Here is a 56,232-nt window from a genome sequence, read left to right as displayed (position 1 = left end):
CGAATCGGGATCGTTGGCGTACTGGGCGTGCATCTCTTCGATGAGCCAGTCGTTGGCCCCGAAGTCAGGCAGGTCGTTGGTTGGATTCTCGGGCGCCGTCGCCACCTTCGCCTTCTTCCGTCTCGCTTGGGGAAGCTCGCTTCCCACGCGTTCGCTCTGCTCTGGACAGCTTAGCCAGAGGGGTGTGGGCGGCGACAATCGGTGGGGGCGGTGCGCGGCGCGTGTCGGGGGTGCCCTCGAGCGGCCCCGGACGCCTCCGGCGCGCCGCCCGCGAGGAGGTAGCGTGGGGGCGTGGTCACACCGGGCGGATCGCACGTTCTGCCACCCCCCGACCCCCAGCCGGCATCCACCGGCCAGCGGTGGCTCGTGGTGGTGTTCCTCGTCTTGCTCCTGGGCCTCGTGGCGTCGTTCATCGTCGTCCAGTCGCCGCTCGGTCCCACGAGCAGCGCCACGCCGTTCCTCGCCCCCGAGAACCCCGGGCCGATCCCGGCGGCGTCCACCCGGCCGACCGCGGCGGGTCCGCGCGCAAGCGTCCGCCCGACGGCCCAGCCCTCCGCACCCACGGGGACGCCGGAACCAACGACGTCGGTGAGCGTCGAGGCGTCGGCAGGGCCGGCGCCGGGGGCGTCCGGCGGTGCCACGGCGACGCCGGGGGCGAGCGGCGAACCGAGCGCGAGCACCGGCACCCTCCAGGGGCCGGTGGTGCTCGTGGATGAGGGGTGGCTGGTGCAGACGGCCCAGAAGACCGGCATCCCGGCGCGGGCGCTGGACGCCTACGGTGCGGCCCAGTTGGCCCTCGAGATCGAGCGCCCGCAGTGCGCGATCGCGTGGAACACCCTCGCGGCGATCGGCTACGTGGAGTCGCGGCACGGCAGCTACGGCGGCGCGACGCTCGGCGACGACGGCGTGGTCCGGCCAGCCATCGTGGGCGTGGCACTCGACGGGAACGGAGTCGCCCGTATTCCGGATTCGGACGGCGGGCGCTTCGACGGCGATCCCGTCTGGGACCGGGCGGTGGGCCCGATGCAGTTCATTCCGGGCACGTGGGCGCGTTGGGGGTCGGACGCCAACGGCGACGGCGTCGCCGATCCGCAGAACATCGACGACGCGGCTCTGTCCACCGCACGCTACCTGTGCAGCGCCTCCAACCTCGACACCGCCGAGAGTTGGCGCGCCGCGATCATCGCGTACAACCGGTCCGACGTCTACGTGAACGACATCGCCGCCAACGCCAACCGCTTCGCCCGGGCTTCGCTGGGCTGAACCAAGACGAGCCTGACCGCGAAAGGAGGACCGCTCGTGGTCTCCCTCCTGGCGCTGCTCGGTTTCGGCCTCGCCGAGGACCGGGCGGGGCGAGGGCCGGCGTACGGGTTGGCGGAGTTCTGCGCCGTGTCGACCCGCATGCCTGGCAGCGGCGGGTCGAGCAGGTCGGCGGCTGCGTGCTCGTGGTCCTCGGCGTGCGCACTGCCGTGGCCCGGTGAGTCGCGACCTCAGGCTGCCGCTCTCCGGGTGCGACGCAGGGCGGCGCGCACCCGCTTCTCGAGTGCCGGTCGGTTCATCGCCACGTCCCAGCCCCAGCGGACGAGGTGGACATCGTGGTCGAGCAACTGCTCCTCCCTCGCCTTCTCCCGCATGATGACGTCGGCCGCGGTCTCGCCGGGGCGGTCGGGGGCGGCGTACTTGATCTTGCCGTCGGCCTCGCCGGCGAGATGGAACTCCTCCCACCAGAAGTCGCAGCGGGCGAGGATGCGGTTGCCGGCGCGGATGGTGTGCTGGAGCGTGGGCATGGGCAGGTCCATACGGGCGAACTGCACCCGGCTGAGCGACTCGCAGGGCGACTCGGAGCGGGCATCGGCGAAGGCGAGGACGGCGCGCCCCTTCGTGAGGCCCCGCCGCCTCGGGTGACGCTCGAGCTGTTCGGCGAGGGTCTGGGGGTCGAGGCCGGCGTGGAGGGCCGCGTCGGCGGCGATCACCGCCCACTCGAAGGAAGCCGTCCGGGCGAGGTCGGCCACGGTGCGTGCGAGGGACGTGACTGGGATGCCGTCGATGAGCGTCACCTCGTCCTTGGCCAGGGGAGCCGCGTGGAGCGCCACCAGACGCCGGCGGCGTCCGTGGGCCGGTCCGAGCCGGGTGATCTGGACCCGTTCGGCGTCCCCGTGGCGCACCGGCAGCCCGTGGAGGAGGGCGGCGGAGGCGTGGCTGACGACCGAGTCGGGGTGGAGGAGGGGCAGGGTGGCGCGGATGAGCGCCCGATGCCGGTCGGCCTCGCTGAGCTCGCCCGGGTCACGGTCGACGCCGCGGCGCACCTTCACCCGCTCGCCGGAGCGCCGGGCGTTCCCGATCTGCCGGGTCGTGAGGCCCAGCGTCTTCCATTGCTTGGTGGTCTGGAGGTGGGTCATGGGCTCACCTCAGCACGAATTTCGGGGTTCTGGCCGAATGACTTGCTCCGCCTGTGGACAACGATCGGCCTCGGGGCGTGAGAGGAGAGCCTGTGCGGAGGGTGTAGGCGGAGGTGGTAGATTGTCCTGCGGCCCGCTCGCCGGGCCACGGCCCCCATAGCTCAGGGGATAGAGCACCGCCCTCCGGAGGCGGGAGCGCAGGTTCGAATCCTGCTGGGGGCGCCGTCGTTGAACCTCCTCGTCAGAGGGGGTTTCTTGCTGTTCGGGGTCGCGCGTTCCCTCGGGTGCGTCGTTGCCTGCGGCCTGACCCCCACCTGCCCACTGCGTCGCACCCACGGGAAGCGTGTGTACACACAGGGAGCGTCGGTGGCCAAGGGGAGCGTGGGTGGCCAAGGGGAGCGCTCCCGTAAAGCGCACTCGCCCACCTTTGCAAAGGGAGCGTGTGCACCCAAGAGGAGCGCTCCCCGTCGTACGGGGAGCGTCTGTCTCCAAGGGGAGCGTTTGTGGCCGAGAGGAGCGTTGGTGGCCAAGGGGAGCGCTCCCGTTAAAGCGCACTCGCCCACCTTTGCAAAGGGAGCGTGTGCACCCAAGAGGAGCGCTCCCCGTCGGACGGGGAGCGTTGGTGGCCAAGGGGAGCGTCTGTGCTCAGGTGGAGCGTGCGGCGACGGGAGCGGGGGCGTCCGGCGGGTGGCGGCGTGCGGGGAGGCGGCGCGGTGTCTGGCACAGTGGCGGCCATGTCCCACATGCACGTCGCCGGCACGATCCACGCGGACGCCACGTCCGCCGCTCCGGTGTGGCTTGTCAAGCCCACGGACGCCAACGCGCTCGTCGACGGCCTGTGGAGCCAGACCGCGGCCCGCGTGGACGACGGGCAGTTGCGCATCGGCGGGCTGACGGCCGCCGAGATCGTCGAGCAGGCCGGGTCCCCCGTTTACGTGGTCGACGAACTCGACTTCCGTGGGCGCGCGCTCACGTGGGCCAAGGCGTTCGAGGGCTGGGGCGTCTACTACGCGGGCAAGTCGTTCCTGTGCACCACGGTGGCCCGCTGGATCGAGCAGGAGGGCCTCAATCTCGACGTGAGCAGCCTGGGCGAGCTCACGGTCGCGCTGCGCGCCGGCTTCCCGCCCGAGCGCATCGGCCTGCACGGCAACAACAAGTCGGTTGACCTCCTCCGCCTCGCCCTCACGGCGGGCGTCGGGCGCATCATCGTCGACTCGGCCCACGAGATCGGACGCCTCGAGCAGCTCACCGCAGAGCTCGACACGCGTGCCCAGGTGCTCATCCGCGTCACGACGGGCGTCGAGGCGCACACGCACGAGTACATCGCCACCGCCCACGAGGACCAGAAGTTCGGCTTCTCCATCGCCGGCGGCCAGGCGCTCGTCGCCCTCGTCCGCTGCTTCCACAGCCCGCGCATCGACCTCAAGGGCATCCATTCGCACATCGGCTCGCAGATCTTCGACACCAACGGCTTCGAGGTGGCGGCCCGCCGGACGCTGCGCCTCATGAGCCAGTTCAAGGAGGCCACCGGCGTCACGCTGGACGAGCTCGACCTGGGCGGCGGCTTCGGCATCGCCTACACGATCGACGACACCCCGGCGACCGTCCACGACCTCGCCGCCAGCCTCACTGACATCGTCGACCACGAGTGCCGCGGCTACGGACTCGAGCGCCCGAAGCTGTCCATCGAGCCGGGCCGCACGATCAGCGGCCCCGCCGGCACAGCGCTCTACACGGTCGGGACCACCAAGGACGTCGAGATCGGCGGCGGCAACACCCGCCGCTACATCTCGGTCGACGGCGGGATGAGCGACAACATCCGCCCGGCCCTGTACGCCGCCGAGTACTCGGCGGTCCTCGCGAGTCGCACATCGGGCGCGACCCCCGTCCTGTCCCGGGTCGTGGGGCTGCACTGCGAGGGCGGGGACATCCTCGTCCGCAACGTCTTCCTCCCGGGCGACATCGCGCCCGGCGACCTGCTGGCCGTGCCGGCGTCCGGCGCGTACAGCCGGTCGATGGCCTCCAACTACAACCACACGCCGCGACCGGGCGTGGTGGCGGTCCGGGACGGTAAGATCACCCCGCTCGTCCGCCGCGAAACGCTGGACGACCTGCTCGGGCTGGACGCCGGCCTGCAGGCCTGATGCCACGAAGGAGCCAACCGTCATGATGACCAAACCGGATGCCCCTGTGCGGGTGGCGATGCTCGGCTGCGGCACCGTCGGGTCGCAGGTGGCCCGCATCCTGGTCGAGCAGGCCGACGATCTCCGCGCGCGCGTCGGCCGCCCGCTTGAGCTTGTCGGCATCGCGACGCGCACGCGCCGCGACCGCCCCGGCATCGATCCCGCTCTCTTCACCACGGACGCCGCCGCGCTCGTCGCGCGGCCCGACGTCGATCTCGTCGTCGAACTCATGGGTGGGCTCCATCCCACGCTCGAGCTGCTCATGGACGCCGTCGCCGCCGGCAAGAGCGTGGTGACGGCCAACAAGGCTCTGCTCGCGCAGCACGGCGGCCAGCTCTTCGAGGCCGCCGAGGACGCCGGCGTCGACATCTACTACGAGGCGGCGGTGGCGGGGGCGATCCCGATCATCAGGCCGCTGCGCGAGTCGCTCGTCGGTGACGCGGTGACTGCCGTGAAGGGGATCGTCAACGGCACGACGAACTACATCCTCGACCAGATGCACACCACAGGTGCCGACTACGGCGACGCCCTCGCCGAGGCCCAGCAGTTGGGCTTCGCCGAGGCGGACCCGACCGCCGACGTGGAAGGCCACGACGCAGCCGCGAAGGCGGCGATCCTGGCGTCGCTGGCGTTCCACACCCGCGTCGGCCTCGACGATGTCGACCGCGAGGGCATCTCGTCCGTCACGAGCGACGACATCGCCGCCGCCGAGCAGCTCGGCTGCGTCATGAAGCTCCTCGCCGACTGTCGCGTCAGCCCCGACGGGACCATCGCCGTCGGCGTCCACCCCAGCCTGGTGCCGGTGAGCCACCCGCTCGCCGGGGTGCGGGGGGCGTTCAACGCCGTGTTCGTCGAGTCGATCAATGCCGGCCAGCTCATGTTCATGGGCCCGGGCGCGGGTGGGTCGCCGACGGCGTCCGCGGTGCTCGGCGACGTGGTGACCGCGGCCCGGAACCGGGTGCGCGGTGTCGCGGGGCCGGGGGAGTCGGCGTACAGCACGCCGGGCATCACCGATCCCGGTGCCGTGCTGAGCCGCCACCACCTGGCACTCGTGGTTCGCGACGAGCCGGGCGTCCTCGCCCGCATCGCCACCGCGCTCGCCAGCCGGGGCGTCTCCATTCAGGCGGTCCATCAGGAGCAGTTCGGCGGCAGCGGTACAGCCCGTCTCGGCATCACGACCCACCTGGCGGCCGTCGCCGCGATCGCCACGGTCGTGGCCGGGCTGGAGGCGTCCGACGACGTGGCGGGACCGATCCGGGTGCTGCGCATGGAAGGGAACTGACCGTGCTGGTGGCCTGCCTCGATCTCGAGGGCGTCCTGGTGCCCGAGATCTGGATCAACGTCGCCGAGGCGACCGGCATCGAGGAACTGCGCCTGACGACGCGCGACATCGCCGACTACGACGAGTTGATGACCCATCGGCTGCGTACGCTGGACGCCCACGGCGTCCGGTTGAGCCAGATCCAGGCGGTCATCGCCGCGATGGGTCCGCTGCCCGGCGCGGCCGAGTTCCTCGACTGGCTGCGGGAGCGGTTCCAGGTAGTGATCCTGAGCGACACCTTCTATCAGTTCGGCATGCCGCTGATGGCTCAGCTCGGCCATCCGACCCTGCTCTGCCACGACCTCGAGATCGCCGAAGACCGCCTCGTGGCCTACCACCTGCGCCAGCGTGACCAGAAGACGAAGGCCGTGGCCGCCCTGCAGTCGCTCAACCTCAAGGTGGTCGCGACGGGCGATTCCTACAACGACACGGGCATGTTGGCGCAGGCGGAGGCAGGCATCCTGTTCAGCCCGCCGGCGAACGTGGCGGCGGAGTTCCCGCAGTTCCCGGTGGCGCATGACTACTCCGCGTTGCGCACCGAGTTCGAGCGGGCGGCGTCCCGTGTCGGCTAAGCAGTGGGGCGGCTTCTGGCTGCAGTTCCTGCCCGCGTTCGTGGCGGGGCTGTTCGTGGCCGGCATCACCATCCCCGGATCGTCGCTGTGGCCGTGGTGGCCCAACATGATCGACCTCGACGTCTACCGCCGCACGGGTGCCGGCCTGCTGGCCGGCACCGACATCTACGCCGCCGAGGGCCTGCCGTGGATCTACCCGCCGTTCGCGGCGTTCTTCACCGTGCCACTGGCCCTCGTCCCACTGCTCGTGGCGCGCCTGTTCTGGATCGGCCTCTGCGTCGTGCTGCTCCAGGCGATCCTGTACCGGCTCGGCCTGCGCGGCTGGGTGCTCTCGGCGGCCACGACGGCGGCGGTCCTGCTCGCCGAGCCGGTCCGCGAGACGATCGGCTTCGGCCAGTTGGGCGCCCTGCTCGTGGCGGCCGCGGTGCTCGACTCCATGCCCGGCGAGCGCCTGTTCCGCCGCCGTCTGCTGCCGGAAGGCACGCTCGTCGGCCTCGCCACCGCGGTCAAGTTGACGCCCGCCACCGTCGCGGCCTACCAGTTCTTCGCCGGACGCCGCCGGCCCGGCTTGGTCGCCTTCGTCACCTTCGTGGCCGCCACGCTGCTCGCGCTGGCGGTCATGCCGGCCGGATCCATCAGCTATTGGGGTGGCCTGTTGTCCGGCGACTCGGGCATCAACTCGGGCATCACCTTCTACACGAACCAGTCGGTGATGGGGATGTGGGCGCGGCTGTTCGGTGAACTCAGCCGCGGCGGGCTGGTCGCGAGCGCGGTCGTGGCGCTCGTCGGCATCGCCTCGGCGGTGCTCGTTCACCGGGCCGGCGAGGAGCGGCTCGCCCTCGTGGTCGCGGGTCTCACCAGCCTGCTGGCCAGCCCGATCAGCTGGTCGCACCACTATGTGTGGGTCGTCCCCCTGCTGGCGCTGCTCGTGCTCGACCGCGGCCTCAACCTGTCGCTGCGCGTCGCGGGCATCCTCTACGGCATCTGGGTGGCCGCCGCGCCGTTCAAGGTGTTGCCCGGTGGGGACGGCGTCGAACTGACCTACGCCCCCTGGCAGCACGTGCTCGACAACCTCGGCATCGTTGCCGGGTTCTGTTTCGTCGTGGCGTGCGGCTTGCTCGCATGGCGCGCCCGACGCGGCGATTCGACCGCTCTGCGGCGCCCCGTGCTAGCATCGTGACCAGCGCATTCGCGCCAACCCCCGCAGATCGGGACGGCAACGCCACGTCGCGACCGAAGATCTGAACTTCACTACCCCCGGTGGCTCTCCCACCTGCCCCGGCGCCGTGCGCCGGAGCCCGAAAGGACATCTGTGACCAACATCGACTCGATGCTCCTGCCCGACCTCAAGAAGGTCGCCTCATCGCTCGGCCTCAAGGGCACCGGGCAGATGCGGAAGGCGGAGCTGCAGGCCGCGATCCGTGCTGCGCAGGGTGGCGCGCCGGCCGGCGGCGGCGGCGGCGAGCCGCGCGGGCGCACGCCCGGCGAGCAGTCTGCGCATCAGCAGGACCAGACAGCACCGGCGGCGTCCGAGACCGCCTCGGCCCACGCGAACGGGCGCCGCCGCGCCCGCCGCGAAGCAGGCGCCCCGGACTCACGGCCGGACGCCGCGGCCGGCGGCTCCGCCTCCGACGAGGTGGCGGCGCGCTTGTCCGGGCTGGAACAGGGCGGCCAGGGCGGCGACGACGTCGCCTCGCGGCTGGAGGCCCTCGAGCAGGGGGGACGCCGCACGCGCGACCGCGGCGAGCGGAACCCCGGCGGCGCCGACGATCCCTCGCAGCAGCAGGCCCAGGACCGCACCGACGACTACGGCAACGACGAGGGCGGCAGCGGCCGTCGCAACCGCCGGCGTCGTAACCGGGATCGCAACAACCGCCGCAACCGCGGCGGGAACACGGGCCTGGAGAAGATGGAATCCGAGCCGACGCTCGCCGAGGGCGACGTGCTCGTCGAGGTGTCCGGCATCCTCGACGTGCTGGACAGCTACGCCTTCGTGCGCACCTCCGGCTACCTTCCGGGCCCGAACGATGCGTACGTGTCGCTGTCGATGGTCCGCAAGAACGGGCTGCGCAAGGGCGACATCGTCACCGGCGCCATGCGGGCCCAGCGTGAAGGGGAACGCCAGAAGTACAGCCCGCTCGTGCGCATCGACACGATCAACGCCGACGACCCGGCCAAAGCCCGCGACCGCGCCGAGTTCAACAAGCTGACGCCCCTCTACCCGCAGGAGCGCCTGCGGCTGGAGACGACGCCGACCAACATGACGGGCCGCATCGTCGACCTCGTCGCCCCCATCGGCAAGGGCCAGCGCGGCCTCATCGTCAGCCCGCCGAAGGCCGGGAAGACGATGGTCATGCAGTCCATCGCGAACTCGATCGCGCAGAACAATCCCGAGGTGCACCTCATGGTGGTCCTCGTCGACGAGCGCCCCGAGGAGGTCACCGACTTCCAGCGCTCGGTCGCGGGCGAGGTCATCGCCTCCACGTTCGACCGTCCGGCCGACGACCACACCACGGTCGCCGAGCTGGCCATCGAGCGGGCCAAGCGCCTCGTCGAGATGGGCAAGGACGTCGTCATCCTCCTCGACGGCATCACCCGCCTCTCGCGCGCCTACAACCTGGCGGCGCCGGCGTCCGGGCGCATCCTGTCCGGCGGCGTCGACTCCGCGGCGCTCTACCCGCCCAAGCGGTTCTTCGGCGCGGCCCGCAACGTGGAGCACGGCGGCTCTCTCACTATCCTCGCCACGGCGCTGGTGGAGACCGGCTCGAAGATGGACGAGGTGATCTTCGAGGAGTTCAAGGGCACCGGCAACATGGAGCTGCGTCTGCGCCGCGAGATGGCCGACAAGCGCATCTTCCCGGCCATCGACGCGGTCGCGTCCGGCACCCGGCGCGAGGAGCAACTGCTCACCCGGGAGGAGTTGGCGATCATCTGGAAGCTCCGCCGCGTGCTGAGCGGCCTGGAGGACCAGGCGGCCCTCGAGATGCTCATCAACCGGCTCAAGAAGACGCAGACGAACCTCGAGTTCCTCCACGTCATCAGCCGCACGACGCCGAGCAACGACTGATCCTCGCCGACGCGTTGTCCGGCCCGACGGCGGCTCCATCAGGGGCGACATCGTGCCGGGCACAACGCCGCGCACGGCTGCGGGCCGGGTTTGGGATTCCGGGGCGGCTGCGGCACAATGGACAGTCGGTGCCGGTTCACGCCGCGGCCCCTCCGACGGGGTCCAGCCATGCTGAGGCGACCCGGCTCGCGCGAGACACCAGGAGATCACATGAAGCAGGGAATTCACCCGAACTACGTCGAGACGCAGGTCACGTGCACCTGCGGCAACACCTTCACGACGCGCAGCACCGCCACGAGCGGGACGATCCGCGCGGAGGTGTGCGCTGCTTGCCACCCGTTCTACACGGGCAAGCAGAAGATCCTCGACACGGGCGGCCGCGTCGCCCGCTTCGAGAAGCGCTACGGCAGCAAGAAGTAACGAGCTTCGAGGCGCCGGGTGGTGGGGAGTTCCCCGCCCCCGGCGCCTTCGTCATCCACCACAGGAGGAGCATGTTCGAGGCAGCAGCCGGGCTGCGTGAGGAGTACGCGGCCCTCGAGGCGCAGCTCGCCGACCCCGCGACGCACGCGGACATCGCCGTGGCACGCCGCGTCGGCCGCCGCTACTCCGAGTTGACGCCCATCGTGAAGGCCCTGGGCGAGCACGACCAGCTCTCTGACGATCTGGCCGTCGCGCGCGAACTGGCCGCCGAGGATGCGACCTTCGCCGGCGAGGCGGACGCCCTCGCCGCACGGCGGGCGGCCGTCGAGGAACGGCTGGCCGCGCTGCTCGCGCCGCGGGACCCGCACGACTCCGCCGATGCTCTCCTCGAGATCAAGTCCGGTGAGGGTGGCGAGGAGTCGGCGCTGTTCGCAGGGGACCTGTTCCGCATGTATGCCCGGTACGCCGAGTCGCGCGGCTGGAAGGTGGAGGTCCTGGACGAGGTCGAGACCGATCTCGGCGGCTTCAAGTCCCTGACCATGGCGGTGAAGGCGCCCGCGAGCGCCGCGCCCGACGCGATGCCGTACGGCGTCCTCAAGTTCGAGGGCGGCGTCCACCGGGTCCAGCGCGTGCCCGTGACCGAGACGCAGGGCCGCGTGCACACTTCCGCCGCCGGCGTCCTCGTGATGCCGGATGTGGCGGATGAGGCCGAGGTCGAAATCAACCCCGACGACCTGCGCATCGACGTGTACCGCAGCTCCGGCAAGGGCGGCCAGGGCGTGAACACGACCGACTCGGCGGTCCGGATCACCCACCTGCCCACCGGCGTCGTGGTCACCTGCCAGAACGAGCGCAGCCAGTTGCAGAACAAGGCGTCGGCGATGCGCATCCTCCGCGCCCGCCTCGCCGCGCTCGCCGAGGAGGAGGCGGCGGCCGAGGCGTCCGCGAACCGCCGTTCGCAGGTGCGCACGGTCGACCGCTCCGAGCGGATCCGCACCTACAACTTCGGCGAGAACCGGATCGCCGACCACCGGGTCGGCTATAAGGCCTACAACCTCGACCAGGTGCTCGCGGGTGACCTTCAGGCCGTGCTGGACGCCCTCGCCGCGGCCGATCTGGCCGAGCGCCTCGGCGCCGCGGAGGCCTGAGGTGCGCACGTCGGCCCTCGTGGCGCGGACGGCCACCGAGCTGGGGTCGGCGGCGGAGGCGCGCACGCTGGTGGCGCACGCCCTCGGCACCGACCCCACGGGTCTGCTGCTCGCCCCCGATCCGACGCCCACCCAGGCCGACGCCGTCGCCGCCCTGGTCGCGCGCCGGCGGGCGGGTGAGCCCGTGCAGCACCTGACGGGCGAGGCCTGGTTCCGGACCGTCCGCGTGGAGGTGGGCCCGGGCGTCTTCGTGCCCCGCCCCGAAACCGAGGTGATGACCGGCTGGGCCCTCGAACGCCTCGCGGAGTTCGCTGCCGCCGGCCGGACGGCGCGCGTCGTGGAACTGTGCGCGGGCTCCGGCGCGATCAGCCTGGCCCTGCACGCCGAGGCCGGCCCGCTGGACGCCCACGCCGTCGAGATCAGCGACGAAGCGGTCGCCTACCTGCGGCGCAACCTGGCCCGCACGGGCGTCCAGGTCGTGCACGCCGACATGGCCGACGCGTTGGGCGAGCTCGACGGCACCGTCGATCTGGTGATCGCCAACCCGCCCTACGTGCCGCTCGCGCACTGGGCCGACGTGCCCGCAGACGTCCGCGACCACGACCCGCTGGTGGCTCTCGTCTCCGGAGAGGACGGCCTGGACGCGCTGCGCGTCGTCGCCCGCGTGGCCGCGCGGCTGCTCCGGCCGGGCGGCTTCGTGTGTGCCGAGCACGCCGAGGTGCAGGTCGCCTCGGCGCCGGCGGTGTTCGTCGCCCACGGCTCCTATGCCCGGGTGTCCGACCACCTCGACCTCACCGGCAGGCCGCGATTCGTGACGGCCGTCCGGGCTGGCAGGATGGCCCCGTGAACGACCGCATCTTCTCCAGCGAGACGGACGCCGCCGGCGCGATCGGGGCCGCCGTGGCCGCGGTGCGGGCCGGCGAGGTCATCGTCCTGCCCACCGACACCGTCTACGGCGTCGGCGCGGACGCGAACAACCCGGACGCCGTCCAGAAACTGCTGGACGCCAAGCAGCGCGGCCGTGACTTCCCGCCGCCCGTGCTCGTGGCGGAGGCGGCGTCCGTGCTCGCGCTGGCCGACGGCGTCGACGACCGGGTGAACGCGCTCGCCGAGGCGTTCTGGCCCGGCGCGCTGACGCTCGTGCTGCGCTCGGCGGCGTGGGTCACGTTCGATCTGGGGGACCGCGGCGCCACCATCGCCGTCCGCGTGCCCGATCACGACTTCACCCGCAATGTCCTGCGCCGGACCGGCCCCTTGGCCGTGAGCAGCGCCAACGTGCACGGGCAGGACGCCGCGGTCACGGCCCAGGAGGCCTACGCGCAGCTCGGCGACTTGGTCGCCGTGTACCTCGACGCTGGTCCGGGAACCGGCCCCGTGGCGTCCACCATCGTCGACCTCACCACCGCGGAGGCGCGGGTGCTGCGTGAGGGTCGCATCACGACCGAGCAGCTCAACGCGGTCGTCCCGGGCCTCCTCCCGGAGCCCGATCCGAAGCCCCAGCCCCAGCCCGAGCTGGAGGCGGAGCCGGCGGCGTCCGGGCCGGAGGCCGACGCCGGCCCAGAACCGGGGGAGACGCCGCCCCGTGCGTGAGTACCTGCTCGTCCTGCTCGTCGCCGCCGGTGTGACCTATCTGGTGGCGAGCCTGGCGCGCCGCCTCGCGTTGCGCTTCAACGCGGTGGCGCTGGTCCGGGACCGGGACGTGCACACCAAGCCCGTGCCCTACTTCGGCGGGCTGGCGATGCTCGCCGGCACCACCGCGGCGCTCATCGTGGCCACGAACCTGCCATGGCTGGGGCGGTTCGAACTGGTGCAGCGGGATGCGTGGGCGGTCTTCTGGGCGTCCGCACTCATCTGCACCGTGGGCGTCCTCGACGACATGGTCGAGCTCGGCGCCCTGGCGAAGTTCGCGGGCCAAGTGCTCGCGGCGGGCATCGTGGTGCTCAACGGACTCAAGATCTATTGGATCCCGTTGCCCGACCGCATCATCTCCCTCGACGACGTCACTTCCATCGCCGTCGCGGTGTTCGTCATCCTGTTCTGCGTCAACGCGATCAACTTCATGGACGGGCTCGACGGGCTCGCCGCCGGAGTCGTCGGCATCGGTGCGGCGGCGTTCTTCGTGTACGCCTATCTGCTCAGTTTCGAACAAGAACTCGTCCGCGCCACGACGAGTTCGTTGCTCACCGTGGCCCTGGTGGGGATCTGCGTCGGCTTCCTGCCGCACAACGTCCATCGGGCGCGCATGTTCATGGGCGACTCCGGGTCGATGCTGCTCGGGTTCCTGCTGGCGACGTCGATGATCAGCCTCACCGGCCAACTGGACCCCTCGCGCATCGACCCCACCGGCAACGCCCTCATCAGCGCCTACCTGCCGCTGATCCTGCCCGTCGCCGCGATGGCGCTGCCGTTCCTCGACCTGGTGAGCGCCTACATCCGCCGCACGATCGCGGGCCGGTTGTGGTTCCAGGCCGACAAACAGCATCTCCACCACCGGATGCTCACGCTCGGCCACAGCCACCGCGCGGCGGTGTCGCTGTTGTGGCTGTGGTCGGCGGTCATCGCGTTCGGCGTGGTCATCATCGGGCTCACCGACACGTGGTGGTCCTATGTGCTGCTGGCGGGTGGTCTGGCGTTCGCCGCCCTCCTCACCTTCCGGCCCGGACGCCGCCCCGTCGCCCATGGCTGAGCCCCGGGCTGCGCGCCGCCTCAGCGCCGCCACCCGGCGCGCCCAGCGGCTGCTGCTCGGGGGGCTGATCGGCGGGCATGCAGCCGCAGCCCTCGCGGTGCTGGGGTTCCTGCTGGCGCGCGGGCCGGCCAGTGGCCTGTCGGCCGTGATCGCGGCCGGGGCGACCCTCGTCTTCTACACGATCGGCCTGGCCGTGCAGGTCGCCGTGGCCGACGCGGCACCCAAGCGCGTGCTGGGGGCGTCCATGGCGAGCTACCTGGTGCGGGTGAGCGTGTTCGGCGTCCTGCTCGGTCTCGCGCTCACCCACGCGGACGCCGTCGCGTGGGTCGACGAGGTGGCCGTCGTGGTCGCCACGATCGCGACCGTGATCGGCTGGCTGGCCGCCGAGGCGTGGGTGCACGCCCACCTGCGCATCCCCGTGTACGACACCGACGACGACGTGGGGTGAACCGGCCGTTCGATGTGACTCGCCGGGCGGCGCGCTGCTAGAGTCCGAAGCGACGAAGGGAGCGGCGCGCGTTCAGCGCGCCCACGGCCGGTGACGTGTGGTGCGGTCGCTCCCGGAGGCGAGCAGGGCGCTCCACGAATCGGCGCTCGAGCCACAGCGCGAGCGTGACGACGAGGGCAAGGAGGCAGGGTGGGCGGTTCGATCCTTCCGTTGGCGGGAGAGGCCAGTTGGCCGCCGGGCCAGCACAGCTTCGACTCGCGTCCCCTCTTCCCGGGCGTCCTGCCTGACTGGGTGAACAACCACGCAGCCCAAGCCGTCATCAGCGTCGCCGTCGTGCTGCTCTTCTGGCTGTGGGTCGCTCGCCGGCAGAGCGTCGTGCCCGGCAAGCGTCAGGCGCTCGGCGAGATGCTGTACGACCTGATCCGCAACGGCATCGCCCGCGACATCATCGGCCCCGAGTTCCGCAAGTACCTACCGTTCCTGGTCGCCCTGTTCTCGTTCATCTGGGTGAACAACCTGTTCGGCCAGTTCTTCCTGTTCATGTTCCCGACGATGTCGAAGATCGGCTACGCGTGGGCGCTGGCCGTCCTCGCGTGGCTGGTCTACAACGGTGCCGGCATCCGCAAGCACGGCTTCTTCGGCTACCTGAAACACACCACGTTGCCGGCGGGCGTGCCGAAGTTCCTGTGGTGGCTGATCATCCCGCTGGAGTTCCTCTCCAACATCATCGTCCGGCCGCTCACCCTCGGCCTGCGTCTCTTCGCCAATCTGTTCGCCGGACACCTCGTGATCGTCGTGTTCGTCGTGGGCGGCACGATCCTGCTCACGTCACGGGAGCCCCTGGCCGGGTTCGCCGTGCCGCTGCTCACGACCGCCGGTGTCGTGTCGCTGGTGTTCAGCTTCGCCATCTTCGCCCTGGAGCTCCTGATCGGGGCGATCCAGGCCTACATCTTCACCGTCCTGACCGCCCAGTACGTGGCTTCGGCGATCGCCGAGGACCACTAAAGACCCAGACTTCGCCCAGAAGAATCCGTCCGAAAGGAATCCTGACCCATGCTTTCCACCCTGATGGAAATCAACATCAACGGCTCGATCAACATGATCGGCTACGCGCTCGCCACGCTCGGCCCGGCTCTCGGCGTGGCCTGGATCTTCGCCAGCGTCATCAACGGCACGGCGCGCCAGCCCGAGGCCCGCGGCGCCATGATGGGCACCGCGTGGATCGGCTTCGCGGTGGTCGAGGCGCTCGCCATCATCGGCATCGCCCTCGCCTTCGTGCTGGGCTGATCTGAGGGCTCCCATGCTGCCCCTCGCAGGAGAATCCCCGCTGGGCCCGCTGCTCCCCGAACACCCGGAGGAGTTCTTCATCGGACTCGTCCTCTTCGGCGTCGTCTTCCTGGTCGTCTGGAAGGTCGTCGTGCCGATGTTCGAGAAGACGTACGCCGAGCGGACGGCCGCCATTACCGGCGGCATCGAGAAGGCCGAGGCGGCGCAGGCCGAGGCATCGGCTGCGCTGGAGGAGTACAAGGCCCAGCTCGCGACCGCGCGCGAGGAGGCCTCCCGCATTCGCGAAGAGGCGAAGGCGCAGGGCGCGGCCATCATCGCCGACATGCGCCAGCAGGCCGCCGACGAGTCGAGCCGCATGCTCGCGAGCGCCAAGGCCCAGATCGAGGCCGAACGCGCTGCCGCCGTGCATCAGTTGCGCGCCGAGGTGGGTGGCCTGGCCACCACGCTCGCCGGTCGCATCGTGGGCGAGTCGCTCGACGACGACGAGCGCGCCCGCCGCACGGTCGATCGGTTCATCGCCGAGCTCGAACAGCCGGCGGGGGTGGAGCAGGCATGAGCAACGCTTCCGCCGCCCGCCAGTCGGCCCTCGACGGCGTCCTGGATGCCCGGCAGGCGACTGCCGCGCTCGCCGGTGACCTGTTCGAGGTCGCGGACGCCGTCGCCGGCCAGCCGGCTCTGCGGCGTGCGCTGACCGACCCGGGGACGCCGGACGACGCGCGTGCCGACCTGGTGCACGCGCTGTTCGACTCCCGGACGGGCGCGGATGCCGTCGCGGTGCTCGCCGAGGCCGCCAAGCTGCGCTGGAGCAACCCCACCGAGCTGGTCGACGCCCTCGAGCGGCAGGCGGTGCGGGCGCTGCTCACGCAAGCCCAGGACACCGGCAGGCTCGACGAGGTCGAGGACCAGCTCTTCAAGGTGGAGCGCCTCGTGGCGGCGAGCCCCGACCTGCGTGCGACGCTGGGCGATCGCCGCACCGACCTCGCGGCCCGCACCGACCTGCTCGGCGGACTCCTCGCCGGCAAGGTGGACGCCGTGACTGACCAGTTGGCCCGGCGTGCCGTCGGCGCCCGGCGCCGCACGTTCGAGCTGACGCTCGAGGACTACCTGAAGACGGCCGCCGACCTGCGCTCAAGGGCGGTGGCGACGGTCGAGGTGGCCCGACCCCTTTCCGACGACCAGTTGGCCCGCCTGCGGACGGCGCTCTCCCGGCAGGTCGGCCGCGACGTGAAGGTCCGCGTCGTCGTCGACCCGGCCGTGCTGGGCGGCGTCCGGGTCACCCTCGGCGACGAGGTGATCGAGGGCACCGTGGCGGGTCGCCTCCACGACGCCCGCCGCCGGCTGGCCTGACAACCACGAACACTCCACACCACAACGACGCAGTGAAGGACGATTTGCGATGGCGGAACTGACGATTCGACCGGACGAGATCCGCGCGGCGCTCGACCGGTTCGTCGAGAACTACACGCCCGAGGCCGCGACGCGCGAGGAGATCGGCGTCGTCACCACGTCGGGCGACGGCATCGCCCGCGTCGAGGGGCTGCCCTCCGCGATGGCCAACGAGCTGCTGGAGTTCGCCAACGGCACCCTGGGCATCGCCTTGAACCTCGACGTGCGGGAGATCGGCGTCGTCGTGCTCGGTGACTCCGAGGGGATCGAGGAGGGTTCACAGGTGCGCCGCACGGGCGAGGTGCTGTCCGTTCCGGTGGGTGACGGCTATCTCGGCCGCACGGTGGACGCGATGGGCAACCCGATCGACGGCCTCGGCGAGATCCCGAACGAGGGACGCCGCGTCCTCGAACTCCAGGCTGCCGGCGTCATGGACCGCCAGGAGGTCCGCGAGCCGCTGCAGACCGGCATCAAAGCGATCGACGCCATGATCCCGGTCGGACGCGGCCAGCGTCAGTTGATCATCGGCGACCGCAAGACCGGGAAGACGGCCATCGCCGTCGACACGATCATCAACCAGCGGGCCAACTGGGAGACGGGCGACCCGACCAAGCAGGTTCGGTGCATCTACGTGGCGGTCGGCCAGAAGGGGTCGACGATCGCGGCGTTGCGGAAGACCCTCGAGGATTCCGGAGCCATGGAGTACACGACGATCGTGCACGCCCCGGCGTCCGACCCCGCCGGTTTCAAGTACATCGCCCCCTACGCCGGTTCGGCCATCGGCCAGCACTGGATGTACGCGGGCAAGCACGTGCTCATCATCTTCGACGACCTCACCAAGCAGGCCGAGGCCTACCGCGCGATGTCGCTGCTGCTGCGCCGCCCGCCGGGCCGCGAGGCCTACCCCGGCGACGTCTTCTACCTCCACTCCCGTCTGCTGGAGCGCTGCGCCAAGCTCTCCGACGAGCTGGGTGGCGGTTCGATGACCGGCCTGCCGATCATTGAGACGAAGGCGAACGACGTTTCGGCCTACATCCCGACCAACGTGATCTCGATCACCGACGGCCAGATCTTCCTGCAGTCCGACCTGTTCAACGCGAACCAGCGGCCGGCCATCGACGTCGGGATCTCGGTGTCCCGCGTCGGCGGCGCGGCGCAGGTGAAGTCGATGAAGTCGGTTGCGGGCACGCTGAAGCTCAGCCTGGCCCAATACCGCGACATGCAGGCGTTCGCGATGTTCGCATCCGACCTGGACGCCGCGTCTCGCCGCCAGTTGGAGCGGGGCGCTCGCCTCACCGAGCTGCTGCGCCAGCCGCAGTACTCGCCCTACCCGGTGGCGGAGCAGGTGGTCAGTGTGTGGGCGGGCACGAACGGCAAGTTCGACGACATCGCCGTCGACGAGGTGCTCCGCTTCGAGCAGGAACTGCTCGAACATCTGCGCCGCAACACGTCGATCCTGTCGACGCTGGCGGAGACCAACGTGTGGGACGACGACACGGCCGCCGCGGTGAGCAAGGAGATCGACGTGGTGAAGGAGCAGTTCCGCTCCGAGCAGCAAGGCACCGCCGACGACGAGCACCACGCCCGTCGCCTCGCCGACGATTCGATGGAGTCCGAGCAGATCGTGGTCAGGGGCTGAGCCGATGGGATCCAGCCTCAGGGAACTGCGCCAGCGGCGGCAGTCGGTCACCTCGACGAAGAAGATCACGCAGGCGATGGAACTCATCGCCGCGTCGAAGGTGATCCGCGCCCAGCAGGCGGCCCGGGCGGCGCTGCCCTACACCCGGGAACTCAACCGCGCCGTCGCGGCGGCCGCGGTCGAGACCCACGGCCAGATCGACCACCCGCTCACCAAGCCGGTCGAGAAGGTGCGCCGCATCGCGCTGCTCCAGATCACGTCCGACCGCGGCATGAACGGCGCCTACAGCTCGAACGTCATCAAGACGGCCGCCCAGATGCGTAAGCGCATGGAGGCGGACGGCATCGAGGTGTACCGCTACTCGGTGGGCCGCAAGATCATCCAGTACAACAACTTCCGCGACCTGCCCATGCAGGCCACGTGGGAGGGATTCTCGGACGCCCCCACGTACGCCCACGCACACGAGATCGCCGACCGGCTGATGGAAGACTTCCTCAAGCCGTACGAGGAGGGCGGCGTCGACGAGATCCACGCCGTCTACACCCGCATGGAGTCGATGCTCACCCAGACGCCGCGCGTCCGGAAGGTGCTGCCGATCGAGGTCGTCCGGGCGGGCGAGGTGCAGAACGTGCCCGACGACGATGACGAGTTCATCCCGCAGTATTCGTTCGAGCCCGACGCCGAGACGGTGCTGGACGCGCTCATGCCGCTGTACGTCCGCAGCCGCATCTGGTTCTACCTGCTGCAGTCTGCGGCCTCGCAGCTGGCAAGTCAGCAGCGGGCCATGAAGTCGGCCACGGACAACGCCAACCAACTCATCGAGACCCTGACCCGCCAGGCCAACCAGGCGCGCCAGGCCGAGATCACCCAGGAAATCACCGAGATCGTCGGCGGCGCCAGCGCGCTGGCCGAGTCGAGCTAGGACGAGGAAACGAGAAGACATGACTGTGACTGAGCAGAACCCGGTCGAAGCGGGCGTGGCCGGCGTCGGCCGCGTGGCCCGCGTCATCGGCCCGGTGGTGGACGTCGAGTTCCCCGCGGACCAGATGCCCGACATCCTCAACGCCCTCAAGATCAAGATCACCGACGCCGGCGAGCTCGACCGCGAGATCACGGCCGAGGTCGCCCTCCACGTGGGCGACAACATCGTCCGGGCCATTTCGCTCAAGCCCACCGACGGCATGCGTCGAGGCACCGAGGTGATCGACACCGGCGCGCCCATCTCCGTGCCCGTGGGTGTGGTCACGAAGGGCCGCGTCTGGAACGTCACCGGCGACTGCCTCAACGAAGACCTGGGGGCATCGGGGGTCCAGATCGACGAGCGTTGGCCGATCCACCGCCCGGCCCCCAAGTTCGACGATCTCGAGCCGAAGACCGAGATGCTGGAGACCGGTATCAAGGTGCTGGACCTGCTGACCCCGTACGTGAAGGGCGGCAAGATCGGCTTGTTCGGCGGCGCCGGCGTCGGCAAGACGGTGCTCATCCAGGAGATGATCTTCCGTATCGCCCACAACTTCGGCGGCACCTCCGTGTTCGCCGGTGTGGGGGAGCGCACCCGTGAGGGCAACGACCTCATCCACGAGATGATCGAGGCGGGCGTCATGAAGGACACGGCGCTCGTGTTCGGCCAGATGGACGAGCCGCCGGGCACGCGTCTGCGCGTGGCCCTGTCGGCCCTCACGATGGCCGAGTATTTCCGCGACGTCGAGAACCAGGACGTGCTGCTCTTCATCGACAACATCTTCCGGTTCACCCAGGCGGGTTCCGAGGTGTCGACGCTGCTCGGTCGCATGCCGTCCGCGGTGGGCTATCAGCCGAACCTGGCCGACGAGATGGGCCAGCTGCAGGAGCGCATCACCTCGACCCGCGGGCACTCCATCACCTCGATGCAGGCCATCTACGTGCCCGCCGACGACTACACGGATCCGGCGCCGGCCACGACGTTCGCCCACTTGGACGCCACCACCGAGCTGAGCCGAGACATCGCCAGCCGCGGTCTCTACCCGGCGGTGGATCCCCTCACGTCCACGTCGCGCATCCTCGATCCGCAGTTCGTGGGTCAGGATCATTACGACACGGCGACCCGGGTCAAGCAGATCCTTCAGCGGTACAAGGAGTTGCAGGACATCATCGCCATCCTCGGCGTCGACGAGCTGTCCGAGGAGGACAAGATCGTCGTCGGCCGTGCCCGGCGTATCCAGCAGTTCCTCAGCCAGAACACCTACATGGCCACCAAGTTCACCCAGATCGAGGGCTCGACCGTCCCGCTGGCGGACACCATCGCGTCGTTCAAGCAGATCTGCGACGGCGAGGTCGACCACATTCCCGAGCAGGCGTTCTTCAACGTCGGCGGCATGGACATGGTCATGGAGAACTGGGATCGCCTGAAGAAGGAAGACTGAGATGGCGTTGCCCGACGAGCCGCTCCGCGTCGAGGTGGTGAGCGCGGACGGCCTCATCTGGGAGGGTGACGTGCTGTCCGTCATCGCACGGACGACCGAGGGCGACATCGGCATCATGGCGAATCACGAGCCCATGCTGGCCGTGCTGGTGCCTTCGGCGGCCGAGGTGATGACCATGGACGGGACGCGCGAGATCGTGGCGATCGACGGCGGCTTCCTGTCCGTTTTCGAGAACAGGGTCGCGTTGCTCAGCGGATACGCCAAGATGGCGCAGGAGATCACCTTGTCGGACGCCGAGCGTGAGTTGGCCGATGCGACGAAGGCGCTGGAGGAGGGTCGGAACGACGAGACCACCCGCCATCACTTCGATCGTGCGACCGCGGCGGTGCGGGCGGCCCGCAAGGCGGCGGATCGACACTGATGCGGTGTCCCTGAGGGCCAGGGAGGACCATGCCGGACGTGGTGCTACTCGGTGAGCTTCTGCTCGCCCTGGTGGCGCTCGCCGTGCTGCTCCCGGTGCTGGGGCTCCTCGTGCGCCGCCTGTGGCTGTCGTTCGGTGGCCGGGTCTTCGACTGCTCTGCGCGTTTGACCATCCCGGGCCGCGGCTCGGGCTGGATGCTCGGCACGGCCCGCTACGCGGGCGATCGGTTCGAATGGTTCCGCACGTTCAGCCTCTCCTTCCGGCCACGCGTGGTGCTGGAGCGCTCCCGGCTGGTCGTCGCCGTCGTGCGCGACCCCGAGCCCCCGGAAGCCCGCGACCTGTTGGGCGGCCAGATCGTCGCCGAACTGGGCCCGCCGCACGCGGGCACGGCGCTCGCCATGGACCGCGACCACCTGACCGCCTTCCACAGCTGGACCGAGGCGGGTGCCCCCGGCGACCCGTACCGCGCGTAGCCGCTACCCCTCGCGCTGCGCCTCCTCGATGCGCGACCGCTGCCGTTCGGCGCGGGCGTCGGCCGGGGCGCGGTCCTTGCCCGGCACCCACAGCACATCGCCCGCGGCGCCGTTGACGGCGCGGGTCAGGATGAACAGCAGGTCGGACAGCCGGTTCAGGTAGGTCAACGCGAGCGGGTTGACGCCGCCCGCGGCGTCCGGTTCCTGTTCGCCCAGTCCGTACGCCTCGGCCGCGGCCCAGCCGGCTCGCTCGGCGCGGCGGACGACGGTGCGCGCGAGATGGAGGTGGGCGGCGCCGAGGCTGCCGCCGGGCAGGATGAACGACACCAGGTTGGGCAGGGGGTCGCCGAAGGCGTCGCACCACGCCTCCAGCCGGTCGATGCTCTGCTGGGTGATCCGCAGGGGCGCCCAGGCGGGTTCCGGAACGACCGGGGTGGCCAGGTCGGCGCCCACGTCGAACAGCTCGTTCTGAACCTCGGTGAGGACCTCGGCAACGGCGTCCGGAAGCCCGACCGCGAGCGCGATACCGAGGACGCTGTTCGCCTCGTCGACCTGGCCGTACGCCTCGACGCGCACGTCGGTCTTGCGGGTCTCGGACATGTCGGAAAGGCGGGTGGACCCCGCGTCTCCGGTTCGGGTGTAGATGCGCGTCAGGTTCACCATGGGGCCAGCCTATGTGAGAGGTTGGTCCGGTGAAGCGCACCTGGATGGCCCTCGTGTCCCTCGGCCTGCTGGCGACAGTCGGCTGCGCCGTGTCCCCGACCGGCGGGGCCACGCCGGCAAGCACCGGCGCGGCCAGCGCCGGGGCGGCGGCGGGCATGGTGACCTGCGACTTCCGGCCCGGCGGGGAGCCCGCGAAAGCGGTGGACCTGCCCAACGGCATCAACGTGCCCGCGTCCGGCACCGCCGACATGACGATCACGATCGGCGGCCAGCCGGTCCACCTCACCCTCGACCGTGCTGCGGCACCCTGCACGGTCGCCTCGTTCGAGAGCCTTGCCGCGCAACGCTACTTCGACGGCACTTCCTGCCACCGGCTGGCCACGACCGGCCTGTTCATCCTCCAGTGTGGGGATCCAACGGGTACCGGCCGCGGCGGGCCGGGCTACACGTTCGACGACGAACTGGAGCAGACGACCGGCTATCCGGCCGGCACGCTCGCGATGGCGAATGCCGGCCCCGACACGAACGGGTCGCAGTTCTTCTTCGTCTACGCCGATACCGATCTGCCGCCCGCCTACACCGTGTTCGGCCACCTCGACGAGGCGTCCAACCAGGTGATCGCCGACATCGCCTACCAGGGCCACGACACCTCCAACCCCGACGGGACGGGCGTGCCGTACGCGGACACGACGATCGGGTCGGTGGTCAGCGGCTGACGGCGGTCAGGAACGCGGCCAGGGTTGCCGTGACGGCCTCAGGGGCGTCGGCGTGCACCCAGTGGGACGCGTTCTTGATCGTGACCAAGCGGACCGCCGGGAAGAGGGACCGCATGGCGGGCCGGTGTTCGTCGCGCACGTAGGGCGACTCGGCGCCGCGCACCCACAGGACCGGGCCGGGCCATGGGCGTCCGATCACCTCGGGCCAGCCGCTGACCGCGTCGATGTTCCGGCGCAGGACCGCCAGGTTGGGCAGCCAACGCCAGCCGTGGCCCTCGCGGTGCAGGTTCTGCAAGAGGAAGGCCCGCACACCCGGGTCGGCGACCGTGGGGGCGAGGCGCCGGTCGGCGTCCCCCCGGGAGGTGAGCCGATCGAGCGGCATGGCAGCCAGGGCGTCGAGGTAGGTGGCGAAGCCGTAGCCGCCGGCCGAGCGGTCGGGCGGGATGTCGACGACGACGAGGCCGTCGAGGAGGTCCGCGTGGCGAAGGGCCAGTGCCATCGCGACCTTGCCGCCCATCGAGTGGCCCACGAGGGTGACGCGCTGGCCGGCGAGGCGGGCGCGCAGGTCGGCGGCGACCAGGTCGGCGTAGTGGGGGTAGGAGACGTCGCCCACCCAGGGGCTACGGCCGTGGTTGGGGAGGTCGAGCAGGACCGACGGCACTCGGTCGCCCAGGCCCTTTGCGATGGTCGCCCAGTTCTTGCCCTGCCCGAGCAGTCCGTGCAGGAAGGCGACGCGGGGCGTCCCGGAGCCTTGGGGGAGAGCGAACAGGGCGGTCACTGCCACCTGGCCCAGCAGGGGGTGTGGAAGTGGCGGCGCGCGTCGACAGCCCGCGACGAACCGATGCTCGGCTCGGCCCGCCACGCCACCACGTGCGCCGCACCGGGGGCGATGGTCTGGTTGCAGGCGGGGCACAGGTACGCCTTCGCGGAGCGGCCGGTGCCCATCGGCTGCACGAGCCACGCCCCGTCGCGACGTTGTTCGGTGCGCGCGAAGCCTGAGGCCAGCAGCGGCCGCGCGGGGCGCAGATGCTTGCTGACACGTCGAGCCATGCCGACAGCATAGGCCGGTAAGCTTCCCGGGTGCGTCTGCTGATAGCCCGCTGCCAGGTCGACTACGCCGGCCGTCTCTCGGCCCACCTGCCGATGGCGAAGCGGCTGATTCTGGCGAAGGCAGACGGGTCGGTCGCGATCCACGCCGACGACCGGGCCTACAAACCGCTGAACTGGATGAACCCGCCCTGCACGCTCACCGTCCGGCCACCGGACGCCTCCGTCGAGGCCGAGGCGGGGCTCGCCGAGGTGTGGGAGGTGGCGAACACCGCCGACGACCGGCTCATCATCTCGATCGCCGAGGTGCTGCACGACTCCAGCCACGAGCTCGGCGTCGACCCCGGCCTCGTCAAGGACGGCGTCGAGGCGCATCTCCAGGTGCTGCTGGCCGACAACCCGGACACCTTCGGCGACGGCTGGACGCTGGTGCGTCGCGAGTACCCGACCGCCGTGGGCCCCGTGGATCTGCTCTTCCGGGACGCCGCCGGCGCGCACATCGCGGTGGAGGTTAAGCGGCGCGGGGAGATCGACGGTGTCGAACAGCTGAGCCGCTACCTCGAGCTGTTGAACGCCGACCCGCACCTGCGACCCGTCCAGGGCGTGTTCGCGGCCCAGCAGATCAAGCCCCAGGCGAAGGTGGTGGCCGCCGCCCGCGGCATCACCTGCGTCACGGTCGACTACGACCTCCTGCGCGGCATCGACCACGCCGAGGACCGGTTGTTCTGAGCCTCAGCGCCGGTCGAGCTCAGGGATGAGCACCTCGCGGTAGAGCAACAGCAGCGACGCCGCCGTCGGGATCGCGATGAGGGCGCCGGCGATGCCGAAGAGCAGGCCCCCGCTGAGGGCGGCCAGCACGACGAGTGCTCCGGGCACGTTGACCGAGCGCTGGAAGATGCGCGGCTGCAGCACGTAGACGTCGACCTGCTGGTAGATGAGGAAGAACACGAGGGTCGCCACGCCGGTGGGCGGCGAGATCGAATAGGCGATCAGCGACACGATGAGCATCGACGTGGTCGGCCCGACGATCGGGATGAACGCGAAGACCACCACGACGAACGCCAGCGCGAGCGAGAGCTGCCCGAGACCGACGATGTTCAAGAAGATGAACGCCGTCGTGCCCGCGCAGGCCACCACGATGAACAGGCCGACCACGTAGCCGCCGATACGCCGGAAGATCTCGTTCGCGAGGTAGCGCACGCGCGGCCGCTGGGAGGCAGGGGCCAGATCGTAGATGGCGGCCTTGATCGACGGCAGGGACGCGAGGAAGTAGAGGGTCAGGACGAGCGTGATCACCAGGCTGAACACCACGTTGGCGATGGCCATGCCGGCGCCCAAGAGGCCACCGAACAGGCCTTCCACCCAGGACCCGCTGGTGATGATCTGGTTCAGGCGACCGATGACGCCGTAGCGGGCCTCGATCTCGGCCAGCGGACCCGAGGCGCGCAGCTCGTTGAGATAGTTGGGCAGGTTACGCACGAGCAAGTTCACCTGCTGGCTGATCACCGGCACGACCGCCCAGATGCCCAGCGCCAGGAACGCCAGGAACAACACCGCGACCAGCCCCACCGCGAAATGGCGTGGGATGCCGCGGCGATGCAGGAAGTCCACCGCCGGGTTCAGGCCCAGGGCGAGGAACAGTGCCAAGATGACGAGGATGACAATGCCCTGCAGGGCCCCGATCATCGCCACGAGCGCCACGGCCACCAGGCCACCCAGCGTCGCGAAGAAACCGATGCTGAACGGCGATTTGTTGAGCAGACTGTTCGGGTCTCCGTCCGAGAGCAGGACAGGGGCGCCGTCGTAGCGTTCCTCGGCCGACGCGTAGGAGGCGACGCGCCGGAACCGATGCCACCAGCGCCTCGGCTCGCCGATGGACGCCGCCGGTGCGGTTGACGGGGCGCTTGGCAGGGCGGGTGGCGCCTCCGCGGCCGGGGGGGCAGCCTCCGGCGCAGGAACGGAGCCGGCGGCGTCCGCACCGCTGTCCGTCGCTGCTCCCCACGCTTCGGGGAGGTCGCCCGAGGCGTCCTGAGTCACTGCTCCGTCTCGTCGCTCTCGTCGTCGGCCGTGGGGGCGGTGATCTCCGCCATGGCAGCGAGGATCGGGCCCGTGTGCTCATCCTCGGGGAACTCGCTCGCGGTCTCCGTGGCGAGGCTCGACAGCTGGGCCATCTGCGTGAGGAGGGCTTGCTTGCGCTGTCGCAGCGTCCGGAGTTCGCGCTTGAGGCGCTCGTTGCGCTCCACCAGCTCGGTGTCGGTCTCCGCCAGCTTGTTCTCGGCATCCTTGCGCGCCTGCGCGAGGATCGAGCCGGCCTCGGTGAGGGCGTCCGCCTTGATACCCTCCGCCTCCGTGTAGGCGGCCTGCTGGCGGTTGCGCAGCTCTCCCGCAGCGGCCTCGAGCGCTTGGAGGAGGTTGATCGACTTGGTGCGGGATTCCTCGACGGCAGCCGTGAGGGCGTCCGTCTGCGTCTTGTGCTCGGCGGCCAACTGCGTGAGGGTGTCCTGCCGCTCGGCGGCCAGCGCGGCGCGAGCGTCCGCGGCCTCCCGCTCGGCCGCCTGGCGGACGGCGTCCGCCTCAGCCTTCGCGGCGGCGAGCAGCGCCTTCACCTGACGTTCGGCGTCCGCGACCAGGTTGGTCCGATGCGAGTCGGCGGCCGCACGCAGGCCGCCGGCCTCGGTGCGCGCGGCGTCCAACTCGACGGCCGTCTGCCGCTCGAGATCGGCGCGCAGGCCCTTGAGCGAGTCGATGCCCTCGCGGCGAGCAGCCTCGGCGGTGTCGGCGGCTTCACGGCGGACGCGGTCGGCCTCGGCCTGCGCGTCCGAGACCAGTTTGTGGGCGCGGAGCTCGGCGCGCTGGACCAAATCGCCCGCCTGCGCCTCGGCCGCCTTGAGGAGCGACGCGGTGTGGGTGCCCAAGCGGCTGAAGTCGGTGTCGTCGACCCGGAGGTTGGCGGCCGTCAACTCGCGCTGGACCTCGCGCAACTGGTGCTTGGCCAAGGACAGCTGGCGCTCGATGTCGCGGATGTAGTCGTCGACGGCCTTCTTGTCGTAGCCGAGCATCGCGTTAGGGAAGCCGCGCACCGCGCTGGCGGTCTCGTCGAACAGGTCGAGCCCGCTCTGGTCCTGCTGCTCCTGGGTCATGCTCCGGTCCTTCCCACCTGGCCGCGGTTACGCCCCGATGCTACCTGCGCGCATGCGGCCGGGACGGGCGACGCGCCCCAGGGACCGGCATGGTCCGCGGGGCGCGTCGAGGCAATGCTCAGTGCGCGGCCCCGGCCGGCGGCTCGACGATCTCGAGCAGGATCCCCCCGGTGCTCTTCGGATGGGCGAACTGGATGCGCGAGCCGCCGGTGCCGATCTTCGGCTCGTCGTAGAGGAGGGTGACGCCGCGCTCGCGGAGGGCCGCCGAGACGGCGTCGATGTCCTTGACCCGGTAGGCCACCTGCTGGACGCCGCCGCGTCCACCATTGCGCTCGAGCCACTTCGCGATCGTGGAGGACTCGTTCAGCGGGGCCAGCAACTGGATCTGCGCGTTCTCGGCGCCCTGCGTGCCGGTGCCGAGCATGGCCTCTTCGACGCCCTGCTCCTCGTTGGTCTCGCGGTGCAGCACGCGCCAGCCGAACACTTCGGTGTGCTGCTTGATGGCCTCGTCGAGGTTCGGCACGGCATATCCCACATGGTCGATGCAGACGAAAAGATCGGTGTTGTCCATGGCTCCAGCCTGCCACTTCTCGCGCGGCCGCGCGGCGCGTCCGGCGTGGCGGCGAGGGGCGATGGGGCAAACTGGGAGTGTCCATTCTTGTGTTCACGACTCACCCAGACTTCCCCCTGGAGGCAACATGAGCAAGATCACCAAGACGATCGTCAGTGCGCTGATCGTCATGTTCCTGATCTTCTACCTGTACACGCGCCCGGAGGCAGCGGCGGAGTTCGTCAAGGCGATCTTCGGCATCTTCGACTCGATCGGCCGGTTCTTCACCTCGCTCGTGAGCTGACGTGTCCGCGCTGTCGCGGTTCTTCGCCCCCGAGGTCGCGCGCCGCATGCTCGTCGACGAAGGCGAGTTCATCGTCGACGAGGTCTATCGGCACTGGGTGACGCGCGTCCTGCCGTCGCTGGCCGTGTTCGGCGGCATGGCCTGCTTCCTCCTCATGCCGCTGCTCGGCTCGGGATGGTGGGTGGGTCTGTTTTGTGGGTTGGCGTTGGGGGCGTGGGGGTTCTACCGCATCCACTTGGAGTTCATGGATCGGTTCGTCATCACCAACATGCGAGTGTTCCGTGTGCGCGGCGTCGTCGACCAGCACATGGCGACGATGCCGATCGCGCGGATCCTGGACATCTCCGTGCGGCAGACGTTCCTCGGTCAACTGCTGGGGTACGGGCACTTCGTGTTCGAGTCGGCTGCGCAGGATCAGGGCCTCAAGCAGATCGATTTCGTGCCCCACATCGAGCGGCGCGACCTCACCATCCAGCGCGTCATCCAGCGCGCCGGGCTGCGGGCCAGGATGGAGCGCGAGCCCGACCCCGATGCGTTGGACGGTGCGTGAGGGCGTGCGCGGGGGCGTCACCTTTTTGACATAGGCTTTTTCGCCACGTGCGCGAAAACGCTATGTCGAAAACGCTATGTCACAAACGTGCACGCTCGGCTCGGACGCCCCCGCGCCCCCGCACGACTCCGTGCCGGCGCGTCCGTGAGGGCACGGCAGGGACTATCGCCCGCACCTGACGCCGGACTCGCGGCGGCGGCGTCCGGCTGAGCGCGGCGCCACTCTCGCGCTGGTGGAGTCCGGGTGGGCGGGTGCCGACAGTCAGATACGCGGTGGAGGTTCCGTGGGGGGCCGCGGCAAGGACGCAGGTGCACGTTTGTGACATACGGATTTTGACATAGGGTTTGTGGGCACGTGCCCACAAACCCTATGTCAAAAACGTGAGCCTCCGGGGCGCCAAGACGCCCTCAGTGGTGGGGAGGGGTCACTGGAGGACGGCGTCCACGACCTCCTTCGCCTCCGCCTGGACCTGCTTCAGGTGCTCGGCGCCCTTGAAGGACTCGGCGTAGATCTTGTACACGTCCTCGGTGCCCGAGGGGCGCGCGGCGAACCAGGCGCTCTTCGTGACGACCTTCAACCCACCGATGGCCGCGCCGTTGCCGGGCGCCTCGGTGAGCTTCTGGACGATCTCCTCGCCGGCCAGCTCGGTCGCCGTCACGTCGGAGGGGGACAGCTTGCCCAGCTTGGCCTTCTGCTCCCGGTTCGCCGGCGCGTCCACGCGCGCATAGGCGGTCGAGCCGAACTCGGCCTCGAGCTCGCGGTAGTGCTCGCTCGGCGTCTTGCCCGTCACGGCCAGGATCTCGGACGCCAGCAGGTCGAGCAGGATGCCGTCCTTGTCGGTCGTCCACGTCTCGCCCTTGAGCGTCAGGAAGGACGCCCCCGCCGACTCCTCGCCGCCGAAGCCGATCGTGCCGTCGGACAGGCCGGGCACGAACCACTTGAAGCCCACCGGCACCTCGACGAGACGCTTGCCGAGCTTCGCGGCCACGTTGTTGATCATCGAGCTCGACACGAGCGTCTTGCCGATGCCCGTATCGGGCCCCCAGCCGTCGCGGTGGCTGAACAGGTACTGGATGGCCACCGCCAGGTAGTGGTTCGGGTTCATCAGGCCGGCGTCCGGCGTCACGATGCCGTGGCGGTCGGAGTCGGCGTCGTTGCCCGTCGACAGGTCGTAGGCGTCGCGGTTGTTGATGAGCGACGCCATGGCATACGGGCTCGAGCAGTCCATGCGGATCTTGCCGTCCCAGTCGAGCGTCATGAAGGGCCACTGCGGGTCGACCGCCGGGTTGATCACCGACAACCCCAGGCCGAGCTTCTCGGCGATGTACTCCCAGTACTGCACGGACGCCCCACCGAGCGGGTCGGCTCCGATGTTGAGCCCGGCGCCACGAATGGCGTCCAGGTCGATGATGTTGACCAGATCCTCGCAGTACGGCGTGCGGTAGTCGTGGCGGACGATGTCGCCGATGATCTGCTCATAAGGCGTCCGCTTGATCGAGCGGTAGTCGGCCAGCAACTCGTTGGCGCGGGCCGCGATGACCTTCGTGGCGTCGGAGTCCGCGGGGCCGCCGTGCGGCGGGTTGTACTTGAAGCCGCCGTCGGTGGGCGGGTTGTGCGACGGGGTGACGACGATGCCGTCGGCCCGGGGGCCGGAATGGTCGCGGTTGTACACGATGATCGCCCGCGACACCGCGGGGGTCGGCGTGTACTCGTCGTCGCGTTCGGCCCGGACGTCGACGCCGTGCGCGTGCAGCACCTCGAGCGCCGTCTTCCACGCGGGCAGCGACAAGCCGTGGGTGTCCTTGCCGATGAAGAGGGGACCGTCGACGCCCTGGGAGGCCCGGTACTCCACGATCGCCTGCGTGGTGGCTGCGATGTGGGCCTCGTTGAAGGCTGTCTTCAGGCTGGAGCCACGGTGACCGGACGTGCCGAAGACCACTTGCTGGTCGGGGTTCGCCGGGTCGGGCACCAGGTCGTAGTAGGCCGCGAGCATCGCGTCGACATCGACGAGATCGGACGGCTGGGCGATTTGTCCTGCGCGTTCATGCACCATGGATCCCATCATGCCGTGGTCGCCGGGGGGCCGTGCGGACTTGGCGGAACGATTCGGGGTCGCGCGGGCGCGGGTGGCACGATGGTCGCCATGAGTTCTCTCCCCTTCGCCGGTGGCGCCATGGATCTGTCCGCCCTCAAGCCGGCCCCGCCGGCCCCCGCGGGCGCCAGCTACGTGACCACCGCCGACGACCGCACCTTCGAGTCGCTGCTCGCCCAGTCGGCGCAGTACCCCCTGGTGTTCGAGTTCACGTCGCCGCGGGCCAATGCCGGCGCCCTGAGCGCCGATCTGGACGCCCTCGCCGCCGAAGCGGCCGGTCGCTTCCTGCTCGTCCGGGTCGACGTGGACGCCGCCCCCGGCATCGCGCAGGCGCTCGGCATCCAGGCGGTGCCCATGGTGGTGGGGGCGCTCGCCGGCCAGCTCGTCCCGCTCTTTCAGGGCACGGCCGACAAGCCCCAGGTGAAGGCCGCGATCGACCAACTGCTGCAGGTGGCCGCAGCGAACGGGCTGTCCGGGCGCGCCCAGCCGGTTGCGCCGCCGGCAGGCGAGGAGCCCACCGGTCCCGATCCGCGGTTCCAGGCAGCGGACGCCGCCCTGGCAGCCGGCGACTTCGCTCAGGCCGTGGCGGAGTTCGACAAGCTGCTCGCGGCGAACCCCGCGGACGCCGAGGCGTCCGCGGGCCGGGCGCAGGCGCGGCTGCTCGTGCGGATCTCGGAGATCGACACCGATGCCATGGTCAAGCGGGCCACCGCAGACCCGACGGATGTGGAGGCCGCGCTCGCCGCGGCGGATCTGGAATTGGCGGGCGGCGCGGTCGCCCGCGCGTTCGACCGGCTCATCAACCTGGTGCGCCTCACCTCAGGTAAGGAACGCGATACCGTCCGTGTCCGGCTGCTCGAGCTCTTCGAGACCGTCGGTGGAGACGACCCGGCGGTCCTCAAGGCGCGCCGCGACCTCACGACGGCCCTCTTCTAGGCCGACCCAGCCCGGGCCCGGCTAGGCCGGTTCGCCGCCCTCGGTATAGACCGTCCGGCCGGACGCCAGCGCGCCCAGGGCCGAGCGCACCCGCGCCGCGCCGAACGGGGTCATCACAGCGTCCAGGTCGTCCGGGGCCACCCAGTGCAACGCCCGGACCTCGAAGCCGTCGGGGACCAGCCGGCCACGGTCGGCGTCCGCCACGACCGCCGAGGAGAAGACCAACTCGACGGCGTCCTCCCACCCGAGGTAGGGGCGGAGCCAGTCCACGACGAGCGGCCCGCCCAGCGGAGGCCCCCAGCCCATCTCCTCGGTCATCTCCCGCGCGCAGCCCGCCGCGGGCGATTCACCCGGCTCGACGATGCCACCGGGCAACTCCCAGTCGGGTTTGAACGTCGTCTCGCAGAGCAGGACGCGGCCGGCGGCGTCCGTGACCAGCGCATGCGCGATGAGCCGCTTGCGGGGGGTCACGGTGTTCATGACCGCGGTGAACCCCTCTCGGCCGTCGGCGACATCGGTGGCGAGCCGGCTGTAGAGCCGCTGGTCGCCGAACGTGTCGTCGGCCCCCGGCACTGACCCGCGCAGGACGCCCTCGAAGCGGAACCCCTGCCGGTGCAGCGCGCGGCGCGCCGTCCGGTCACCCGGTGGGATCCGCGCGATGAGCCGGTGGAGGCGCGCGACGCCGAACCCCTCCAGGCACGCCTTCGCGATCGCCCGCTCCAGCCCAGCCGCGTCGTCGGTGGGCTCCCACGTGAGGATCCCCTCGGATCCGTCACGCAGGAGCCACACGACCAACTCGGGCGGCTGCACCTACTCGGACGCCTCCACGTCGGCGTTCGTCCCCGGCGTCTGCACCGTGGACTCCTCCAGCGCGTCGACAGCCGACAACTCGCCCTCGGACGCCGCACCCTCGGCCTCCTCGGCCACCGGCGCGTCCTCGGCGGGTCCGTCGTAGCGCAGGAAGACCGCGCCGAGCGGCGGCACCTGCACACGAGCGACGGCCGGGAAGTGCTCCCAGTTGCCCTCGGTTGCGACGACGCCGCCCATGTTGCCGAGCCCGGAGCCGTCGTAGAAGGCGGCGTCGGAGTTGTGGATCTCGGTCCAGCGGCCTAGCTCGGGCAGGCCGATCTCGTAGTCGTACCAGGGTTCGGAGCTGAAGTTCACGACGATCGCGATCTGCTGGCCCTCACCGTCGCGCCGGATCCAGCTGTAGCAGTTGCGGCCGGCGTCGTCGGCGTTGATCCACTGGAAACCGGCGGGGTCGGCGTCCAGCTTCCACAGGGCCGGGTGCGCCTTGTAGACCTCGTTGAGGTCCTTGATCAGGCGCTGCAGACCCTTGTGACCCCACAGATCCGAGACCCACCACTCGAGGCTCACGGCCTCGTTGAACTCGCTGCGCTGGCCGAACTCCTGGCCCATGAAGAGCAACTGCTTGCCGGGGAAGGCCCACATGTAGGAGTAGAACGCGCGCAGCGTGGCGAACTGGCGCCAGGCGTCCTGCGGGATCTTGTTGATCATGGAGCCCTTGCCGTGGACGACCTCGTCGTGGCTGATGGGCAGGATGAAGTTCTCGCTGTAGGCGTACACCATGGCGAACGTCATCTCGTTGTGGTGCCACTGGCGGTAGATCGGCTCGAGCTCGAGGTAGCGGAGCGAGTCGTTCATCCAGCCCATGTTCCACTTGAAGCCGAAGCCCAGGCCGCCCAGGTTGGTCGGCTCGGTGACGCCGCCGAAGCTCGTGGACTCCTCGGCGATCAGCTGGACGCCCGGCACGCGCTCGTACAGGTGCCGGTTCACGTAGCGGAGGAAGTCGATGGCCTCGAGGTTGTGGTTGCCGCCGAACTCGTTCGGCACCCACTCGCCGGGTTCGCGGCTGTAGTCGAGGTAGAGCATGGACGCCACGGCATCGACGCGCAGGGCGTCGATGTGGAAATCGGTCACCCAGTAGAGCGCGTTGGAGACGAGGAAGCTCTTCACCTCGTTGCGGCCGTAGTTGAAGATGTAAGTGCCCCAGTCGCGGTGCTCGCCCTGGCGCGGGTCGGCGTGCTCGTAGAGGGCGGTGCCGTCGAAGCGGCCGAGCGCCCACTCGTCCTTCGGGAAGTGGCCGGGCACCCAGTCGAGGATGACCCCGACGCCAGCCTGGTGGAGCCGGTCGACGAGGTAGCGGAACTCGTCCGGCTTGCCGAGCCGGCTCTGCGGCGCGAAGTAGTTGGTGACCTGGTAGCCCCAGCTCGGCTCGAACGGGTGCTCGGTGACCGGCAGGAACTCGACGTGCGTGTAGCCCTGCCACGTCACGTACTCCACGAGCTCGTCGGCGAGCTCGAGGTACGTCTTGCCCTTGCGCCAGCTGCCGAGGTGCACCTCGTAGATGCTCATGGGCTCGTGCTGGAGATTCTTCTTGGAACGGTTCTCCATCCACTCCGCGTCGCCCCACCAGAACTTCGACTCGTACACGATCGAGCTGTTGGCCGGGGCCTGCTCGGCGAAAAAGGCCATGGGGTCGACCTTCTCGTGCCACACCCCGTCGGCGCCCAGGATGTTGTACTTGTACAGCGTTCCCTCACCGACGCCCTCGACGAAGATGCCCCACACCCCCGAGCCGGGGATGAGCTGCATGGCGTCGCCGGTCCACCAGTTGAAGTCCGCGTTGATGCGCACCTCGCGGGCGTTCGGCGCCCACACGGTGAACCGCGTGCCCGTCACCGGCCCGCGCTCGTCGTCCTGGATCGTGACGACGTGCGCACCGAGCCGCTTCCAGAGCTCGGTGTCGCCCCCGTTGTGGAATCCTTCGAGATCCCATCCGGTCAAACCGCCGAACTGATCGTGCGCCATCACTGCTCCTTGGTGTTGTGGTTGTCGTTCCCGGACGCGATGGTCCGGATGGCACGCAGGGGGATGTCCACCCAGTCGGGCCGGTTGCGAATCTCGTAGAGGACCTCGTAGATCGCCTTGTCCGCCTCGTAGGCGCTGAGCAGGTCACCGCGGACGTCGCCGCCGCAGTACCCCGCCAGGAATGCGTCGCGGGCGGCGTCCGCCCACGCGGTGGCCGCAGGGCCGGCCGGGTCGGGGTGCGCCGAGCGGGCGTAGTCGAACGACCGCACCATGCCGGCCACGTCTCGCCAGCGCGAGTCGAACGCCCGCCGCTCCGCCGCCGTCTTCGCCGGCTCGCCCTCGAAGTCGATGATCGTCCAGCCTGCCGGGCTGGACAGCGTCTGGCCCAGGTGGAAGTCCCCGTGCACCCGCTGCACCGCCAACTCCTGGCCGGCGAGCGAGGAGAACCGGGTGCGGAGGGCGTCCGCGTACGGTGCGAGGACGTCGGCCTGGGCGACCGCGGCGTCCAACCTGCGGCCCATGAGCGCCGCGAGGTCGTCACCGGAGGCGCGCTCGGTGCCGAAGGCGTCCGACAGTGCGGCGTGCACCGCGCCGAGGGCCACGCCGAGGGCGTGCGCGTCGGCGGTGAAGTCCTGCCCGGCGGCGCACGCGGCGGTCGCGATGACCCAGCCGTCCGTCGCGTCGGGGACGCGGTCCATGATCATGCCCAAGTCGGTCGTCGTGCCGTGCGGCCAGTCGCCGGTGAGGCGCAACGACACGCCAGGCACGTCGACGCCGCCGCCGAGCGCCACCAGCACCTCGGTGTCGAGGTTCGGCCCCGGTTCGACCTTGCGGAACACCTTGTAGAGATGGGTAACGCCGAGAGTGATGATCGTGTTGGACTGCTCACCGCCCCACACGCCGAGGTCCACGTCGGCGAACTGGGGCGCCGTCGCCGCGACGAAGGCGGCCAGGGCGACCGGGTCGGTCGTCGCGTCCACCACGTCGGCGGCCGAGTCGGGGGCGGTGCCGAGCACGTGCCCGGACGCCGTGCCCGCGGCATGGTGCGACACGAGCAGGTGATAGTGCTCGGTCGCCCCGCCCGGGTAGGTGATGGTCGCCAGCTCGCTGCGGACGCCGACGGGCGCCTCGGGTTGCGTCCACCAGCCCAACGGCTCGATCGCCGTGACGGATGCCCCGGCTCCCTTGCCGCCGAACCAGCGGACGGTCTCCAGATACGCCATCCACGCGGCGTGCAGGGATGCGGTCATGGGTTCCTCTCGATCGGGCGCGGGCCGACTCAGCGGATGGACAAGATGTGCGCGGGCTGCAGCGGCGTCAACCGGACGAAGTTCCGCGCGCCCCATGTGAACGAAGCGCCGGTGAGTTCGTCGGTGACCGGCAGCGGGGCGTCCTGGGCCAGCCCGAGCTTGCTCATGTCGAGGTGCACCTCGGACTCGACAGTGTTGTTCGGGTCGAGCGAACAGATGACGAGCACCTTGTCGTCGCCATCGACCTTCGAGAAGGCGATGATGCTGTCGCTGGGCACCGTGTGGAAATCGATGCGGCGCAACTGCTGAAGGGCCGGATGGGCGTGGCGGATCGCGTTCAGGCGGCCCATGAGCATGTTCAGGTTGGGTTCGGCGGAGTAGTCGCGGGGGCGGTATTCGTACTTCTCCGAGTCGAGGTACTCCTCGCGCCCCGGCGCCAGCGCCGCATGCTCGAAGAGCTCGAAGCCCGAGTAGACGCCCCACGAGGGGCTGAGCGTCGTGGCCAGCAGCGCGCGGATCGCGAACATCGCCTGGTTGCCGCTCTGCAGGTGGAACGGGTTGATGTCGGGCGTGTTCACGAAGAAGTTGGGCCGGAAGAACGCGTCGGTGTCGCGGCTGAGCTCGCCCAGGTACTCCTCGAGTTCGGCCTTGGTCGTGCGCCACGTGAAGTACGTGTAGCTCATGTGGAAGCCGACCTTGCCGAGCGCCGCCATCATGGCTGGCTTCGTGAACGCCTCGGCGAAGAAGAGCACGTCGGGGTCGGTCTTGCGGATCTGGGCGAACACCCAACCCCAGAACTCGACCGGCTTGGTGTGCGGGTTGTCGACGCGGAAGATCCGGACGCCGTGGCTCATCCACAGCTTCAGGATGCGCAGCACCTCGTTGTAGATGCCGTCGGGATCGTTGTCAAAGTTGATCGGGTAGATGTCCTGGTACTTCTTCGGCGGGTTCTCGGCGTAGGCGATCGTGCCGTCGAGCCGCGTCGTGAACCATTCGGGGTGCGCCTCGACCCACGGGTGATCGGGCGAGGCCTGCAGGGCGAAGTCGAGCGCGACCTCGAGCCCGAGTTCGGTCGCTTTCGCGACGAGGCGGTCGAAGCTCTCCCAGTCGCCGAGGTCGGGGTGGATCGCGTCGTGGCCGCCCGCGGCGCTGCCCACGGCCCACGGGGAGCCGGGGTCGGCGTCCGTGGCGTCGAGGGAGTTGTTCTTGCCTTTCTTGAACGCGTTGCCGATGGGGTGGATGGGCGGGAAGTAGACGACGTCGAAGCCCATCGCTGCGATCTCTTCGAGCCGAGTATGACAGGTGTCGAACGTGCCGGAGGTCCAGGTGTCGGTGTCCTCGTCGTAGGTCGCACCCTCCGACCGCGGGAAGAACTCGTACCAGGACGAGAACAGGGCCTTTTTGCGGTCCACGAAGATCGGGAAGTCGGCGGTCGGCGACACAAGCTCGCGCGGCCCGAACTTGCGCATCGCCTTCGCGAGGCCGGAACCCGTCGCCACGTCGAGAAGGTCCTCGGCCGGGCGCTGCGGGATCAGCAACTGCGCGGTGGCGCGCAGGATCGATGCCTCGATCGGATCGCCGGCGGAGTGGGCGACCTGCGCCGTGCGCTCGAAGAGGTCGCGCCCCTCGAGGCAGACGAGTTCGATGTCGACCCCGGCCGGCAGCTTCGCCTCGGCGTTGTGCAACCACGTGCCCCACGGGTCGGACCAGCCCTCGACGCGGAACGTCCAGGCCCCCTCCCGATCGAGGCGCACCCACGCCTCCCACGGGTCGAGGCCGCGCGGCGCCATCGGCGTCATGTCGTGGCGCGTCTCGTTGCCGTCGGGATCGGTGAGGATTACCGACGCGTTGACGGCGTCGTGCCCCTCGCGGAACACCTTCGCTCGGATCGGGATGGCTTCGCCGACGACGGCCTTCGCGGCATAGGCGCCGCCCTCGACGACCGGCGAGACGTCGGTGACGGGGATGCGGCCGAAGCCGTGCGCCACGGTCGCGGTCGGCGTGTGGTCGACCTGGACCGGCACGTGCGGTGTGGTGCGGGGGGAAGGCGGGAGCGGCGTCCCGGGTCGATCAGCGCGTGCGGGGGCGGCCGGAGCTGACTCGGGCTGAGCGGCCTCGGCCGACTGCTCGGCGCGCGCGGGGAACTCGGTCTGGTTGCTCTGCGTCACGGTGCCAAAGCTACTGCACGAACCGCTGCCCTGCAGGCTCCGCGGAGGATGCGCGCACGCTCGTCCGGCGGCGTCAGCGGGCGATCTCGGCGGACTTGCGACGGCTGATCACGGTGGCCTGCAGGACGACCACGGTGCGGGGCGGGACAGGCAGGCGGCGACCCGGAGCGAGGGAGCGGGTGGTGAACTCGTCGGACTCCCCGGTGTGGGCCACGATGCGGTAGCCGCTCGCCCACGGAGCACCCGGCAGGGTGACCTCGATGGGTCCGTAGCCGGCGTGGAAGAAGACGTAGAACGCCTCGTGGGTGTCGGAGATGTACATGCCGAGGCTGCGGCGTCCGCCGTCGTGCCATTCGCCGATCGACATCTCCGTGCCGTGCTCGTTGAACCACGCCGACTCGGTGCGCCCGAGACCGTCGTCGTTCGTGCCGACCACCTCGCGGCGTGTCCTGAACGTCGGCGTCCGCAGCACCGGATGCTTCGCGCGCAGCGCAAGCAGGGTGCGGGTGACCTCGAGCAGATCGGCCCACTCGTCGCTGGTGTGCCAGTTCACCCACGAGATGGGGGTGTCTTGGCAGTAGGCATTGTTGTTGCCGCCCTGGGTGCGCCCAATCTCGTCGCCGGCCAGCACCATCGGGATGCCCACGCTGAGCAGAAGGGTCGCCATGATGTTGCGGGTCGTCCGGTGCCGGGCGGCGACGATGGCCTCGTCGTAGGTCTCGCCCTCGTAACCGTGGTTCCAGGAGCGGTTGTCGTCCGCGCCGTCGCGATTGCGTTCGCCGTTGGCCTCGTTGTGTTTGAGGTCGTAGGTGACGACGTCGCGCAGCGTGAAGCCGTCGTGGGCGGTGACGAAGTTGACCGAGCTCGTTGCGGGACGCCCGTCGTGGTCGAAGATGTCGGCAGAGCCGGCGAGCCGGGTTGCGAGCTCCTCGACGCCCCCCGTGGCGCCGCGCCAGAAGTCGCGGGTGAACCCGCGGAAGCGGTCGTTCCATTCGCTCCAGCCGCGCCCCCACCGGCCGACCTGGTAGCCGTAGGGGCCGAGATCCCACGGCTCGGAGATCATGAGGATGTCCGCGAGCTCCGGATCCTCGGCGATGACCTCCTTGAACGCGTGGTCCTGGCGGACGTGGTGGTGGGCGTCCCGGATGAGGGTGGTGCACAGGTCGAACCGGAACCCGTCGACACCCATCTCGTTGACCCAGTACCGCAACGAGTCGTGCACGAGGTCGAGCACGCCCTCGACGGCGGTGTCGACGGCGTTGCCGCAGCCGGTGACGTCGTAATCGTTGCGGAGGTCGTCGGTAAGGCGGTAGTAGCCGGCGTGGTCGATGCCGCGGAACGACAGGGTGGGGCCCTCGTGACCCCCCTCGGCCGTGTGGTTGTAGACCACGTCGAGGATGACGGCGATGCCGGCGTCGTGCAGGGCCGACACCATCTCCTTGAACTCGCGCACCTGCTGGCCGAGCGTGCCCGAACTCGAGTAGGGGCCGTGCGGGGCGAAGAAGCCCAGCGTGTTGTAGCCCCAGTAGTTCACGAGCCCGCGGCCGACCGCGAACGGCTCGGAGACGAAGTGGTGGATCGGCAGGAACTCGATCGCGTTGACGCCCAGCGACGTCAGGTGCTCAATGACCGCCGGGTAGGCGAACCCGGCGAACGTGCCGCGCAGGTGCTCGGGCACCTGCGGGTGCAGTTGGGTGTAGCCCTTCAGGTGCGTCTCGTAGACGACGAGTTCGTCGGCCTTCGGACGCCGCGCCAGCGGCCTGGGCGCGGGGGAGTCGGCCACGACGACGCTCAGCGGCACGGCCGCGAACGAGTCGGTCGGGTCGGGCTGGTAGTCGGATTCGGCCGTGTGGTCGAGGATCGGGCCCGAGTAGTCGACGCCGCCGGTGATGGCACGCGCGTACGGGTCGACGAGCAGCTTCGCCGGGTTGAACCTCTGGCCGGTCTCGGGGCTCCACGGCCCGTGCACGCGGTAGCCGTAGCGCTGGCCGTGTCCGACGCCAGGGACGAAGACCGTCCAGACACCGTCCTCGGAGCGGGTGAGGTCGTGGTTGAGCTGCCGCTGGGCGTCGTCGACGAGCGCGAGCTCGACGCGCGTGGCGCGGGGCGCCCACAACGAGAAGTGGGTGCCCTCGGGTCCGGCGTGGGCCCCGAGGGTCGACGACGCGAGAGGAGCGGGCAGCGTGGGCCGCGACATGAGTCTCTTTCCTTGGAACAACGGGTGCAGCGAGGTCCCATCCTGCCAAACGTCGGACACAGGGGGAAACCGTAGGGGTCCTCAGGGGACACGGAACCTTCTCACGGGTTCTGGCGGCGGGGAAAACGGCCGGCGCCAGCGTTGCGTCCAGGGCGGCTGTGAGCGTGAGGGCGGAGGTGGCGACGACGCAGGGAAACGTGGGGAACGGGCACCCATCGCGCAGGACGCCGTGGGCCACGAGGAGCCGAGGACAGCGCCGACACCGATCCGGGCGCATCCCCACCCTGCGGACGCCCGGCCTAGGCTGACCCGGTGCGTCACTACCTCGACCATGCCGCGAGCTCACCCCTGCGGCCCGCCGCGGCCGAGGCGTGGGCGGAGGCGGCTGCCCTAACCGGCAACCCGAGCTCGACGCACGCAGCCGGACGGCAGGCCCGCGCGCGACTGGAGGACGCCCGCGAGCAACTGGCGGACGCCGTCGTCGCCCACCCGTCCGAGGTGGTCTTCACCTCCGGCGGGACCGAGGCCGACAACCTCGCCGTGCTGGGGGTCGCGGCGTCCGCGCGTGCCGACGGCCCCGCGAGGTTGGCCACGTCCACCGTGGAGCATCCCGCCGTGCACGACGCCGTCGCCTCGCTCGGTGAGCGGGCGCTCTGGCTCGGCGTGGACGCCGACGGGGTCGTGACCGCCGACGCCCTCGCCGGGCTGTCCCCCGGGGTGGCCCTCGTGTCGGTCATGGCCGTGAACAACGAGACCGGCACCGTGCAGCCCCTCGACGCGGTGGTGGACGCCGTCCGCCGGGTCGGCGCGGTGGCGCACAGCGACGGCGTCCAGGCCCTCGGGCACGTGCCGCTCGACTTCGCGGCGTCCGGGCTGGACCTGCTGAGCCTCTCGGCGCACAAACTGGGCGGTCCGGTGGGCGTAGGGGCGCTGATCGTCCGTCGCGGCGTCCGGCTGGCCCCGACCGGTTTCGGCGGCGGGCAGGAAGCGCGGCTGCGCTCGGGGACGGTGCCGGTCGCCCTGGCCGCGGGGTTTGCGGCCGCCGCGGCGCAGGCGGTGGCCGAACGGTCGAGCGAGGCGGCCCGGCTCGGCGCGCTGCGCGCCGAGCTCGCGGCAGCGGTCCGTGCCCTGCCCGACACCACCGTCAACGGCGGCGTGCACGTGAGCCCCGCGATCTGCCACGTGACGTTCCGCGGCTGCCGCGCCGACGACCTCCTCCTGCTCCTCGACGCCGCCGGGATCGACTGTTCCACCGGCTCGGCCTGCACCGCCGGCGTCCACCAGCCCAGCCGGGTGCTGCTGGCCATGGGCCGGCCGGAAGCCGACGCGACGGCGTCCCTGCGGTTCTCGTTCGGGCCGACCACGACGGCCGCGGACATTCGGGCCCTGACCCAGGCGCTGCCGGGGGTCGTGGCGACAGCCCGGGCTGCGACCGGGTCGGGCGGCACGTAAGCTGGTCCGCCGTGAAGGTGCTCGTGGCGATGTCGGGCGGGGTGGACAGCTCCGTGGCCGCCGCGCGCCTGGTGGCCGAGGGCCACGCGGTGACCGGCGTGCACCTCGCTCTCAACCGCAACCCCGACACATACCGCTCGGGCGCGCGGGGGTGCTGCTCGCTGGAGGATTCCCTCGACGCCCGCCGGGTCGCCGATCTGCTGGGCGTCCCGTTCTACGTCTGGGATCTGTCGGAGCGGTTCCACGCCGACGTGGTGACCGACTTCGTCGCCGAGTACGCGGCCGGCCGGACGCCGAACCCCTGCCTGCGCTGCAACGAGAAGATCAAGTTCGCCGCCGTGCTCGAGCGCGGCGTGGCGCTCGGCTTCGACGCCGTGGCGACCGGGCACTACGCCCGCCTGGAGCAGGCCGACGGCGAGTCGCGCCTCTACCGCGCCGCCGACGCGGCGAAGGACCAGAGTTACGTGCTCGGCGTCCTCACCCAGGCGCAGCTGCGCCGGTCGCTCTTCCCCCTGTACGGCTCGGTCAAGGCCGACGTGCGCGCCGAGGCCGCCGCGCTGGGGCTGCGGGTGGCCGCCAAGCCCGACTCCCACGACATCTGCTTCATCGCCGACGGCGACACCGCCGGCTTCCTCAACCGGCAGCTCGGCGAGCGGTCCGGTGAGTTCGTGGACGCCGCCGGTGCGGTCGTCGGGGCGCACGCGGGCCACCACCAGTTCACGGTCGGCCAGCGGCGCGGCCTGCGTCTCGGGGTACCCGCCGCCGACGGGCGGCCGCGCTACGTGCTCGGCATCGAACCGGTGACCAACCGGGTCACCGTGGGGCCCCACGAGGCGCTGGCGGTGCGCTCCCTCACCGGGATCCGGCCGAGCTGGGCCGTCGCGAGCCCACGGCTCGGGGCGTGGCGCGGGCTCGTTCAGGTGCGCGCCCACGGCGCACCCCTGCCGGCGTCGATCGAGGCCGACGGCGACGGCGTCCGCATCGAGCTGGACGAGCCGGCGTTCGGTATCGCGCCCGGCCAGGCCGCCGTGACGTACGACGGCGACCTCGTCGTGGGCGCCTCGACGATCGCGACGGCGTCCTGATGCGCACCTCCGGTCTGGGGTCGCTGCCCGGCACCGACGTGGCGGCCGGCGTCCGGCTGGGGTTGGCGGCGGCGTCGGTGCCGTGGCTTCCCGAGTTCCCGGCGCGCGGGCCCTGGGCGGGCATGATCGGGCGGGCCCTGGGGCTGCTGGACGGGATCGGGGCCGACCTGGTCGCGGGGGAGTGGAAACTCGCCCGCGTGCCCGGGCTCGACCAGCGCCGGGCGCGGGCGACGCTGCGCAACGACCTCGACACCCTCGAGGAGCAGGCCCAGGGTCTGGAGGGGCCGCTGAAGCTGGCGGTGGCCGGGCCGTGGACGCTGGCCGCGGCGACGCTGCTTCCGCTCGGCGGGCGTGTGCTCGGTGACCCGGTGGCACGCGCCGACCTGGCACAGGCGCTGGCGTCCGGGGTGGGCGACCTGCGCCGCGAGGTCGAGCGGCGCCTGCCGGGCGTGGCGGTCGTGCTGCAGGTGGACGAACCGTCGCTGCCGGCCGTCCTGGCCGGCTCCGTGCCCACCGAGGGCGGGTACTTCCGGCACCGGTCGGTGGAGCGCTCCGAGGTGACCGAGCGGCTGCGGCTGGTGGGCGGCGACGTGCTGCACTGCTGCGCGCCGGGCCTGGAGGTCGAGCTGGTGCTCGGCGAGCACGGGGCCGGATTCGCGGGGGTGTCGCTCGACCAGTCGCTCATGACGCGCACGCAGTGGGACGCCGTGGCCGCGGCCATCGAGGCCGGCCGGGAGCTGTGGCTGGGGTGTTCGCCGACCGTGCCCGCGCAGGCGCCGACGGCCGACGCTTTAACGCGCACGGTGCTCGGGGCGCTGCGGTCGCTGGAGCTGGGCCCGGTGCTGCGCGACCGGGTGGTGCTGACGCCGGCGTGCGGGCTGGCGGGCTGGCCGGTCCGCGAGGTGACGCCGCTCTTCCGGGCGCTGGCGACCACCGCCGAGCGGATGGACGACGAACTCGCCCGCTGAAGGATTGTCCGAGGCGCACGGTAGGTTGCGGCTCGTGACGAAAGACTCCGAAGCGGCCGACCTGCGGGCCCAGCACGCGCTGCTCGCCGAGCAGATCAACGATGCGCGGTTCCAGTACTACGTGCTGGACAACCCGACGCTGACCGACGCCGCGTTCGACCAGCTGCTGCGCCGGCTGGAGGCGCTCGAGGAGGCTCAGCCCGAGCTGCGGACGCCCGACTCGCCGACTCAGCAGGTGGGCGGCGGGCTGTCGGCCACCTTCGCGGCGGTCGAGCACCTCGAGCCGATGATGAGCCTGGACAACGCGTTCACCGTCGAGGAGGTGGAGCGCTGGTACGCGCGGCTCGGCGGGGCGGGCGAGTTGCTGTGCGAGGTGAAGATCGACGGGCTGGCCCTCGACCTCGTCTACCGCAACCGGCGCCTGGTGACGGCCGCGACGCGGGGGGACGGGCGCGTGGGGGAGGACGTGACGGCGAACGTGCGGACGATCGGCGACATCCCGCTCACGCTGTCGGACGAGGCGCCCGACCTGGTCGAGGTGCGCGGCGAGGTGTACATGCGGCCCGACGACTTCGCGGCGCTCAACGAGTCGCTGCTCGAGGCGGGGCGCCAGGCGTTCGCCAACCCGCGCAACTCGGCCGCCGGCTCCCTTCGGCAGAAGGACCCGCGGGTGACGGCGTCCCGGAAGCTGCGCTTCTACTGCCACGGTCTGGGGGCGCACTCGGGCGCGGAGATCGCGCGGCAGTCCGACGGGTATGCGTTGCTGCGCAGCTACGGGCTGCCGGTGAGCGACCACAACGCGGTCGTCCCGGGGCTGCCCGAGGCGCTGGCCTACATCGGGACGCTCGAGGGGCGGCGGCACAGCCTGGAGCACGAGATGGACGGCGTGGTGCTCAAGGTCGACGAGCTGGCCCGGCAGCGCGAGCTGGGGTTCACGTCGCGGGCGCCGCGGTGGGCGATCGCGTTCAAGTACCCGCCGGAGGAGGTCAACACCCGGCTGCTGCGCATCGAGGTGAACACGGGGCGGACGGGGCGGGTGACCCCCTACGGCGTGATGGAACCCGTGGTGGTGGCCGGGTCGACGGTCGAGATGGCGACGCTGCACAACGCGCACGAGGTGGAGCGCAAAGACGTGCGGCCGGGCGACACGGTGATCCTGCGCAAGGCGGGCGATGTCATTCCGGAGATCCTCGGCCCGGTGCTGGCACTGCGTCCGGACGGGCTACCCGCCTGGGTGATGCCCACGCACTGCCCGAGCTGCGGCACGGAACTGCGCGAGGAGAAGGAGGGCGACAAGGACCTCCGCTGCCCCAACAAGCGCTCGTGCCCGAGCCAGTTGCGGGAGCGGCTGTTCCATGTGGCGTCGCGGGCTGCGCTGGACATCGAGACCCTGGGCTGGCAGGCGGCCGACGCCCTGCTCTCGGCCGGGCTCGTCAGCGACGAGGGGGATCTCTTCGGGCTCACCGAGGCCGACCTGCTGCGTGCGGAGTTCTTCCGCACGAAGTCGGGCGCGCTCACGGCGAACGGGGCGAAGCTGCTGGAGAACCTGCAGGCGGCCAAGTCGCGACCGTGGGCGAAGTTCCTCGTGGCGCTGTCGATCCGGCACATCGGGAAAGGCGTGGCGCCCGACGTGGCGCGGGCGTTCCCGAGTGTGGACGCGCTGCGGGCGGCGTCGGTGGAGGAGCTGTCGGCCGTCGAAGGCATCGGGCCCACGCTCGCGGCGTCCATCGCCGCGTGGTTCGCGGTGGACTGGCACGCGGCGATCGTCGACAAGTGGCAGGCAGCCGGCGCTCTGATGGCGGACGCCGCCGGCGCGGCCCCGGCGGTGGCGCAGACGCTGGCCGGGCTGACCGTGGTCGTGACGGGCGCCGTTCCGGGGTACACGCGCGAGACCGCGCAGGAGGCGATCACGGCGCGCGGCGGCAAGGCGGCCGGCTCGGTGTCGAAGAACACCTCGGTGCTGGTGGCGGGAGAGTCGTCGGGCTCGAAGTACGCGAAAGCCGAGTCCCTCGGGGTGCCCATCCTGTCGGCGGGGGAGTTCGACGAACTCCTGCGCCGCGGGGCCGAGCTGCTGGCCGAGGCCTGAGGGTCGCACGGTCGCAACCGGCGCTGCCTGCAGTTCTAAGCTGTGCGGGTGTCGACGCAGCCGCCGGAATCAGCGGCCCCCACACCGTGGGCGCGGACGGTGGCTGCCACACGCCACGGCGCCATCGTCGCCACGCTGGGGGTCCTGACCGGGCTCGGGTCGGCCGGGCTCACCTGGATCCTGCACGCCGTCGAGGAGCTCGTCTACGGCCACGGGGAGCAGCCCGGCGCGGTGCTCACCGACGGCGTCGACCCCTGGCGGATGAGCATCGGGGTCGCCGTCGTCGCCGCCGTGCTGGCGCTCGCGTGGTGGGCGCTGCGCCGCTGGGGTCGGCCCCTGGTGGGCGTCAAGGGCATGGTGCGCGGCACGACGCCGCCGACGGTGTCCACCGTGATCAACGCCGTACTGCAGATGATCGGGGTGGGCTCGGGCCTGCCCGTGGGCCGGGAGGTGGCCCCCCCGAACTCGCCGCCCTGTTCGCCGTGTGTTTCTGCGAGAGGATGGGCGTGAACGGCGGCCGCCGCCGGGTGCTCGTGGCCGCCGCGGCCGGGGCCGGCCTGGGGGCGGTGTACCAAGTGCCGCTGGCCGGGGCCGTCTTCGCCATGGAGCTCCTGCTCAAGGAGGTCTCGATGCGCATCGCCGCGACCTGCCTGGGCATGTCGGCGATCGCCGTGGTGACGGCCCAGGTGGTCGTCAGCCCCCAGCCCCAGTACGTGGCGGCGTTGATCGACAGCACCGACACGGGCGTGCTGATCTGGGCTGGCGTGGTGGGCCTGCTGCTGGGCCCCCTGGGCGGATGGTTCGGCGACCTCGCCGACCACGTCAAGAAGCACTCACAACGGGGGACGCCGACCTTGGTGACGCTTCCCCTGGCCGGGCTCGGGGTGGCCGTGCTCGCCTGGTTCTGGCCCCTCGTGCTGGGCAACGGACGCAGCGCCGCGCAGGCGGCCTTCCTCGGGCTGACCCTCGGCATGGCAGCCCTGCTCTTCGTCGCGAAGACCGCAGCCACGATGCTCACGCTGCGGGCCGGCGCGGTGGGCGGCACGCTGGCCCCCGCGATCGCCGCGGGTGCCACCGGCGGCATCGTCATCGGACGCCTCGGCGAACTGGCCGTGCCGGGTCTCGAGGTGCCCATCGCCGTGTTGGCGGTCCTCGGCGCGGCAGCGATGCTGGCCACCTCGCTGCGCGCCCCCGCCACCGGCATGCTCCTGGTAGCCGGTGTGACCGGGCAGGGGCACATGGCGTTCGCGGCGTTGGCCCTCGCGGTGGCGGCGGCGTTCGCCACGTCCGCGGTGCGCCCCAAGCTGTACCGGATCAAGCGCGGCTGAGACGGGAACGGGCACACGGGTACGCTGGCCGGCGTGGACGGCCTCAACAGCAACCTGAACCTCAATGGTCGCGTGTCGCCCCGCGTGATGCCGACCATCGGCGAATGGGGGCCCGAAGGCGTCCCGACGACGCGCAAGAAGAAGCGCGCCCGCTGGCTGACCCTGCTCGTCGCCGTGCTCGTCCTCGCCGCCGTCATCGCGTTCGGCTCCTTCGCCTACCTCCAACTGCGCGGCTTCTGAGCGCCCCCACAGGGCGGTCGGCGCACCTCGCTGCGGCTTGCGGCGTCAGGGCGTCGGGAGGCGGAGGTCGGACAGCATCGCCAGGTGGCGCAGGCGCACCAGTTCGGAGCGGCGGAACTCGGGCCCGGGGCGTCCGAGGACGATGGCGTTCAGCGACCCCCGGAACGGCGCCACCGCGACGGCGTGCTCGCCCCAGCCCTCGGCCCAGCCGGCAGGCAGGACGGCGACGTGGGGCGTCCGGAGAGAGCCGAACACCGCTTCGCGCAGCACGAGCCCGGCCGGGGCGAGGGGCGTCGAGGCCTGGACGATGCCCGCCCGGTCGGTGACGAGCGCCCACGTGCTGTGGAACGCCGCCGGGGCGGCGCGCAGGAGAATCTCCTCGGCGCGCTCGGGGTCGGTGGTCATCTCTTCCAGGACGTCGGTGTCGCCCATGAGGCTCCAGTTGTCGGGGTAGCTCGATACCCACATCACCTCCACACCCGGCACGCCCGCGCAGGCGCTGAACAACGCGTCGGGGCGTCCATGGGTGGGAAGCGTGAGCATGAAGTCATCGACGGCGTAGCCGGCACCACGCTCGACGATCTCCACCGCGTGGATGTCGGCCTGGGCGTGGCCGAGCGCGGTGGCGACGGCGCCCAGGGAACCCGGGCGGTCGGGGAGCATCACTCGCAGCAGGAACACGCCGCCCAGTGTGGCCGACGCGGCGACCTCCGTCGCCCCGCCCATGCCCGGCAGGGGGCCTTGTAGCGCGATTGTCACAGAGCCGGAATCCGCCCGAATCGCAGCGTTTCGATTGGCTGTCGCCCGCCGGTGGTGGAGGATGGACGCCGGACGCCGGCGCACCGCCGGGACACGAGCAGGAAGGGACGACCCCATGGCCACCACGAGCACCGCCACCACCCATTGGGAGGGCAGCCTCGCCGAGGGCACCGGCACGACCGAGCTCGTCACGTCGGGCGTCGCGACCTTCGACGTCACGTGGGGCAAGCGGGCCGACGCGGGCGAGGGGAACACCAACCCTGAAGAGCTGATCGCCGCCGCCCTCGCCACCTGCTATTCCATGGCGCTCGCCCACGCTCTGTCGCAGAACGGGACGCCGCCGGCGCGCCTCACCACGAGCGTCGGCGTCGACTTCGTGCCCGGCACGGGCATCACGGGTGCGGCGATCAAGGTGGTCGGCGTGGTCCCCGAGTTGCCGCAGGCCGACTTCGAGAAGTTCGCCCAAGACACCACGGAGAACTGTCCGGTGAGCAAGGCCCTGGCCGGCGTCGAGAAGACCCTCGAGGTCGAGTTCGTGGGCTGAGGCACGCGCCGCAGGCGCCGCGCACGGCCCTAGGATGGGCGGGTCTCTGACCGGTCCCACCACAGGAGCTGCCACCGTGGCCCTCACCACCGCCGACGTAGCCCGGCTCGCCGAGCTCGCGCGCATCGAGTTGAGCACCGCCGAGCTGGAGCGCCTTGCGCCCCAGCTCGACGTCATTCTGGACGCCGTCGCCTCCGTATCGGAGGTGGCCGGCGCCGACGTCGAACCGATGTCGCACGCGCTGCCCCTGACGAACGTGTTCCGGGCCGACGTGGTCACGCCGAGCCTGCCCGCCGCCGCGGTGCTCGCCGGTGCTCCCGCCGTCGAGGACGACCGGTTCCGGGTCCCCCGCATCCTCGGGGAGGAGCAGTGACCGACACCCGCGGCATCCTGACGGCCACGGCGTCCGACCTCGGCATCCGCATCGCCGCCCGCGAACTCACCTCCGTCGAGGTCACGCAGGCCTTCCTCGACCAGATCGGCCGGGTCGACGGCCGGGTGCGCGCCTTCCTGCACGTGGACGCCGCCGGTGCGCTCGCGCAGGCGGCCGCGGTCGACGCCCGGTTGGACGCGGGGGAGCAGCTCGGTCCGCTCGCCGGCGTGCCGCTCGCCCTGAAGGACCTGTTCTGCACGCAGGGCGTCCCGACGACGGCGGGATCGAAGATCTTGGAGGGGTGGCGTCCGCCCTACTCGGCGACCGTGACGGAGCGCCTCCGGGCGGCGGGCATCGTCATCCTCGGCAAGACCAATCTCGACGAGTTCGCCATGGGCAGTTCCACGGAGAACTCGGCGTACGGCACCACGCACAATCCGTGGGACCTCGACCGCATCCCGGGCGGATCGGGCGGCGGATCGGCGGCGGCACTGGCCGCCTTCGAGGCCCCGCTCGCCATCGGCACCGACACCGGCGGCTCGATCCGCCAGCCGGGCTCGGTGACCGGCACGGTCGGCGTGAAGCCCACCTACGGCGGCACGTCGCGCTACGGCGTCATCGCCATGGCGTCGAGCCTCGACCAGCCCGGCCCCTGCGCCCGCACGGTGCTGGACGCCGCCCTCCTCCACGAGGTCATCGGCGGCCACGACCCGCTCGACTCCACGTCGATCGACGCCCCTGTGCCGCCCGTCGTCGACGCGGCCCGCTCCGGCGACGTGACCGGCCTGCGCATCGGCGTCGTCAAGGAACTGGGCGGCGAGGGCTACGCGCCCGGCGTCGAGCAGCGGTTCCGCGAGGCGCTCGGGCTGCTCGAGGAGGCGGGTGCGGAGATCGTCGAGGTCAGCTGCCCCCATTTCGTCTCCGCGCTCGGCGCCTACTACCTGATCATGCCGAGCGAGGTCAGCTCGAACCTGGCCCGCTACGATGCCATGCGCTACGGGCTGCGCGTCGGCGACGACGGCACCCGGAGCGCGGAGGAGGTCATGAACCTCACCCGCGACGCCGGCTTCGGCGAGGAGGTGAAGCGGCGCATCATCATCGGCACGTACGCGCTCAGCTCGGGTTACTACGACGCCTACTACGGCTCGGCCCAGAAGGTGCGCCGGCTCATCGCGCAGGACTTCGACCGGGCGTTCGGCACTGTCGACGTGCTCGTCAGCCCGTCGACGCCGACCACCGCGTTCCGCATCGGGGAGCGCACGGCCGACCCGCTCGCCATGTACAAGTCCGACCTGTGCACGATCCCCTCGAACATGGCGGGCAATGCGGCCGGGTCGTTCCCCTGTGGGCTGGCCCCCGAGGACGGTCTGCCCGTCGGCTTCCAGGTGATGGCGCCGCCGCTGGCCGACGACCGCGTCTACCGGGTGGGGGCGGCGCTGGAACGCGCGCTGGCGGCGTCCGGCCCCGCGGTGCTGACCGACCGCATCGCTTCGACGTGGACGGAGGCCTGACATGGACGACCTGCTCAGCTACGACGAGGTGATCGAGCGCTTCGACCCCGTGCTGGGGCTGGAGGTGCACGTGGAACTCAACACGGCGTCCAAGATGTTCTGCGGCTGCGACAACACCCCGGGCGGGGAGCCGAACACGAAGACCTGCCCGGTGTGCCTCGGCCTGCCCGGGTCGCTGCCGGCGGTGAACGGCAAGGCGGTGGAATCGGCCATCCGGATCGGGCTGGCGCTCAACTGCAGCGTCGCGCCGTGGTGCCGGTTCGCCCGGAAGAACTACTTCTACCCGGACATGACCAAGGACTTCCAGACGTCGCAGTACGACGAGCCGATCTGCTTCGACGGCTGGGTCGACGTGGAGGTCGACGGCGAGACGTTCCGCATCGAGATCGAGCGCGTCCACATGGAGGAGGACGCCGGCAAGCTCACCCACGTCGGGGGCGGCACGGGTCGCATCCACGGGGCCGACTACTCGCTCGTCGACTACAACCGCGCGGGCACGCCGCTCATGGAGATCGTCACGAAGCCGATCCGGGGGCTGGGCGCGAAGGCGCCGGCGGTCGGCCGCGCCTACATGGCGCTGCTGCGCGACCTCATGCGCGCGCTCGGCGTCTCCGACGCGCGCATGGAGGCCGGCAACATGCGCTGCGACGCGAACGTGTCGCTCATGCCGAAGGGCTCCGACGAGCTCGGCACCCGCACCGAGACCAAGAACGTCAACTCGCTGCGGTCGGTCGAGGGGGCGCTCACCTACGAGATGCGCCGTCAAGGGGCGATCCTCGCCGGCGGCGGGCGCGTCCACCAGGAGACGCGCCACTGGCACGAGGACGGCGCCTACACTTCGCCGGGCCGCAGCAAGGAACAGGCGGAGGACTACCGCTACTTCCCCGAGCCCGACCTGGTGCCCATCGCGCCGGCCCCGGAGTGGGTCGAGGAGTTGCGGGCCACCCTGCCCGAGAACCCCGCCCAGCGGCGCGCCCGGCTGCAGCACGCGTGGGGCCTGACCGACCTCGAGATGCGGGACGTCCTCGGCACCGAGGGGTCGCTCGACCTCATCGAGGAGACGGTCGCGCTCGGCGCGGCGCCTGCGGCGGCCCGCAAGTGGTGGCTGGGCGAGCTCGCCCGGCGCGCCAACGAGGCAGGCGTCGAACTGGCTGCCGTGGGCGTCACGCCGGCTCAGGTGGCCGCGGTGCAGGCCCTGGTCGACGCCGGAACGGTCAACGACAAACTGGCCCGGGAGGTGTTCGACGGCGTCCTGGCCGGCGAGGGCACCCCCGAGGAGGTCGTCGCCGCGCGCGGGCTGGCCGTGGTCTCCGACGACGGCGCCCTCGGCGCGGCGGTGGACGCCGCGATCGCCGCGAACCCGGACGTGGCGGACAAGATCCGGGCGGGCAAGGTGCAGGCGGCGGGCGCGCTCATCGGGGCGGTCATGCGCGACATGAAGGGCAAGGCGGACGCCGCCCGCGTCCGCGAGCTGCTGCTGGAGAAGCTGTCCTGAACCGTCGCGTCGTCCTCGCCGTCGTGGCGGTGGTGCTCCAGAGCCTGGCGCTGTACTGGCCCCGGGCGATCGAGACGCCACCCGTCATCGGCGTGCCCCACCTCGACAAGGCGGTGCACGTGGCGCTGTTCGCCCTCACCACCTGGGCGCTGCTGCGCGTGCTGCCGCGCTGGGTGACGCTCGCCCTCATGGTCGTGCAGGTGGGGCTCAGCGAGGTCATCCAGGGCGCGTTCCTGCCCGGCCGCTCGGCCGACCCCCTGGACGCCGCCGCCGACCTCGTCGGCATCGCGCTGGGATTTGGGCTGTGGCGCGCGCGTCAGGGCGAGCCGAGGACGAGGACCACGCCGGCCACCCGATCGTCGGGGCTGAGGTAGAGGTCGACCGCGAACCAGTCGATGCAGGAGTCGACGCTGTCCGCGGCCGGCTGGATCGTGACGCGGACGTGGTCGGCCAGGGAGGGCGGCGCCGCGACGTGCTCTTGCGGGTTGTTGCAGGACGGATAGTCCACCACCATCCGGGTGTCGAACGCGGCCGCCTCCGCCCGCGCAGCGTGGTCACGCAGGGTGGTGATCGCGTTGAACGGGCCCGACCGCTCGGCGTGCGCGGTCGAGGCGTCGCCCGTGTCCCAGCCCGCCTGCGTCGCCAACCGATTCTGGGGCACCTGCTCCGTCAGCTCGCCCCCGACGCCGAGCAGCACGCGGTCGGCGAGTCCCAGTCCGGCGACCGGCGAGTTCTCCGGGTCACGAGCGAACGCGATGAACGCGGCGGCGTGGGCGCGGGCGGCGTCCTCGGTGAGCGGTGGGAGGGACGCGAGCGTGGGCGCCGGGAGGTCAGTGGGGGCGGTTGCGGGCGGCGCAGGGGTCGTCACGCCCGCGGTGGTGACGGGCGCGGCGGGCACGCCGCTCAGCGGCGGCTGCACCACGAGTGGTAGGGCGAGGAGGGCGACCAGCACGAGGGACGCCGCCGCGGCGAGTCCTGTGCGGGCGCGCCTGGCCCGACGGCCCGCCCGGAGCGCCGCCTCCGGCAGTCCGGCGGCGGGGGCGGCCGCGTCCGTCTTCGTGGCGAGCGCGTCGCGCAGGCGACGTTCGAGGTCGGTCATCGGTCCTCCTCGGCGAGGTGGGTGCGGAGGTGCGCGAGGGCGCGCGCGAGCTGGCTCTTGACGGTGCCGACGCTGATGCCGAGCTCGTCGGCGATGACCGGCTCGGTGAGGTCGGCGTAGAAGCGCAGCACGACGACGGCGCGCTGGCGCGGCCCGAGCCGGGCCAGGGCGCGCCACACCAGATCGGCGTCGGCCACCCGGTCGTGCTCGGCCACCGCACGCTCCGGCAGCTGGTCGGTCGGGTATTCGCGCGACGAGGCCCGACGCCACCACGAGGCCTGCGTGCGGGCGAGGACGCGGCGTGCGTAGGCGAGGGCGGCGTCCGGCTGCTCGATGCGACCCCACGCGAGGTACAACTTGGCGAGCGAGGCCTGGAGGAGGTCGTCGGCGTCGGCGTCCGAGCCGGTGAGGGCGAGGGCGTACCGCTTGAGCGCGTGCTGATGGGTCTCGACGAATTCGGTGAACGCGGCGTCCACGAACCCTCGGGCTTCGCGCTCCGTCATCATCTGCACACCTTCAAGACGCCGCGCGCATCCCTCACGGTTGCATCACAGGTGGCGGTTGCTGCGCGGGCTGCCGTGCAAGCGCCGCACGAGGCCGAGCACCAGCGCCACGACGAGCAGGATCGTCGCCATGAACAGCGAGCCCCACATGAGCGCGGCCCCCACCGACTCCGCGGCCAGCCCGCCGGCCACGGTGTTCACCACGCCGAGCAGGAGCGCCAGGAGGGCGAGGGCGATGAAGCCGAGCCAGGTGACTGCCAGCCGCTCGCGGCGGGCGAAGCTGCGCCAGTAGGACGCCCCCTCGCGCGGCGCCTGGGCGGCGATCGGCAGCAGCCGAGTGCGCACGAACCAGGCCACGACGAGACCGAGGGCGACGCCCACGAGTCCGAGGAAGCCGAGCCCGAGGCCGCGCTGGACGCCGTCGAGCCCGGGGGCGACGACGGTCGCCAGGCCGAGGACGACGACGCTGCCCAGCGCGATCACCTGCAGGCCCGAGAGCTGGTCGACGACCCGTTGGTCGAGGGCGACGACCCCGGCCTTGCGGGCCGGGTCGGTCGCGAGACCGTCGGCGACGCCGTAGCGGCGCCCGAGCCCGGCGTCCGCGGCGTTGAGCCGCAGCGCGGAGAGCGCGTGGATGGACGCCTGGTGCTTGGGCGCGTGTGCGAGGGCGGCCTCGTAGGCGTGCTTGGCGTCTTTCGGGTGGGAGTCGTTGAGCGCGTGGCCGAGGGCGAAGTGCGCGTCGGGGTCGTTCGGGGCGAGCCGGATGGCCTCCTCGGCGGCGGCGCGGGCGTCGCCGATGCGCTTGAGATCGCTGAGGGCGAGCGAGCGATGGACGTGGGCGGCGGCCCAGGCCGGCTCCAGCGCGACGGCCCGGTCGAACTCCTTCACCGCCTCGCCGCGCTTGCGGGCGGCGCGGAGGGCGCTGCCGAGGGCGTCGTGCGCCTGGGCGGAGTCGGGGGCGAGGCTGATGGCGCGGCGTCCGGCCTTGAGGGCGCCCTTGGTGCGCCCGGCCGCGCTGTGCGTGAGGGTCAGCAGCACCTGAATCTCGCCCTCGCGGCGCGGGTGAGCCGCGAGCAGGGGCTCGAGGATCTCCAGGGCCCGCCGGTCCTGCCCGCGCTCGACGCAGCGGCGCGCCTTGGCGAGCTCCTTGTCAACGGTGTCCGAGGCCGCCACGGGCCACCCCCCTCCGTCTGCGTGTGTCCGTGTGCGTGTGTGACGTCTCGGCCATGCTACGGGCTGGGGATGGCGGCGGCGTCGGTGACACCCACGCCGGCGACGGCCGGACCGCGGTAGGCCCACACGAGCAGTTCCAGCGGCGCCCCGGAGACGACCGTGGTCTCCGGACCGAGCAGCACCGCCGCGGACGCCGCCACGTCGGTCCGGACGAGCACGAGACCCCGGCGGCGAGTGCGACCGAAGTAGGCGGCGACGCGCTGGGCGCGCGCCCACAGCGCGTCCGCCAGGTCGGCGTCCGCGGCTGTGCCGGGGACGTGGTTGGGCCGGGCCATGTCTTCGGTGTGGACGACGTATTCGCCCAGGTGGTGCAGCATCGGGCCGCCGGGCAGGTCGTCGGGCATGACGGGGAAGCGGGGCGAGCGGGCCGCCAGGGTGTCGAGGGCGGCGTCGAAACCGGACGCCACCTGGGCGGCCATGCGCCGCTCGGTGAGCCCGGCCAGGGCGGGGACGCCGACGCCCGGCCAGGCGAGCGGGTCGCGCTGCAGGACGAGCAGGTGGGCCACGAGGTCGCGGACGACCCAGCCCGCGCAGAGCGTGGGGGCGTCCGGGCCGAGGTCGCGGGCCAGCTCGACGAACCGGTCGCGCGCGGCGACGACGCGCGCCAGGCCGGCGACCATGGCGTCAGAAGCCCTTGTGGGTGGCACGCACCTTGGCGACGACCGACGGCTCGCCGACGACCTCGACCTCGGCTTGGTCCATCCGGCCGAACGCGAACAGCAGGATCTCCGACGGCTTGCCGATGATCGTGATCGTGGATGCCCCCGGCTTAACGCGGAGTGACTCGGAGGCGTCCGTGCGCTCGAACACCACGCCGGCGTCCACATCGCGCAACAGCGGCTTGGCGGTGGTGACGAGGGCCTTCGCCACGGACTCCTCGAACTCCCGGCCTAGGTCGCGGGGGCCCTGGCCGTTCGCGCGGCGCACGTCCTCGGTGTGGATGAAGAACTCACCGGTGTTGGCCAGTTCGTCCACGGCGGGGATGGCGAAGAGGGACGCCAGCCCCGGGCCCTTGCGGATGCGCTCGACGAGATCGGGGTACGTCCACCGCGTACGGACGGCCTCCGTGCGCGCTTCTGTCACGCCCGCGAGCGGCTTGATGAACGAACCGGCGACGCCGAGTGGATCGTTCTCGCGCATCCACACGTGCACGGCCAGGTCGTGGGCGTCCCACCCCTCGCACAGGGTCGGGGCGTCCGGCCCGAACTCCAGCAGGGCGTCACAGAGGGCGGCACGTTCGGTCTTGGCGAATCCCATGC

57 protein-coding genes, 1 tRNA gene and 1 pseudogene (1 of these 59 only partly in view) are annotated in these 56,232 nt (G+C 71.2%); 39 read left to right on the top strand and 20 right to left on the bottom strand.

All coding sequences use genetic code 11. From position 1 onward, the window contains the following. A protein-coding gene (locus tag Q1K57_RS06430) for a multifunctional oxoglutarate decarboxylase/oxoglutarate dehydrogenase thiamine pyrophosphate-binding subunit/dihydrolipoyllysine-residue succinyltransferase subunit (protein ID WP_300080102.1) crosses the window boundary here: on the bottom strand, positions 1 to 105 show its 5' end (the start). 3,885 nt of this gene lie to the left of the window's left edge; only the first 105 of its 3,990 coding nucleotides appear in the window; the start codon lies at positions 103 to 105; the stop codon falls past the left edge of the window. A 186-nt stretch (positions 106 to 291) separates the two neighbouring features. Between Q1K57_RS06430 and Q1K57_RS06425 the strand changes: the two genes are divergently transcribed. Continuing rightward, positions 292 to 1,263, top strand: a complete 972-nt coding sequence (locus Q1K57_RS06425) for a lytic murein transglycosylase (protein WP_300080100.1) — start codon at positions 292 to 294, stop codon at positions 1,261 to 1,263. A 227-nt stretch (positions 1,264 to 1,490) separates the two neighbouring features. On the opposite strand, the gene Q1K57_RS06420 is transcribed toward Q1K57_RS06425, so the two are convergent. Continuing rightward, complete coding sequence (locus Q1K57_RS06420; protein WP_300080098.1) at positions 1,491 to 2,399, bottom strand: hypothetical protein; 909 nt, start codon at positions 2,397 to 2,399, stop codon at positions 1,491 to 1,493. A gap of 150 nt (positions 2,400 to 2,549) precedes the next feature. Here Q1K57_RS06420 and Q1K57_RS06415 point away from each other — a divergent pair. The 21 genes and pseudogenes from Q1K57_RS06415 to Q1K57_RS06315 all read left to right on the top strand — a co-directional run bounded on the left by Q1K57_RS06415 (position 2,550) and on the right by Q1K57_RS06315 (position 21,852). Next, a tRNA-Arg gene (locus Q1K57_RS06415) sits at positions 2,550 to 2,621 on the top strand. Between the two features lie 512 nt (positions 2,622 to 3,133). Then, positions 3,134 to 4,543, top strand: a complete 1,410-nt coding sequence (gene lysA, locus Q1K57_RS06410) for a diaminopimelate decarboxylase (RefSeq protein WP_300080096.1) — start codon at positions 3,134 to 3,136, stop codon at positions 4,541 to 4,543. A gap of 25 nt (positions 4,544 to 4,568) precedes the next feature. Continuing rightward, complete coding sequence (locus Q1K57_RS06405; protein ID WP_300080114.1) at positions 4,569 to 5,864, top strand: homoserine dehydrogenase; 1,296 nt, start codon at positions 4,569 to 4,571, stop codon at positions 5,862 to 5,864. 2 nt (positions 5,865 to 5,866) lie between these two features. Then, a complete protein-coding gene (gene thrH, locus Q1K57_RS06400) occupies positions 5,867 to 6,475 on the top strand; it encodes a bifunctional phosphoserine phosphatase/homoserine phosphotransferase ThrH (RefSeq protein WP_300080094.1) in 609 nt (202 codons plus the stop codon). Beyond that, complete coding sequence (locus tag Q1K57_RS06395; protein WP_300080093.1) at positions 6,465 to 7,655, top strand: glycosyltransferase 87 family protein; 1,191 nt, start codon at positions 6,465 to 6,467, stop codon at positions 7,653 to 7,655. Before thrH ends, Q1K57_RS06395 begins: the two co-directional genes overlap by 11 nt. Positions 7,656 to 7,787: 132 nt before the next feature. Further along, positions 7,788 to 9,542, top strand: a complete 1,755-nt coding sequence (gene rho / locus Q1K57_RS06390; RefSeq protein ID WP_300080091.1) for a transcription termination factor Rho — start codon at positions 7,788 to 7,790, stop codon at positions 9,540 to 9,542. Positions 9,543 to 9,752: 210 nt separating this feature from the next. Continuing rightward, entirely contained in the window at positions 9,753 to 9,962 is a 210-nt protein-coding gene (gene rpmE / locus Q1K57_RS06385; protein WP_300080089.1) for a 50S ribosomal protein L31, read from the top strand. A gap of 71 nt (positions 9,963 to 10,033) precedes the next feature. Then, entirely contained in the window at positions 10,034 to 11,110 is a 1,077-nt protein-coding gene (gene prfA, locus Q1K57_RS06380; RefSeq protein WP_300080087.1) for a peptide chain release factor 1, read from the top strand. Position 11,111: 1 nt separating this feature from the next. After that, positions 11,112 to 11,957 carry a peptide chain release factor N(5)-glutamine methyltransferase gene (prmC, locus tag Q1K57_RS06375; RefSeq protein ID WP_300080086.1) on the top strand — a complete coding sequence of 282 codons (846 nt, stop codon included), beginning with the start codon at positions 11,112 to 11,114 and terminating at the stop codon, positions 11,955 to 11,957. Further along, a complete protein-coding gene (locus tag Q1K57_RS06370; protein WP_300080085.1) occupies positions 11,954 to 12,700 on the top strand; it encodes an L-threonylcarbamoyladenylate synthase in 747 nt (248 codons plus the stop codon). The genes prmC and Q1K57_RS06370 overlap by 4 nt, the downstream gene beginning before the upstream one ends. Next, positions 12,693 to 13,796: an MraY family glycosyltransferase gene (locus Q1K57_RS06365; protein WP_300080084.1), complete on the top strand. Its 1,104-nt coding sequence runs from the start codon at positions 12,693 to 12,695 to the stop codon at positions 13,794 to 13,796. Before Q1K57_RS06370 ends, Q1K57_RS06365 begins: the two co-directional genes overlap by 8 nt. Further along, complete coding sequence (locus Q1K57_RS06360) at positions 13,789 to 14,244, top strand: hypothetical protein (protein WP_300080083.1); 456 nt, start codon at positions 13,789 to 13,791, stop codon at positions 14,242 to 14,244. Before Q1K57_RS06365 ends, Q1K57_RS06360 begins: the two co-directional genes overlap by 8 nt. A 189-nt stretch (positions 14,245 to 14,433) precedes the next feature. Then, positions 14,434 to 15,249, top strand: coding sequence for a F0F1 ATP synthase subunit A (gene atpB / locus Q1K57_RS06355; RefSeq protein ID WP_300080082.1), 816 nt, complete (start codon positions 14,434 to 14,436; stop codon positions 15,247 to 15,249). Positions 15,250 to 15,309: 60 nt separating this feature from the next. Next, the gene (locus Q1K57_RS06350) at positions 15,310 to 15,531 is read left to right on the top strand and encodes an ATP synthase F0 subunit C (RefSeq protein ID WP_300080112.1); all 222 of its coding nucleotides are present in this window, start codon (positions 15,310 to 15,312) and stop codon (positions 15,529 to 15,531) included. 13 nt (positions 15,532 to 15,544) lie between these two features. Beyond that, positions 15,545 to 16,087, top strand: a complete 543-nt coding sequence (locus Q1K57_RS06345) for a F0F1 ATP synthase subunit B (protein ID WP_300080081.1) — start codon at positions 15,545 to 15,547, stop codon at positions 16,085 to 16,087. Then, complete coding sequence (locus Q1K57_RS06340; RefSeq protein ID WP_300080080.1) at positions 16,084 to 16,878, top strand: F0F1 ATP synthase subunit delta; 795 nt, start codon at positions 16,084 to 16,086, stop codon at positions 16,876 to 16,878. The genes Q1K57_RS06345 and Q1K57_RS06340 overlap by 4 nt, the downstream gene beginning before the upstream one ends. 49 nt (positions 16,879 to 16,927) lie before the next feature. After that, positions 16,928 to 18,463: pseudogene (gene atpA / locus Q1K57_RS06335) on the top strand (F0F1 ATP synthase subunit alpha); the annotation flags it as partial. Positions 18,464 to 18,560: 97 nt separating this feature from the next. Then, the gene (locus Q1K57_RS06330; RefSeq protein WP_300080077.1) at positions 18,561 to 19,478 is read left to right on the top strand and encodes a F0F1 ATP synthase subunit gamma; all 918 of its coding nucleotides are present in this window, start codon (positions 18,561 to 18,563) and stop codon (positions 19,476 to 19,478) included. Positions 19,479 to 19,497: 19 nt separating this feature from the next. Further along, positions 19,498 to 20,958, top strand: a complete 1,461-nt coding sequence (gene atpD, locus Q1K57_RS06325) for a F0F1 ATP synthase subunit beta (protein ID WP_300080076.1) — start codon at positions 19,498 to 19,500, stop codon at positions 20,956 to 20,958. Between the two features lies 1 nt (position 20,959). Further along, positions 20,960 to 21,379 carry a F0F1 ATP synthase subunit epsilon gene (locus tag Q1K57_RS06320; protein WP_300080075.1) on the top strand — a complete coding sequence of 140 codons (420 nt, stop codon included), beginning with the start codon at positions 20,960 to 20,962 and terminating at the stop codon, positions 21,377 to 21,379. 29 nt (positions 21,380 to 21,408) lie between these two features. Next, positions 21,409 to 21,852: a DUF2550 domain-containing protein gene (locus tag Q1K57_RS06315; RefSeq protein ID WP_300080074.1), complete on the top strand. Its 444-nt coding sequence runs from the start codon at positions 21,409 to 21,411 to the stop codon at positions 21,850 to 21,852. Positions 21,853 to 21,855: 3 nt separating this feature from the next. Here the strand turns inward: Q1K57_RS06315 and Q1K57_RS06310 are convergent, their stop codons facing one another. After that, positions 21,856 to 22,515, bottom strand: coding sequence for a cob(I)yrinic acid a,c-diamide adenosyltransferase (locus Q1K57_RS06310; RefSeq protein WP_300080073.1), 660 nt, complete (start codon positions 22,513 to 22,515; stop codon positions 21,856 to 21,858). 29 nt (positions 22,516 to 22,544) lie between these two features. Here Q1K57_RS06310 and Q1K57_RS06305 point away from each other — a divergent pair, with 29 nt between their 5' ends. Beyond that, positions 22,545 to 23,231 carry a peptidylprolyl isomerase gene (locus Q1K57_RS06305; protein WP_300080072.1) on the top strand — a complete coding sequence of 229 codons (687 nt, stop codon included), beginning with the start codon at positions 22,545 to 22,547 and terminating at the stop codon, positions 23,229 to 23,231. Here the strand turns inward: Q1K57_RS06305 and Q1K57_RS06300 are convergent. After that, entirely contained in the window at positions 23,221 to 24,015 is a 795-nt protein-coding gene (locus Q1K57_RS06300; RefSeq protein ID WP_300080071.1) for an alpha/beta fold hydrolase, read from the bottom strand. The genes Q1K57_RS06305 and Q1K57_RS06300 overlap by 11 nt on opposite strands. Continuing rightward, positions 24,006 to 24,281, bottom strand: coding sequence for a hypothetical protein (locus Q1K57_RS06295; protein WP_300080070.1), 276 nt, complete (start codon positions 24,279 to 24,281; stop codon positions 24,006 to 24,008). The genes Q1K57_RS06300 and Q1K57_RS06295 overlap by 10 nt, the downstream gene beginning before the upstream one ends. 30 nt (positions 24,282 to 24,311) lie before the next feature. Here Q1K57_RS06295 and nucS point away from each other — a divergent pair, with 30 nt between their 5' ends. Then, entirely contained in the window at positions 24,312 to 25,007 is a 696-nt protein-coding gene (nucS, locus tag Q1K57_RS06290) for an endonuclease NucS (RefSeq protein WP_300080069.1), read from the top strand. A gap of 3 nt (positions 25,008 to 25,010) precedes the next feature. On the opposite strand, the gene Q1K57_RS06285 is transcribed toward nucS, so the two are convergent. From Q1K57_RS06285 to mce, 3 genes are all read right to left on the bottom strand, one after another. After that, on the bottom strand, positions 25,011 to 26,315 hold the full coding sequence (locus tag Q1K57_RS06285; protein ID WP_300080068.1) for an AI-2E family transporter: 1,305 nt from the start codon (positions 26,313 to 26,315) through the stop codon (positions 25,011 to 25,013). After that, entirely contained in the window at positions 26,312 to 27,418 is a 1,107-nt protein-coding gene (locus tag Q1K57_RS06280) for a DivIVA domain-containing protein (RefSeq protein ID WP_300080067.1), read from the bottom strand. The genes Q1K57_RS06285 and Q1K57_RS06280 overlap by 4 nt, the downstream gene beginning before the upstream one ends. 118 nt (positions 27,419 to 27,536) lie before the next feature. Then, entirely contained in the window at positions 27,537 to 27,989 is a 453-nt protein-coding gene (gene mce, locus Q1K57_RS06275; protein WP_300080066.1) for a methylmalonyl-CoA epimerase, read from the bottom strand. Between the two features lie 127 nt (positions 27,990 to 28,116). Between mce and Q1K57_RS06270 the strand changes: the two genes are divergently transcribed. Then, positions 28,117 to 28,272 carry a hypothetical protein gene (locus Q1K57_RS06270; protein WP_300080065.1) on the top strand — a complete coding sequence of 52 codons (156 nt, stop codon included), beginning with the start codon at positions 28,117 to 28,119 and terminating at the stop codon, positions 28,270 to 28,272. Between the two features lies 1 nt (position 28,273). Beyond that, positions 28,274 to 28,822 carry a PH domain-containing protein gene (locus Q1K57_RS06265; RefSeq protein ID WP_366525348.1) on the top strand — a complete coding sequence of 183 codons (549 nt, stop codon included), beginning with the start codon at positions 28,274 to 28,276 and terminating at the stop codon, positions 28,820 to 28,822. A 424-nt stretch (positions 28,823 to 29,246) separates the two neighbouring features. On the opposite strand, the gene pgm is transcribed toward Q1K57_RS06265, so the two are convergent. Continuing rightward, positions 29,247 to 30,875 (bottom strand): phosphoglucomutase (alpha-D-glucose-1,6-bisphosphate-dependent), encoded by a 1,629-nt coding sequence (gene pgm / locus Q1K57_RS06260; RefSeq protein ID WP_300080064.1) that lies wholly within the window; start codon positions 30,873 to 30,875, stop codon positions 29,247 to 29,249. 90 nt (positions 30,876 to 30,965) lie between these two features. Between pgm and Q1K57_RS06255 the strand changes: the two genes are divergently transcribed. Further along, positions 30,966 to 31,850 (top strand): tetratricopeptide repeat protein, encoded by an 885-nt coding sequence (locus tag Q1K57_RS06255; protein ID WP_300080063.1) that lies wholly within the window; start codon positions 30,966 to 30,968, stop codon positions 31,848 to 31,850. A 21-nt stretch (positions 31,851 to 31,871) separates the two neighbouring features. On the opposite strand, the gene Q1K57_RS06250 is transcribed toward Q1K57_RS06255, so the two are convergent. The 5 genes from Q1K57_RS06250 to glgX form a co-directional block, all read right to left on the bottom strand. Continuing rightward, on the bottom strand, positions 31,872 to 32,660 hold the full coding sequence (locus tag Q1K57_RS06250) for an NUDIX domain-containing protein (protein ID WP_300080061.1): 789 nt from the start codon (positions 32,658 to 32,660) through the stop codon (positions 31,872 to 31,874). After that, positions 32,661 to 34,682, bottom strand: a complete 2,022-nt coding sequence (gene glgB, locus Q1K57_RS06245; protein WP_300080060.1) for a 1,4-alpha-glucan branching protein GlgB — start codon at positions 34,680 to 34,682, stop codon at positions 32,661 to 32,663. Then, complete coding sequence (locus tag Q1K57_RS06240) at positions 34,682 to 35,932, bottom strand: phosphotransferase (RefSeq protein WP_300080059.1); 1,251 nt, start codon at positions 35,930 to 35,932, stop codon at positions 34,682 to 34,684. Before Q1K57_RS06240 ends, glgB begins: the two co-directional genes overlap by 1 nt. Before the next feature lie 29 nt (positions 35,933 to 35,961). Next, positions 35,962 to 38,100, bottom strand: a complete 2,139-nt coding sequence (locus Q1K57_RS06235; RefSeq protein ID WP_300080058.1) for an alpha-1,4-glucan--maltose-1-phosphate maltosyltransferase — start codon at positions 38,098 to 38,100, stop codon at positions 35,962 to 35,964. Between the two features lie 73 nt (positions 38,101 to 38,173). Continuing rightward, positions 38,174 to 40,297, bottom strand: coding sequence for a glycogen debranching protein GlgX (gene glgX, locus Q1K57_RS06230; protein WP_300080057.1), 2,124 nt, complete (start codon positions 40,295 to 40,297; stop codon positions 38,174 to 38,176). Between the two features lie 312 nt (positions 40,298 to 40,609). On the opposite strand from glgX, the gene Q1K57_RS06225 reads away from it, so the two are divergent. The 7 genes from Q1K57_RS06225 (at position 40,610) to Q1K57_RS06195 (ending at position 47,456) form a co-directional block, all read left to right on the top strand. Then, positions 40,610 to 41,749: a cysteine desulfurase family protein gene (locus Q1K57_RS06225; RefSeq protein ID WP_300080056.1), complete on the top strand. Its 1,140-nt coding sequence runs from the start codon at positions 40,610 to 40,612 to the stop codon at positions 41,747 to 41,749. A gap of 11 nt (positions 41,750 to 41,760) precedes the next feature. Next, positions 41,761 to 42,834 carry a tRNA 2-thiouridine(34) synthase MnmA gene (mnmA, locus tag Q1K57_RS06220; RefSeq protein ID WP_300080054.1) on the top strand — a complete coding sequence of 358 codons (1,074 nt, stop codon included), beginning with the start codon at positions 41,761 to 41,763 and terminating at the stop codon, positions 42,832 to 42,834. After that, positions 42,834 to 43,802, top strand: a complete 969-nt coding sequence (locus tag Q1K57_RS06215) for a methionine synthase vitamin-B12 independent (RefSeq protein WP_300080052.1) — start codon at positions 42,834 to 42,836, stop codon at positions 43,800 to 43,802. The genes mnmA and Q1K57_RS06215 overlap by 1 nt, the downstream gene beginning before the upstream one ends. Before the next feature lie 34 nt (positions 43,803 to 43,836). Next, complete coding sequence (gene ligA / locus Q1K57_RS06210) at positions 43,837 to 45,888, top strand: NAD-dependent DNA ligase LigA (RefSeq protein WP_300080050.1); 2,052 nt, start codon at positions 43,837 to 43,839, stop codon at positions 45,886 to 45,888. 99 nt (positions 45,889 to 45,987) lie between these two features. Next, positions 45,988 to 46,398 carry a hypothetical protein gene (locus Q1K57_RS06205; RefSeq protein ID WP_300080049.1) on the top strand — a complete coding sequence of 137 codons (411 nt, stop codon included), beginning with the start codon at positions 45,988 to 45,990 and terminating at the stop codon, positions 46,396 to 46,398. Next, entirely contained in the window at positions 46,389 to 47,216 is an 828-nt protein-coding gene (locus Q1K57_RS06200) for a chloride channel protein (RefSeq protein WP_300080108.1), read from the top strand. Before Q1K57_RS06205 ends, Q1K57_RS06200 begins: the two co-directional genes overlap by 10 nt. 33 nt (positions 47,217 to 47,249) lie before the next feature. After that, positions 47,250 to 47,456, top strand: coding sequence for a hypothetical protein (locus Q1K57_RS06195; RefSeq protein ID WP_300080047.1), 207 nt, complete (start codon positions 47,250 to 47,252; stop codon positions 47,454 to 47,456). A gap of 45 nt (positions 47,457 to 47,501) precedes the next feature. Here the strand turns inward: Q1K57_RS06195 and Q1K57_RS06190 are convergent, their stop codons facing one another. Continuing rightward, positions 47,502 to 48,137: an ACT domain-containing protein gene (locus Q1K57_RS06190; RefSeq protein WP_300080046.1), complete on the bottom strand. Its 636-nt coding sequence runs from the start codon at positions 48,135 to 48,137 to the stop codon at positions 47,502 to 47,504. A gap of 193 nt (positions 48,138 to 48,330) precedes the next feature. Between Q1K57_RS06190 and Q1K57_RS06185 the strand changes: the two genes are divergently transcribed. The 5 genes from Q1K57_RS06185 to Q1K57_RS06165 all read left to right on the top strand — a co-directional run bounded on the left by Q1K57_RS06185 (position 48,331) and on the right by Q1K57_RS06165 (position 52,512). Then, complete coding sequence (locus Q1K57_RS06185; RefSeq protein ID WP_300080045.1) at positions 48,331 to 48,759, top strand: OsmC family peroxiredoxin; 429 nt, start codon at positions 48,331 to 48,333, stop codon at positions 48,757 to 48,759. Positions 48,760 to 48,835: 76 nt separating this feature from the next. After that, positions 48,836 to 49,132, top strand: a complete 297-nt coding sequence (gene gatC, locus Q1K57_RS06180; protein ID WP_300080044.1) for an Asp-tRNA(Asn)/Glu-tRNA(Gln) amidotransferase subunit GatC — start codon at positions 48,836 to 48,838, stop codon at positions 49,130 to 49,132. Next, positions 49,129 to 50,643, top strand: a complete 1,515-nt coding sequence (gatA, locus tag Q1K57_RS06175) for an Asp-tRNA(Asn)/Glu-tRNA(Gln) amidotransferase subunit GatA (protein WP_300080043.1) — start codon at positions 49,129 to 49,131, stop codon at positions 50,641 to 50,643. Before gatC ends, gatA begins: the two co-directional genes overlap by 4 nt. Position 50,644: 1 nt before the next feature. Continuing rightward, complete coding sequence (gene gatB, locus Q1K57_RS06170; protein ID WP_300080042.1) at positions 50,645 to 52,138, top strand: Asp-tRNA(Asn)/Glu-tRNA(Gln) amidotransferase subunit GatB; 1,494 nt, start codon at positions 50,645 to 50,647, stop codon at positions 52,136 to 52,138. A 23-nt stretch (positions 52,139 to 52,161) separates the two neighbouring features. Continuing rightward, positions 52,162 to 52,512: a hypothetical protein gene (locus Q1K57_RS06165; RefSeq protein ID WP_300080041.1), complete on the top strand. Its 351-nt coding sequence runs from the start codon at positions 52,162 to 52,164 to the stop codon at positions 52,510 to 52,512. Here Q1K57_RS06165 and Q1K57_RS06160 read toward each other — a convergent pair. From Q1K57_RS06160 to Q1K57_RS06140, 5 genes are all read right to left on the bottom strand, one after another. Next, positions 52,455 to 53,237, bottom strand: coding sequence for a hypothetical protein (locus Q1K57_RS06160; RefSeq protein WP_300080039.1), 783 nt, complete (start codon positions 53,235 to 53,237; stop codon positions 52,455 to 52,457). The genes Q1K57_RS06165 and Q1K57_RS06160 overlap by 58 nt on opposite strands. Beyond that, a complete protein-coding gene (locus Q1K57_RS06155) occupies positions 53,234 to 53,740 on the bottom strand; it encodes a SigE family RNA polymerase sigma factor (RefSeq protein WP_300080037.1) in 507 nt (168 codons plus the stop codon). The genes Q1K57_RS06160 and Q1K57_RS06155 overlap by 4 nt, the downstream gene beginning before the upstream one ends. Before the next feature lie 45 nt (positions 53,741 to 53,785). Then, positions 53,786 to 54,913, bottom strand: coding sequence for a tetratricopeptide repeat protein (locus Q1K57_RS06150; RefSeq protein WP_300080035.1), 1,128 nt, complete (start codon positions 54,911 to 54,913; stop codon positions 53,786 to 53,788). A gap of 56 nt (positions 54,914 to 54,969) precedes the next feature. Continuing rightward, on the bottom strand, positions 54,970 to 55,593 hold the full coding sequence (locus Q1K57_RS06145) for a maleylpyruvate isomerase family mycothiol-dependent enzyme (protein ID WP_300080034.1): 624 nt from the start codon (positions 55,591 to 55,593) through the stop codon (positions 54,970 to 54,972). A gap of 4 nt (positions 55,594 to 55,597) precedes the next feature. Further along, the coding region (locus Q1K57_RS06140) for a TIGR03085 family metal-binding protein (protein WP_300080033.1) at positions 55,598 to 56,232 on the bottom strand (635 nt) is incomplete at its 5' end.

Origin of the sequence: Propioniciclava sp. (genome assembly GCF_029977985.1) — a bacterium.
Lineage (GTDB): Bacteria > Actinomycetota > Actinomycetes > Propionibacteriales > Propionibacteriaceae > Propioniciclava.
The sequence above is the reverse complement of the archived record's forward strand: the minus strand, read 5'-3'. Positions and strand labels throughout refer to the sequence as shown.

Bases quoted from the DNA above. Each gene is read 5' to 3' on its own strand.
- lysA (WP_300080096.1), top strand. From the start codon at position 3,134: ATGTCCCACATGCACGTCGCCGGCACGATCCACGCGGACGCCACGTCC.
- rpmE (WP_300080089.1), top strand. From the start codon at position 9,753: ATGAAGCAGGGAATTCACCCGAACTACGTCGAGACGCAGGTCACGTGC.
- Q1K57_RS06160 (WP_300080039.1), bottom strand. From the start codon at position 53,237: ATGACCGACCTCGAACGTCGCCTGCGCGACGCGCTCGCCACGAAGACG.
- Q1K57_RS06240 (WP_300080059.1), bottom strand. From the start codon at position 35,932: ATGACCGCATCCCTGCACGCCGCGTGGATGGCGTATCTGGAGACCGTC.
- Q1K57_RS06345 (WP_300080081.1), top strand. From the start codon at position 15,545: ATGCTGCCCCTCGCAGGAGAATCCCCGCTGGGCCCGCTGCTCCCCGAA.
- Q1K57_RS06280 (WP_300080067.1), bottom strand. From the start codon at position 27,418: ATGACCCAGGAGCAGCAGGACCAGAGCGGGCTCGACCTGTTCGACGAG.
- Q1K57_RS06215 (WP_300080052.1), top strand. From the start codon at position 42,834: ATGCGCACCTCCGGTCTGGGGTCGCTGCCCGGCACCGACGTGGCGGCC.
- mce (WP_300080066.1), bottom strand. From the start codon at position 27,989: ATGGACAACACCGATCTTTTCGTCTGCATCGACCATGTGGGATATGCC.
- Q1K57_RS06310 (WP_300080073.1), bottom strand. From the start codon at position 22,515: ATGGTGAACCTGACGCGCATCTACACCCGAACCGGAGACGCGGGGTCC.
- Q1K57_RS06320 (WP_300080075.1), top strand. From the start codon at position 20,960: ATGGCGTTGCCCGACGAGCCGCTCCGCGTCGAGGTGGTGAGCGCGGAC.
- gatB (WP_300080042.1), top strand. From the start codon at position 50,645: ATGGACGACCTGCTCAGCTACGACGAGGTGATCGAGCGCTTCGACCCC.
- Q1K57_RS06330 (WP_300080077.1), top strand. From the start codon at position 18,561: ATGGGATCCAGCCTCAGGGAACTGCGCCAGCGGCGGCAGTCGGTCACC.
- Q1K57_RS06185 (WP_300080045.1), top strand. From the start codon at position 48,331: ATGGCCACCACGAGCACCGCCACCACCCATTGGGAGGGCAGCCTCGCC.
- Q1K57_RS06420 (WP_300080098.1), bottom strand. From the start codon at position 2,399: ATGACCCACCTCCAGACCACCAAGCAATGGAAGACGCTGGGCCTCACG.
- glgB (WP_300080060.1), bottom strand. From the start codon at position 34,682: ATGGCGCACGATCAGTTCGGCGGTTTGACCGGATGGGATCTCGAAGGA.
- atpD (WP_300080076.1), top strand. From the start codon at position 19,498: ATGACTGTGACTGAGCAGAACCCGGTCGAAGCGGGCGTGGCCGGCGTC.
- Q1K57_RS06360 (WP_300080083.1), top strand. From the start codon at position 13,789: ATGGCTGAGCCCCGGGCTGCGCGCCGCCTCAGCGCCGCCACCCGGCGC.
- Q1K57_RS06295 (WP_300080070.1), bottom strand. From the start codon at position 24,281: ATGGCTCGACGTGTCAGCAAGCATCTGCGCCCCGCGCGGCCGCTGCTG.
- Q1K57_RS06405 (WP_300080114.1), top strand. From the start codon at position 4,569: ATGACCAAACCGGATGCCCCTGTGCGGGTGGCGATGCTCGGCTGCGGC.
- Q1K57_RS06270 (WP_300080065.1), top strand. From the start codon at position 28,117: ATGAGCAAGATCACCAAGACGATCGTCAGTGCGCTGATCGTCATGTTC.
- glgX (WP_300080057.1), bottom strand. From the start codon at position 40,297: ATGTCGCGGCCCACGCTGCCCGCTCCTCTCGCGTCGTCGACCCTCGGG.
- Q1K57_RS06145 (WP_300080034.1), bottom strand. From the start codon at position 55,593: ATGGTCGCCGGCCTGGCGCGCGTCGTCGCCGCGCGCGACCGGTTCGTC.
- Q1K57_RS06255 (WP_300080063.1), top strand. From the start codon at position 30,966: ATGAGTTCTCTCCCCTTCGCCGGTGGCGCCATGGATCTGTCCGCCCTC.
- Q1K57_RS06315 (WP_300080074.1), top strand. From the start codon at position 21,409: ATGCCGGACGTGGTGCTACTCGGTGAGCTTCTGCTCGCCCTGGTGGCG.
- Q1K57_RS06155 (WP_300080037.1), bottom strand. From the start codon at position 53,740: ATGACGGAGCGCGAAGCCCGAGGGTTCGTGGACGCCGCGTTCACCGAA.
- prfA (WP_300080087.1), top strand. From the start codon at position 10,034: ATGTTCGAGGCAGCAGCCGGGCTGCGTGAGGAGTACGCGGCCCTCGAG.
- Q1K57_RS06340 (WP_300080080.1), top strand. From the start codon at position 16,084: ATGAGCAACGCTTCCGCCGCCCGCCAGTCGGCCCTCGACGGCGTCCTG.
- Q1K57_RS06200 (WP_300080108.1), top strand. From the start codon at position 46,389: ATGGGCGTGAACGGCGGCCGCCGCCGGGTGCTCGTGGCCGCCGCGGCC.
- pgm (WP_300080064.1), bottom strand. From the start codon at position 30,875: ATGGTGCATGAACGCGCAGGACAAATCGCCCAGCCGTCCGATCTCGTC.